The sequence below is a fragment of the Pseudomonas sp. PME37.24/025 genome (assembly GCF_055556615.1).
This window is the reverse complement of sequence record NZ_JBVHNK010000009.1, coordinates 1-56532: the sequence shown is the minus strand read 5'-3', so window position 1 is coordinate 56532 and position 56532 is coordinate 1. Positions and strand designations below refer to the sequence as shown.

The 56532-nt window shown below is 58.7% G+C and carries 51 protein-coding genes and 3 pseudogenes; 21 read left to right on the top strand and 33 right to left on the bottom strand.

All coding sequences use genetic code 11. The annotated features are described in order from the left end of the window. Window positions 1-262 precede the first annotated feature (262 nt). Window positions 263-4174, bottom strand: a complete 3912-nt coding sequence (gene hrpA / locus ACZ3HH_RS17295) for an ATP-dependent RNA helicase HrpA (protein WP_465806179.1) — start codon at window positions 4172-4174, stop codon at window positions 263-265. Between the two features lie 224 nt (window positions 4175-4398). Then, the gene (gene aceK / locus ACZ3HH_RS17290) at window positions 4399-6120 is read right to left on the bottom strand and encodes a bifunctional isocitrate dehydrogenase kinase/phosphatase (protein ID WP_465806177.1); all 1722 of its coding nucleotides are present in this window, start codon (window positions 6118-6120) and stop codon (window positions 4399-4401) included. A 129-nt stretch (window positions 6121-6249) separates the two neighbouring features. Here aceK and ACZ3HH_RS17285 point away from each other — a divergent pair, with 129 nt between their 5' ends. Continuing rightward, complete coding sequence (locus ACZ3HH_RS17285) at window positions 6250-7158, top strand: DMT family transporter (protein WP_465806175.1); 909 nt, start codon at window positions 6250-6252, stop codon at window positions 7156-7158. Window positions 7159-7425: 267 nt separating this feature from the next. On the opposite strand, the gene ACZ3HH_RS17280 is transcribed toward ACZ3HH_RS17285, so the two are convergent. From ACZ3HH_RS17280 to cysK, 4 genes are all read right to left on the bottom strand, one after another. Continuing rightward, complete coding sequence (locus tag ACZ3HH_RS17280) at window positions 7426-8289, bottom strand: DMT family transporter (RefSeq protein ID WP_465806173.1); 864 nt, start codon at window positions 8287-8289, stop codon at window positions 7426-7428. A 106-nt stretch (window positions 8290-8395) separates the two neighbouring features. Beyond that, the gene (locus ACZ3HH_RS17275) at window positions 8396-8560 is read right to left on the bottom strand and encodes a hypothetical protein (protein ID WP_465806171.1); all 165 of its coding nucleotides are present in this window, start codon (window positions 8558-8560) and stop codon (window positions 8396-8398) included. A gap of 201 nt (window positions 8561-8761) precedes the next feature. Next, complete coding sequence (locus tag ACZ3HH_RS17270; RefSeq protein ID WP_465806169.1) at window positions 8762-9700, bottom strand: aspartyl/asparaginyl beta-hydroxylase domain-containing protein; 939 nt, start codon at window positions 9698-9700, stop codon at window positions 8762-8764. Window positions 9701-9923: 223 nt separating this feature from the next. Next, on the bottom strand, window positions 9924-10898 hold the full coding sequence (gene cysK, locus ACZ3HH_RS17265) for a cysteine synthase A (protein WP_367374557.1): 975 nt from the start codon (window positions 10896-10898) through the stop codon (window positions 9924-9926). Between the two features lie 126 nt (window positions 10899-11024). On the opposite strand from cysK, the gene ACZ3HH_RS17260 reads away from it, so the two are divergent. Next, the gene (locus ACZ3HH_RS17260) at window positions 11025-12101 is read left to right on the top strand and encodes a DUF748 domain-containing protein (protein ID WP_465806167.1); all 1077 of its coding nucleotides are present in this window, start codon (window positions 11025-11027) and stop codon (window positions 12099-12101) included. Here ACZ3HH_RS17260 and ACZ3HH_RS17255 read toward each other — a convergent pair. After that, window positions 12098-12601: a DUF2442 domain-containing protein gene (locus ACZ3HH_RS17255; protein ID WP_465806165.1), complete on the bottom strand. Its 504-nt coding sequence runs from the start codon at window positions 12599-12601 to the stop codon at window positions 12098-12100. The two genes, ACZ3HH_RS17260 and ACZ3HH_RS17255, sit on opposite strands and share 4 nt — an antisense overlap. Window positions 12602-12836: 235 nt before the next feature. Here ACZ3HH_RS17255 and ACZ3HH_RS17250 point away from each other — a divergent pair, with 235 nt between their 5' ends. Next, window positions 12837-13682 carry an AAA family ATPase gene (locus tag ACZ3HH_RS17250; RefSeq protein WP_038979370.1) on the top strand — a complete coding sequence of 282 codons (846 nt, stop codon included), beginning with the start codon at window positions 12837-12839 and terminating at the stop codon, window positions 13680-13682. 25 nt (window positions 13683-13707) lie between these two features. Beyond that, on the top strand, window positions 13708-14886 hold the full coding sequence (locus ACZ3HH_RS17245) for a vWA domain-containing protein (protein ID WP_465806162.1): 1179 nt from the start codon (window positions 13708-13710) through the stop codon (window positions 14884-14886). A 144-nt stretch (window positions 14887-15030) separates the two neighbouring features. On the opposite strand, the gene ACZ3HH_RS17240 is transcribed toward ACZ3HH_RS17245, so the two are convergent. From ACZ3HH_RS17240 to ACZ3HH_RS17225, 4 genes are all read right to left on the bottom strand, one after another. Next, a complete protein-coding gene (locus ACZ3HH_RS17240) occupies window positions 15031-15948 on the bottom strand; it encodes a 5-oxoprolinase subunit C family protein (RefSeq protein ID WP_465806160.1) in 918 nt (305 codons plus the stop codon). After that, window positions 15945-16649: a 5-oxoprolinase subunit PxpB gene (gene pxpB / locus ACZ3HH_RS17235; RefSeq protein WP_465806158.1), complete on the bottom strand. Its 705-nt coding sequence runs from the start codon at window positions 16647-16649 to the stop codon at window positions 15945-15947. The genes ACZ3HH_RS17240 and pxpB overlap by 4 nt, the downstream gene beginning before the upstream one ends. Next, entirely contained in the window at window positions 16646-17398 is a 753-nt protein-coding gene (locus ACZ3HH_RS17230; RefSeq protein ID WP_465806156.1) for a 5-oxoprolinase subunit PxpA, read from the bottom strand. Before ACZ3HH_RS17230 ends, pxpB begins: the two co-directional genes overlap by 4 nt. A 78-nt stretch (window positions 17399-17476) precedes the next feature. Further along, on the bottom strand, window positions 17477-18760 hold the full coding sequence (locus ACZ3HH_RS17225; RefSeq protein ID WP_465806154.1) for an MFS transporter: 1284 nt from the start codon (window positions 18758-18760) through the stop codon (window positions 17477-17479). A gap of 147 nt (window positions 18761-18907) precedes the next feature. On the opposite strand from ACZ3HH_RS17225, the gene ACZ3HH_RS17220 reads away from it, so the two are divergent. The 4 genes and pseudogenes from ACZ3HH_RS17220 (at window position 18908) to ACZ3HH_RS17205 (ending at window position 22692) form a co-directional block, all read left to right on the top strand. After that, window positions 18908-19831 (top strand): LysR family transcriptional regulator, encoded by a 924-nt coding sequence (locus ACZ3HH_RS17220; RefSeq protein WP_465806152.1) that lies wholly within the window; start codon window positions 18908-18910, stop codon window positions 19829-19831. Window positions 19832-19948: 117 nt separating this feature from the next. Continuing rightward, window positions 19949-20182, top strand: a pseudogene (locus ACZ3HH_RS17215) (IucA/IucC family protein); the annotation flags it as partial. A 199-nt stretch (window positions 20183-20381) separates the two neighbouring features. After that, window positions 20382-20566 (top strand): annotated as a pseudogene (locus ACZ3HH_RS17210) (MFS transporter); the annotation flags it as partial. Between the two features lie 14 nt (window positions 20567-20580). Then, complete coding sequence (locus ACZ3HH_RS17205; RefSeq protein ID WP_465806150.1) at window positions 20581-22692, top strand: TonB-dependent receptor; 2112 nt, start codon at window positions 20581-20583, stop codon at window positions 22690-22692. A 233-nt stretch (window positions 22693-22925) separates the two neighbouring features. Here the strand turns inward: ACZ3HH_RS17205 and ACZ3HH_RS17200 are convergent, their stop codons facing one another. The 3 genes from ACZ3HH_RS17200 to ACZ3HH_RS17190 are packed head-to-tail and all read right to left on the bottom strand — an operon-like array spanning window position 22926 to window position 24790. Next, complete coding sequence (locus ACZ3HH_RS17200) at window positions 22926-23468, bottom strand: DUF2937 family protein (protein WP_201059746.1); 543 nt, start codon at window positions 23466-23468, stop codon at window positions 22926-22928. Window positions 23469-23482: 14 nt separating this feature from the next. Next, entirely contained in the window at window positions 23483-24259 is a 777-nt protein-coding gene (locus ACZ3HH_RS17195; RefSeq protein WP_007898710.1) for a class II glutamine amidotransferase, read from the bottom strand. Window positions 24260-24292: 33 nt separating this feature from the next. Continuing rightward, window positions 24293-24790, bottom strand: coding sequence for an MFS transporter (locus ACZ3HH_RS17190; RefSeq protein WP_465806147.1), 498 nt, complete (start codon window positions 24788-24790; stop codon window positions 24293-24295). Window positions 24791-25090: 300 nt separating this feature from the next. On the opposite strand from ACZ3HH_RS17190, the gene ACZ3HH_RS17185 reads away from it, so the two are divergent. Continuing rightward, window positions 25091-27145 carry a S9 family peptidase gene (locus ACZ3HH_RS17185; RefSeq protein WP_465806145.1) on the top strand — a complete coding sequence of 685 codons (2055 nt, stop codon included), beginning with the start codon at window positions 25091-25093 and terminating at the stop codon, window positions 27143-27145. 216 nt (window positions 27146-27361) lie between these two features. Then, entirely contained in the window at window positions 27362-27835 is a 474-nt protein-coding gene (locus ACZ3HH_RS17180; RefSeq protein WP_105348246.1) for a cyclic nucleotide-binding domain-containing protein, read from the top strand. A 4-nt stretch (window positions 27836-27839) separates the two neighbouring features. Here the strand turns inward: ACZ3HH_RS17180 and ACZ3HH_RS17175 are convergent, their stop codons facing one another. After that, window positions 27840-28130, bottom strand: coding sequence for a hypothetical protein (locus ACZ3HH_RS17175; RefSeq protein ID WP_095920352.1), 291 nt, complete (start codon window positions 28128-28130; stop codon window positions 27840-27842). A 95-nt stretch (window positions 28131-28225) separates the two neighbouring features. Between ACZ3HH_RS17175 and ACZ3HH_RS17170 the strand changes: the two genes are divergently transcribed. From ACZ3HH_RS17170 to ACZ3HH_RS17155, 4 genes are all read left to right on the top strand, one after another. Continuing rightward, the gene (locus ACZ3HH_RS17170) at window positions 28226-28912 is read left to right on the top strand and encodes a spermidine synthase (protein ID WP_465806142.1); all 687 of its coding nucleotides are present in this window, start codon (window positions 28226-28228) and stop codon (window positions 28910-28912) included. Window positions 28913-28961: 49 nt separating this feature from the next. Then, the gene (locus ACZ3HH_RS17165) at window positions 28962-29333 is read left to right on the top strand and encodes a YajD family HNH nuclease (RefSeq protein WP_007898702.1); all 372 of its coding nucleotides are present in this window, start codon (window positions 28962-28964) and stop codon (window positions 29331-29333) included. Between the two features lie 209 nt (window positions 29334-29542). Next, window positions 29543-30013, top strand: a complete 471-nt coding sequence (locus tag ACZ3HH_RS17160; protein WP_123721923.1) for an RNA methyltransferase — start codon at window positions 29543-29545, stop codon at window positions 30011-30013. Window positions 30014-30105: 92 nt separating this feature from the next. Next, on the top strand, window positions 30106-30483 hold the full coding sequence (locus tag ACZ3HH_RS17155) for a YgaP family membrane protein (protein ID WP_465806139.1): 378 nt from the start codon (window positions 30106-30108) through the stop codon (window positions 30481-30483). A 231-nt stretch (window positions 30484-30714) separates the two neighbouring features. Here ACZ3HH_RS17155 and ACZ3HH_RS17150 read toward each other — a convergent pair whose 3' ends face one another. Together ACZ3HH_RS17150 and ACZ3HH_RS17145 are read right to left on the bottom strand one after the other, a co-directional pair. Continuing rightward, on the bottom strand, window positions 30715-31944 hold the full coding sequence (locus ACZ3HH_RS17150; RefSeq protein WP_465806137.1) for a hypothetical protein: 1230 nt from the start codon (window positions 31942-31944) through the stop codon (window positions 30715-30717). Window positions 31945-32080: 136 nt separating this feature from the next. Continuing rightward, complete coding sequence (locus tag ACZ3HH_RS17145) at window positions 32081-32530, bottom strand: YcgN family cysteine cluster protein (protein WP_038979355.1); 450 nt, start codon at window positions 32528-32530, stop codon at window positions 32081-32083. A gap of 279 nt (window positions 32531-32809) precedes the next feature. On the opposite strand from ACZ3HH_RS17145, the gene ACZ3HH_RS17140 reads away from it, so the two are divergent. Next, window positions 32810-33403, top strand: a complete 594-nt coding sequence (locus tag ACZ3HH_RS17140) for a nitroreductase family protein (protein ID WP_465806134.1) — start codon at window positions 32810-32812, stop codon at window positions 33401-33403. Between the two features lie 192 nt (window positions 33404-33595). Here the strand turns inward: ACZ3HH_RS17140 and ACZ3HH_RS17135 are convergent, their stop codons facing one another. The 6 genes from ACZ3HH_RS17135 to ACZ3HH_RS17110 all read right to left on the bottom strand — a co-directional run bounded on the left by ACZ3HH_RS17135 (window position 33596) and on the right by ACZ3HH_RS17110 (window position 40141). Further along, complete coding sequence (locus ACZ3HH_RS17135; protein ID WP_465806132.1) at window positions 33596-34528, bottom strand: D-2-hydroxyacid dehydrogenase; 933 nt, start codon at window positions 34526-34528, stop codon at window positions 33596-33598. Between the two features lie 120 nt (window positions 34529-34648). After that, entirely contained in the window at window positions 34649-34942 is a 294-nt protein-coding gene (locus ACZ3HH_RS17130) for a YcgL domain-containing protein (protein ID WP_447788740.1), read from the bottom strand. Continuing rightward, window positions 34939-36072, bottom strand: a complete 1134-nt coding sequence (rnd, locus tag ACZ3HH_RS17125; RefSeq protein ID WP_465806130.1) for a ribonuclease D — start codon at window positions 36070-36072, stop codon at window positions 34939-34941. The genes ACZ3HH_RS17130 and rnd overlap by 4 nt, the downstream gene beginning before the upstream one ends. 123 nt (window positions 36073-36195) lie before the next feature. Further along, the gene (locus ACZ3HH_RS17120; RefSeq protein ID WP_465806128.1) at window positions 36196-36858 is read right to left on the bottom strand and encodes a class I SAM-dependent methyltransferase; all 663 of its coding nucleotides are present in this window, start codon (window positions 36856-36858) and stop codon (window positions 36196-36198) included. Between the two features lie 75 nt (window positions 36859-36933). Further along, window positions 36934-38583 carry a phosphoethanolamine transferase gene (locus ACZ3HH_RS17115; RefSeq protein ID WP_465806126.1) on the bottom strand — a complete coding sequence of 550 codons (1650 nt, stop codon included), beginning with the start codon at window positions 38581-38583 and terminating at the stop codon, window positions 36934-36936. 175 nt (window positions 38584-38758) lie between these two features. Then, window positions 38759-40141 carry a glutamine synthetase family protein gene (locus ACZ3HH_RS17110; protein WP_465806124.1) on the bottom strand — a complete coding sequence of 461 codons (1383 nt, stop codon included), beginning with the start codon at window positions 40139-40141 and terminating at the stop codon, window positions 38759-38761. 477 nt (window positions 40142-40618) lie between these two features. Here ACZ3HH_RS17110 and ACZ3HH_RS17105 point away from each other — a divergent pair, with 477 nt between their 5' ends. Together ACZ3HH_RS17105 and ACZ3HH_RS17100 are read left to right on the top strand one after the other, a co-directional pair. Further along, entirely contained in the window at window positions 40619-41806 is a 1188-nt protein-coding gene (locus ACZ3HH_RS17105) for a cyanate transporter (RefSeq protein WP_367374535.1), read from the top strand. Between the two features lie 56 nt (window positions 41807-41862). Further along, window positions 41863-42774: a DMT family transporter gene (locus ACZ3HH_RS17100; protein ID WP_465806519.1), complete on the top strand. Its 912-nt coding sequence runs from the start codon at window positions 41863-41865 to the stop codon at window positions 42772-42774. Window positions 42775-42780: 6 nt separating this feature from the next. On the opposite strand, the gene ACZ3HH_RS17095 is transcribed toward ACZ3HH_RS17100, so the two are convergent. The 6 genes from ACZ3HH_RS17095 to ACZ3HH_RS17070 are packed head-to-tail and all read right to left on the bottom strand — an operon-like array spanning window position 42781 to window position 49692. Beyond that, complete coding sequence (locus ACZ3HH_RS17095) at window positions 42781-44196, bottom strand: amidase (RefSeq protein ID WP_465806121.1); 1416 nt, start codon at window positions 44194-44196, stop codon at window positions 42781-42783. 2 nt (window positions 44197-44198) lie between these two features. Next, window positions 44199-45539: an aspartate aminotransferase family protein gene (locus ACZ3HH_RS17090; protein ID WP_465806119.1), complete on the bottom strand. Its 1341-nt coding sequence runs from the start codon at window positions 45537-45539 to the stop codon at window positions 44199-44201. Further along, the gene (locus tag ACZ3HH_RS17085; protein ID WP_465806117.1) at window positions 45517-46644 is read right to left on the bottom strand and encodes an aminotransferase class III-fold pyridoxal phosphate-dependent enzyme; all 1128 of its coding nucleotides are present in this window, start codon (window positions 46642-46644) and stop codon (window positions 45517-45519) included. Before ACZ3HH_RS17085 ends, ACZ3HH_RS17090 begins: the two co-directional genes overlap by 23 nt. A gap of 9 nt (window positions 46645-46653) precedes the next feature. Next, entirely contained in the window at window positions 46654-47535 is an 882-nt protein-coding gene (locus tag ACZ3HH_RS17080; RefSeq protein WP_465806115.1) for a TauD/TfdA family dioxygenase, read from the bottom strand. After that, complete coding sequence (locus ACZ3HH_RS17075; RefSeq protein WP_465806113.1) at window positions 47510-49078, bottom strand: AMP-binding protein; 1569 nt, start codon at window positions 49076-49078, stop codon at window positions 47510-47512. Before ACZ3HH_RS17075 ends, ACZ3HH_RS17080 begins: the two co-directional genes overlap by 26 nt. Beyond that, complete coding sequence (locus ACZ3HH_RS17070) at window positions 49075-49692, bottom strand: thermostable hemolysin (RefSeq protein WP_367374528.1); 618 nt, start codon at window positions 49690-49692, stop codon at window positions 49075-49077. Before ACZ3HH_RS17070 ends, ACZ3HH_RS17075 begins: the two co-directional genes overlap by 4 nt. 172 nt (window positions 49693-49864) lie before the next feature. Between ACZ3HH_RS17070 and ACZ3HH_RS17065 the strand changes: the two genes are divergently transcribed. Both ACZ3HH_RS17065 and ACZ3HH_RS17060 read left to right on the top strand, forming a co-directional pair. Further along, window positions 49865-50800 (top strand): LysR family transcriptional regulator, encoded by a 936-nt coding sequence (locus tag ACZ3HH_RS17065; protein WP_465806111.1) that lies wholly within the window; start codon window positions 49865-49867, stop codon window positions 50798-50800. A gap of 330 nt (window positions 50801-51130) precedes the next feature. After that, entirely contained in the window at window positions 51131-52045 is a 915-nt protein-coding gene (locus ACZ3HH_RS17060) for a LysR family transcriptional regulator (protein ID WP_465806109.1), read from the top strand. A gap of 17 nt (window positions 52046-52062) precedes the next feature. Here ACZ3HH_RS17060 and ACZ3HH_RS17055 read toward each other — a convergent pair whose 3' ends face one another. The 3 genes from ACZ3HH_RS17055 to ACZ3HH_RS17045 all read right to left on the bottom strand — a co-directional run bounded on the left by ACZ3HH_RS17055 (window position 52063) and on the right by ACZ3HH_RS17045 (window position 53758). After that, entirely contained in the window at window positions 52063-52428 is a 366-nt protein-coding gene (locus ACZ3HH_RS17055; RefSeq protein ID WP_465806107.1) for a 5-carboxymethyl-2-hydroxymuconate Delta-isomerase, read from the bottom strand. Window positions 52429-52488: 60 nt separating this feature from the next. Beyond that, window positions 52489-53415: a LysR substrate-binding domain-containing protein gene (locus ACZ3HH_RS17050; RefSeq protein ID WP_465806105.1), complete on the bottom strand. Its 927-nt coding sequence runs from the start codon at window positions 53413-53415 to the stop codon at window positions 52489-52491. A 151-nt stretch (window positions 53416-53566) separates the two neighbouring features. Then, window positions 53567-53758: a YegP family protein gene (locus ACZ3HH_RS17045; RefSeq protein WP_367374524.1), complete on the bottom strand. Its 192-nt coding sequence runs from the start codon at window positions 53756-53758 to the stop codon at window positions 53567-53569. A 450-nt stretch (window positions 53759-54208) separates the two neighbouring features. On the opposite strand from ACZ3HH_RS17045, the gene ACZ3HH_RS17040 reads away from it, so the two are divergent. Next, window positions 54209-54802, top strand: a complete 594-nt coding sequence (locus ACZ3HH_RS17040; RefSeq protein WP_465806103.1) for a hypothetical protein — start codon at window positions 54209-54211, stop codon at window positions 54800-54802. Between the two features lie 531 nt (window positions 54803-55333). Continuing rightward, a complete protein-coding gene (locus ACZ3HH_RS17035) occupies window positions 55334-55801 on the top strand; it encodes a hypothetical protein (protein ID WP_367374522.1) in 468 nt (155 codons plus the stop codon). An 84-nt stretch (window positions 55802-55885) separates the two neighbouring features. Here the strand turns inward: ACZ3HH_RS17035 and tnpC are convergent. Continuing rightward, window positions 55886-56437: pseudogene (gene tnpC / locus ACZ3HH_RS17030) on the bottom strand (IS66 family transposase); the annotation flags it as partial. Window positions 56438-56532 lie beyond the last annotated feature (95 nt).

The following is a 56532-nucleotide window of genomic DNA, read 5'->3' as shown; positions in this document are numbered from 1 at the left end:
CGGCCCGTGAAGGCTCAAAACCGCGGGACTGGCGTTTATAGGCGCGAAGTTTGCCATAAACGCTGGCTTTTGGCGCCTTTTGCGAGAGCAACAGCGTACCTGTGGGAGCCGGTGTGGCGAGGGGGCTTGCCCCCGTTGGGTGGCGAAGCCGCCCCAAAACCTGCAGCCTCGGTGTATCAGATATACCGAGTGCGCTGGCTTTACGACTGCTACGCAGCCGAACGGGGGCAAGCCCCCTCGCCACACAAGCCTGCACACAGGATCAAGGCTCGACTTGTGTCCACTGCTTGTTCAAGCGCTTGTCGGAGATCGGTACCTTGGTCCCCAATTGCTGCGCGAACAATGAGACCCGGTATTCCTCCAGCCACCAGCGATAGAGTTCCAACTGCGGATCGCGTTTGCCTTCCTGGGCATGTTTGTTGGCGCGGGTCTGATATTGGGTCCAGAGGCCGGACAATTCGCCGCTCCAGACCCGGTCTTTCTGCACCTGAGCGCCGAGTTTTTCGAAACGTTGCTCGACAGCCTTGAGGTAACGCGGCAGTTCCTTGAGCCACGGCATCGGCGTTTCACGCACGAACCCCGGATACACCAGATGGCTGAGCTGCTGCTTGATGTCGTTCAAGGCCACGGCTTGCGCCAGGTCAATCTTGCCCTTGAAGCGTTTTTGCAGGCCATGCCACAGCTTGAGAATCTCCAGCGTCAGCTTGGCCAACCGTTCGGCGTGCTCGGTCCAGCCGCCACGTTTGCGCTCGGCCAGCGATGCCAGCCCGGCGCCATCGCGCGGCAATGGGTCTTCGCCGTCGAGGATGCAGCTGTCGAGACTGGCCAGCAGAATGTCTTCGACCAGCGCGTCGATGCGCCCCAGTTCTCGATACATCAGGCCCAACTCGGTCAGCCCCGGCAACTTGCCGCGCAGGAACTTCGCCGGTTCCGCCAATTGCTGCATCAGCAAGCGCTGCAACGCTCGACGATGCTGGAACTCGGCTTCGGCCGGGGTCGAGAATCGACCTTCCTTGACCGTACCGCCCTCTTCCACCAGCGCCGGATACACCGTCATCGATAGCCCGGCGATTTTCTGCTGGGTTTTCTCAGCCACAGCGGCAAAGACTTTCGGCTCTACCGGTTGTTGGCTCTTCGCCGTTTGCGGCACCGCCAACGCAGCCTGACTGGCCTCGGCAAAGCGTGCGGTCAGCTCGGCCAAGTCACGGCCTTCGCCGAGGAACTTGCCCTGACCGTCGACGATTTCCAGGTTCATCCGCAAATGACTTTCGACCTGCTGCGAGGCTTCGGCCCAGGCTTCATCGCTGACCCGCGCGCCGGTCATGCGCAGCAACTCGCGGCCCAGCGCCAGAGGCAACGAGCCCTCGGCAAATGTGATGCGCTGCAACGCGGCTTTGACGAAATCCGGCACCGGCACGAAGTTCTTGCGCAACGCCTTGGGCAGGTTGCGCACCAACGCAATGCACTTGGCCTCGATCACGCCCGGCACCAGCCATTCCAGACGTTCCGGCGGCAGCATCGGCAACAGCGGCGCCGGCACGCGCAAGGTCACGCCATCACGCGGATGGTTGGGCTCGAAGTGATAACTCAGCGCCAGTTCCAGATCGCCGATGTGCAGGGTGTCCGGGTAATGCGCGGCGGTGACTTCACTCGCTTCGCGAGCCAGCACGTCTTCTTCGCGCATGATCAGCAGCTGTGGGTCTTTCTGGCTGTTGACCCGGTACCAACTGTCGAAAGTCGCGGTCTGGTGAATCTCTGCCGGCAGTCGCGCATCGTAGAAGGCAAACAAGGTTTCTTCGTCGGCGAGAATGTCGCGGCGGCGCGCCTTGGCTTCCAGTTCATCGAGCTGTTCCAACAACTGTGCATTGGCGGACAAACACTTGGCTTTGGATTGAATCTTGCCGCGCACCAGGCCTTCGCGAATAAAAAATTCGCGAGACACCACCGGATCGATCGGCCCGTAATGCACCGGCCGGCGACCCACCACGATCAGCCCGAACAGGGTGATTTGCTCGAAGGCCACGACCTGACCGCGCTTCTTCTCCCAGTGGGGTTCGAAGTGGTTTTTCTTGATCAGGTGCCCGGCCAGCGGCTCGATCCAGTCAGCGTCGATCTTGGCGACCATCCGCGCGTATAGCTTGGTGGTCTCCACCAGTTCGGCGGTCATCAGCCATTGCGGGCGTTTCTTGCCGATACCCGACGAGGGGTGTATCCAGAAACGTCGCTGACGGGCGCCGAGGTAGTCGCCGTCTTCGGTCTTCTGGCCGATCTGACTGAGCAGCCCCACCAGCACCGCTTTGTGCAGTTTCGGGTAATCCGCCGGCTCTTTGTTGAGGCTCAACTGCATGTCGCGGCAGATCAGGCTCAACTGACGATGGGAGTCGCGCCACTCGCGCAGGCGCAGGTAATTGAGGAAATTCTTGCGGCACCAGTTGCGCAGCGGACTGGCCGTCAACGCCTGGCGCTGCTCTTCAAAACCACGCCACAGATTGACCAGCCCGGCGAAGTCCGAGTCCACGTCTTTCCACTGGGCGTGGGCCTGATCCGCCGCTTGCTGACGCTCCGGCGGACGTTCGCGCGGGTCCTGAATCGACATGGCACTGGCGACGATCAGCACTTCCTGCAAGCTGCCAAGTTTCGCCGCTTCCAGTAGCATGCGGCCCATACGCGGGTCCACCGGCAACCGCGCCAGTTGGCGACCGAGCGGGGTCAACTGACTGTTGCGGTCCACCGCCGAGAGTTCTTGCAGCAGGTTGAAACCGTCGCTAATGGCTTTGCCATCCGGCGGCTCGATAAACGGGAAATCGATGATCTCGCCAAGGCGCAGATGCAGCATCTGCAAAATCACCGCTGCGAGGTTGGTGCGCAGGATTTCCGGGTCGGTAAACTCCGGGCGGCCGATGAAATCTTCTTCGCTGTAGAGGCGGATACAAATGCCCGGCTCGACCCGTCCACAACGGCCTTTACGCTGGTTGGCACTGGCCTGGGAAACCGCTTCGATGGGCAGGCGCTGAACCTTGGCGCGGTAGCTGTAACGGCTGATGCGCGCGGTGCCGCTGTCGATCACGTAACGAATGCCCGGCACCGTCAGCGAGGTTTCCGCGACGTTGGTCGCCAGGACCACGCGACGCCCAGGATGGGACTGGAAAATCCGCTGCTGCTCGGCCGGCGATAGTCGCGCGTACAACGGCAGAATCTCGGTGTGTTTGAGTTGGGCCTTGCGCAGCATGTCGGCGGCGTCGCGAATCTCTCGCTCGCCGGGCAGGAACACCAGCACGTCGCCGGGACTCTTGCGCTCGCTGCGTTCGAACGCGGCAATTTCGTCAAGGGTGGCGAGGATCGCCTGATCCACGGTCAGGTCATCCTCTACGCGGTTGCCCTCCTCGTCCTGCTCCAGGGTCAGCGGGCGATACCAGGTTTCTACCGGGAAGGTACGGCCGGAGACCTCGACAATCGGCGCATCATCGAAGTGCTTGGAAAAACGCTCCAGGTCGATGGTCGCCGAGGTGATGATGACTTTCAGGTCCGGACGACGCGGCAGCAGGGTTTTCAGGTAACCGAGCAGGAAGTCGATGTTCAGGCTGCGCTCGTGGGCTTCGTCGACGATGATCGTGTCGTAGCGTTCGAGGTAGCGGTCGTTCTGGGTTTCCGCCAGCAGGATGCCGTCGGTCATCAGTTTGATCAGGGTGTTGGAATCGCTCTGATCCTCGAACCGCACCTGATAGCCAACCAGCGCTCCCAACGGCGTCGCCAATTCTTCAGCAACCCGGCTCGCTACGCTGCGGGCGGCGATTCGACGGGGCTGGGTGTGGCCGATCAGGCCGTGCTGGCCGCGGCCGATTTCCAGGCAGATCTTCGGCAACTGGGTGGTTTTACCCGACCCGGTTTCGCCGGCAATGATCAGCACCTGATGCTTGAGCAGCGCCTCTTTGATTTCGTCGCGCTTGGCGGCGATCGGCAGGCTGTCGTCGTAACGAATCACCGGCAAACTGGCACGCCGCGCCAACACCTGATCGCAGGACGCCTGCGTGCGCGTCACCCACTGGGCCAGTTTGGCCTCGTCAGGTTTCTTGCGCAGCTCAAGCAACTGCCGCCGCAGCCGGTGGCGGTCGGCGAGCATGGCGTGATCGAGGTTTTTCAGCAGTTTGTCGATTGAAGGCGATTCGTCAGTCATCAGGTACGCAAAAGTCGTCTAGTGGCGCAGGGGGCGGATTGTCGCAGATTTGGGGCGCGGAGTGACGCGCTTTTGTGGCGAGGGAGCTTGCTCCCGCTCGGCTGCGAAGCAGTCGTAATCCTGTCATCGCGGTTTGCCTGAAGCTCCGAGATGAATGGTTTTGGGGCCGCTTCGCGACCCAGCGGGAGCAAGCTCCCTCGCCACAGTGTGTTCACTCAGGTGGGCTACTCGTTATCGAGGCCTTTGCGCCGATACGGAAACACATCAATCACCTTCCCGGCCCGAATTACCTCCTGCAAACTCTTCCAGTAATCAGCGTTGTACAACTCGCCATGCAACTGATCGAACAACCGTCGTTGCCCCGAATCGGCAAACAGAAACGGTGGAAACTCCTCGGGGAACACATCCAGCGGCCCGATCGAGTACCACGGTTCGGAGGCCATTTCGTCTTCCGGTGTACGCGGTTGCGGGATGTGGCGGAAGTTGGCTTCGGTCAGGAAACAAATCTCGTCGTAGTCATAAAACACCACACGACCGTGACGGGTGACGCCAAAGTTTTTCAGCAGCATGTCGCCGGGAAAAATGTTCGCCGCCGCCAGTTGCTTGATCGCCAGGCCGTAATCCTCCAGCGCTTCGCGAACCTGCGCCTCGTTGGCGTGTTCCAGATAGAGGTTCAACGGCGTCATCCGGCGCTCAGTCCAGCAGTGCCGAATCAGCACCGTGTCACCTTCCAGCGATACCGTGGACGCGGCCACTTCAAGCAGTTCTTCCAGGCATGCCGGCTCGAACTTGCTCAACGGGAAACGGAAGTCGGCGAACTCCTGGGTATCGGCCATGCGCCCGACCCGGTCGACGCTTTTCACCAGCCGATACTTTTCGATCACCGTGGCGCGGTCGACGTTTTTCGACGGTGAGAAGCGGTCCTTGATGATTTTGAAAACGGTATTGAAGCCCGGCAGGGTAAACACGCTCATGACCATCCCGCGCACGCCGGGGGCCATGATGAACTGATCGTCGGTGTTGGCCAGATGATTGATCAGCGCCCGATAGAACTCGGACTTGCCATGTTTGTAGAAGCCGATCGAGGTATACAACTCGGCGATGTGCTTGCCCGGCAGGATGCGTTTGAGAAAGCCGATGAATTCCGCCGGCACCGGCACATCGACCATGAAGTACGAACGGGTGAAGGAGAAGATGATCGACACCTCCGCCTCGTCGGTGATCAGCGCATCGATCTGGATGCCCCGGCCTTCGCGGTGCAGCAGCGGAATTACCAGCGGCCATTGCTCGTCGGGGGTGTAGATGCGCCCCACCAGATAGGCACCCTTGTTGCGGTAAAGCACTGAGGAAAACAGCTCGACACTCAGTTCCGGATCCTTGCAGACCCAGTCCGGCAGGTTCTCGCGCAACTGCGCTTCGAGGCGACGCAGGTCGCCGGACAGATCGGCGTAATCTTCGCTGAAGCGGTAGTCGGCAAAAATGCTCGTGAGCATGCCGGACAACTGCCCCTGCGGCTTGTAGGTGCGGGTTTGCGCCGCCCGGGCGCGGCGCAGGCTCGGCCGCGTAGTGTGGATGAACATGCAGCCATCGCTGATCAGGTCATGGCTGAACAGCCCGCAGAAAATCGAGTTGTACCAGGTCTCGGACAGTTCATCGTCGAAACGCAGGTCGATCAGGCTGATGTAAGCGCTTTTGACCAGCGGCCAGTTGCTGACGTCCATCAGCACATCGGTCGCGAACGACGCATGCAAGCGTGCGACCGTTTCGCCGACCTTTTCTTCGTAGAGGTTGATTCGCGCCGCCGACGCGACTTGCGTCTCCTGCCATTGGGCCTGCTCGAAGCGAGCTCGGGCGCCGTCGGTGATCTGACGGAAATGCTCGCGGTAATCGTCAAAGCCATCGAGGATCATTTGGGCGATGTCGGCGGCTGGCCATTGCTGCGGCATAGGTAAAACCTCGGCGGCTGTTCTTGTCGTTGGAGCCTGAGCTTAGTGGCCCTGTGTGACGCAACGCAACCATTGCCTTGTGCCCTGACTGGCGCGACACTTGCGCGCCAATCAAGGAAGGAAAGTGCCGTGAACCCCGTCGATATCCTGCGTATGTTGTCGCTAGCCGCCATTTGGGGGGCGAGCTTTCTGTTCATGCGCGTGATTGCCCCAGTGATTGGCACAATCCCCACCGCTTTTTTTCGCGTATCGATTGCCGCCGTCGGGCTGCTGGTGATCCTTGGGCTGATGCGCATTAGCTGGGATTTCAAAGGCAAACTCAAAACGGTGATGCTGCTCGGGATGATCAACTCCGGGATTCCAGCAACCCTCTATTGCGTTGCAGCCCAAGTGCTGCCGGCCGGTTATTCGGCAATTTTCAACGCCACCACGCCTTTGATGGGGGTATTGATCGGCGGGCTGTTCTTCCATGAAAAACTCACCGCTGCCAAGTTGGGCGGAGTATTTCTCGGCCTGTTTGGCGTCGGCGTCCTTACCCGTGCAGGTCCGGTGGCGTTCAACCTGGAACTGCTGATGGGCGCACTCGCGTGCCTGATGGCCACCACCTGCTATGGCTTTGCCGGGTTCCTCGCCCGGCGCTGGCTCGACCATGCCGGCGGCCTCGACAGTCGCCTTTCGGCGCTGGGCAGCATGCTCGGTGCGACGTTGTTGTTGCTGCCACTGTTTGGCTACAGCGTGATCAGCCAGCCACCAGCGAGCTGGGGCGGCTGGAGTGTCTGGTTGTCGTTGTTGGGGTTGGGTTTGGTATGCACGGCCTTTGCCTACATTATTTACTTCCGTTTGCTCAGCTCGATCGGCCCGGTGAAGTCGATGACCGTGACCTTCATGATCCCGCCGTTCGGCGTGTTGTGGGGGGCGCTGTTGCTGGATGAGCCGCTGTCGATGGCGCATCTTTATGGCGGGGTGTTGATTGCGGTGGCGTTGTGGCTGGTGTTGAAGCCGGCGGTGTTGAAGACGGCTGGGGTGGTTGCCAGGTAGTGTTGTGCTGCCGCTGATAACGCCATCGCGGGCAAGCCCGCTCCCACAGTAGTTTGTGTCGTACCCATATTCTGTAAGCAACACCTAATCCTGTGGGAGCGGGCTTGCCCGCGATGGCGTCGGCTCAGACCACTACAAAGGCAACTGACTCACCTCCCCATCCACCAACCGCCGAATCCCCAGCGGATTAGCGTTCTGCAGTGCCGGGGGAAGCATTCGCTGACCAAATAAACAAGGCCCAGAGCTCATGCCCCGGGCCTTTCGGTTTCAAGCGCTCTTACGGAACACAAACACCAGGCCGACGATGATCAGCCCCATGCCCAACAGACTCAACGCCGCCAGTCTGTTGCCGAAAAACAGGTAATCCATCACTGCCGTCACTGCCGGTACCAGGTAGAACAGGCTGGTGACATTCACCAGATTGCCCCGGGCGATCAGTCGATAGAGCAGCAAAGTCGCCAGCACTGATACCACCAACCCCATCCACAACACCGGCAGGATGAACCCCATACTGTGTTCGACGTGAAACGGCTGGAACGGCACGAAAATCCCGCAGAGCAACAACCCCGCCAGGTACTGCACCGGCAGTGTGCCGAGGGGATTATCGGTGATGCGTTTCTGCATGATCGAACCGAACGTCATGCTCGCCAGCGCCAACAGACCGAAGAGCATTCCGGCCAACGACATGCCGGCCAGACCGATGCCCTGATAGACCACCATGATCAACCCGGCCAAGCCCAACGCCAGACCGAACATCCGGCTTATTGATCGGTGCCGCTCCATGATCACTACGGTGAGAATCGGTTGAACGCCCATGATGGTTGCCATCATCCCCGGCGTGACTTTGAGGTCGAGAGCCAGCAGATAGAAAATCTGATAAGCCCCCAGCAACACCACACCCGTGGCCATCGCATATAACATCGGCTTGCCGCCTTTGGGCAGTTTCAACTTGAGTAACGGCGCCAGCAGCACCAACCCGCACAGGGCAATGGCGAAGCGAACCAGCAGAAAGGCGAAGGGTGACGCATGGGCCAGGCCCCATTTGGAGAAGATCGCCCCGCTGCTCCACAGCAAAACGAACAGGCTTGTGGACGCCGCCGCGAGCGCGGATTTTTTCGAAAGGACAAACATGAATACCACCTGTAGTCAGGCAAAAAGCCAACTCAGCCGAAGCTGAAATTCAGTAGTTTTTTCAGGCGCTTTTCAGATGGGCATGGGAACAGCAGAAAAAAGCTGATCAGCCCGAGAAGCCAACGCCCGGCGGTGATACGACTGCGCACACCGGCGTGCTACTGACAGGTGGAGGGTAATGACTGATCTGCGCAGGCTGCTGATCCCCGCACGGCACGACGCCAGCGTTGACCGCTGAATCGACTACCGCGTTGATGGGAGAAGCTGGCATGGACTGATCTTTTTGGGTGGGTGAATGGGTGGTTCAGAAAACCACCGAGCGCCGACTATAACCAGCGCTCGACATGGATTGCAATGACTTGACGCAAGAGCCGAGAAACAGGGGGCTGGCACGAAACCTGTGGGACCAGGCTTACTCGCGAAGGCGGTGTGTCAGGTGACATCATGTTGACTGTGCCGCCAGAAACCAACCTCAACCAAACAGCCAATACCCCAACAACGTCAACACCACCACCGCCAGCACCGGTCGCAGTACGCGGTAGGCCTTGGGATTGCGGCGTTTCCACTGTTTGACCACACCGCTGAATTTGTCACTTGAGTTCTTGCTCCAGGCATAGGCCTGATTGATCCCGCCAACGCGTTCATCATCTAGGTTCTGGGGTGCAGTGGCGCGCCCCAGCAAGCCGCTGATCGAGCGGTTGATGCGGGTCATGAGGCGATTGCTCAGCGGTCGCTCGATGTCGCAAAACAGAATGACCCGGGTTTGCTCGGTTTCGTTCTTGACCCAGTGCACGTAGGTTTCATCGAACATCACGTCTTCGCCATCACGCCAGGCATAGACCTGACCGTCGACGAAGATGCGGCAATCGTCGGAGTTCGGTGTCGACAGCCCCAGGTGATAACGCAGGGAGCCGGCGAACGGGTCGCGATGCGGGTTGAGGTGACTGCCACCAGGCAGCAGCGCAAACATGGCGCCTTTGACGTTGGGGATACTGCTGACCAACGCCACGGTTTTCGGGCACAAGGCTTCGGCTGACGGCAGCGGTTTGTCGTACCACTTGAGGTAGAAACGCTTCCAGCCCTTCTTGAAGAACGAACCGAAACCGGCATCGTTGTTCTTTTCGGCGGCGCGAATGTAGCCCTCGTCGAACAAGTGCATGGCTTCGTCGCGGATAACTTCCCAGTTGTCCCTGAGCACGTCCAGTTCCGGGAACTTGCTGCGGTCCAGGTAGGGTTTGGACGGTACGCCGGAGAACAGGTACATCAAGGCGTTGTAAGGCGCGAACAGAGCCGAATGATTGACGAACTGACGCAGGACCGGCAAACGCGCCTTGCCACGCAAGTGCACATAGAGTGTGCTGCCCAGGAATAGCAGCAACACCGACGCCTTCGCGACAAAAGAAAAGCTCATCTACGACTCCTTGAGGATAGGTAACTCCGCACAACGCCATTTACCCGACGTGGCAGTCGGCCATGATAAACACTACCGGCCTCGGGAAAAACCCACATGACTCAACATTCAGTGTTAAGGATTGCGCAATAAAGCACTTCTTAACATAGGGTTCCTGAACAGGGGCTGACCTGAATCAACCCCTTTCACACGAGAATCAAAAGTTCGCAGCCTTCGGCAGCTCCTACTGCTGATTCTCCTGTTCGGTAAACAGATCACTGAACAGCATGCTCGACAGGTAGCGTTCGCCAGAGTCGGGCAGGATCACCACGATGGTCTTGCCCTGCATCTCTGGGGTTTCGGCCAGCCGCACAGCCACTGCCATGGCGGCGCCGCACGAGATACCGCTCAAAATCCCTTCTTCCTGCATCAGACGCAGGGCCATTGCCTTGGATTCGTCGTCGCTGACCAGTTCGACCCGGTCAACCATCGACAAGTCCAGGTTCTTCGGCACAAAACCGGCGCCGATGCCCTGGATTTTGTGAGGGCTCGGTTTGATTTCTTCCCCGGCGATTGTCTGGGTAATCACTGGAGACACCAGCGGCTCCACCGCCACCGAGATTATCGGCTTGCCCTGGGTATTCTTGATATACCGCGAAACCCCGGTAATGGTTCCACCAGTTCCGACGCCCGCCACCAATACGTCGACTGCGCCGTCGGTGTCGTTCCAGATTTCCGGCCCGGTGGTTTTTTCGTGGATGGCCGGGTTGGCCGGGTTTTCGAATTGCGCCGGCATGAAGTAAGTGGACGGGTCGCTGGCGAGGATTTCGGCGGCCTTCTCGATCGCGCCTTTCATGCCTTTGGCCGGCTCCGTCAACACCAGTTCGGCACCAAGGGCTTTGAGCACCTTGCGCCGTTCGATGCTCATGGACGCCGGCATCGTCAATACCAGCCGGTAACCGCGGGCGGCGGCAACGAACGCCAGGCCGATACCGGTGTTGCCCGAAGTCGGTTCGATAATGGTCATGCCGGGCTTGAGTTTACCGCTGCTTTCAGCCTCCCAGATCATGTTCGCGCCAATCCGGCACTTGACCGAATAACCGGGGTTGCGCCCTTCGATCTTGGCCAGGATGGTGACACCGCGCGGGGCAATACGGTTGATCTGCACCAGCGGCGTATTGCCAATGGAATGGGCGTTGTCAGCATAAATACGGCTCATGGCTGGGTCCTTATACAGCGTTGAATTAGCTGTCCAAGGTATGCCTGTTACCCGTGGTCGTCCAGTCAGTCGAACGTCCGCTTACCCCCGCAGTCAATCGCTTTATACCGCCAGAGATTTGCCGCCATGAAGCGTCGATACAGTTGGCCCCTGTGGACCCTCGCCGGCCTCGTTCTGCTGCTGGTTGCCCTGCACATTGCCCTGCCCTACGTGGTGCGCGATTACCTCAACGAGAGATTGGCGAACATGGGTGACTATCGAGGGCAGATTACCGACGTAGACCTGGCCCTGTGGCGCGGCGCCTACAAAATCAACGGACTGAAAATCGTCAAGGTCAATGGCAAGGTTCCCGTGCCTTTCGTCAACGCGCCATTGATTGACCTCTCCGTCAGTTGGCACTCGCTCTGGTATGACCACGCCGTAGTGGCCGAGGCGCAGTTCGACAAACCCGAGGTGAACTTCGTCGACGGCGGTGCCAACAAGAAAAACTCCCAGACCGGTCAGGGCACCGACTGGCGGGCACAACTGGAAAAATTGCTGCCGATAACCCTGAACGAAGTGCGGATCAACGACGGCCGGGTCACCTTTCGAAATTTCAATTCAAAACCGCCCGTGAACATGAATGCTACCCAGGTCAATGCCAGCATTTACAACCTGACCAATGTGGTCGACACCAAAGGCAAACGCGACGCTCGTTTCGACGGCAAGGCGCTGTTGCTGGGGCATGCGCCGCTGGAAACCACGGCAACCTTCGATCCGCTGAGCGACTTCCAGGATTTCGAGTTCCGCCTGCGCGCCACGAACCTTGAACTCAAACGCATGAACGACTTCGCCGCGGCCTACGGCAAGTTCGACTTCAACGCCGGCCATGGTGACCTGGTCATCGAAGCCGAAGCCAACAAGGGCCAACTCACTGGCTACATCAAGCCGCTATTGCGCGACGTCGACGTGTTCAATTGGCAACAGGACGTGGAGAACAAGGACAAAGGGATTTTTCGCTCCATCTGGGAAGCACTCGTCGGCGGCACCGAGAATGTGTTGAAGAACCAGCCGAAAAACCAGTTCGCCACTCGCGTCCAGCTCAGAGGCAGCGTGCATCAACGAGATATCAGCGCATTCGAGGCTTTTTTGCAGATTTTACGCAACGGTTTCATCCAGGCATTCAATGCCCAGTACGAACGACCCAAGCCGGATACCGATTAAGATTTGCGTGTGACGGTGTAACGACCGGTTTCTTCGGCTGCCCGCGCCGGGTTTGATTGCTGCTGCAAGAAGTCCCAACCCAGGCAAGCCAGAGCCAACGACCGGGGCACAGTTTCACGACCACTGCTGTAGCGACTGATACTGCGGGCACTGACGCCCAGCGCTTCGGCCGCCTGATTCAGCGGCAACCCGGTGCGAGCACGCCAATCGATGAAAATACGGGTGTTTTCATCTGCCGCATTTTGCGCAAGGGCATCCAGATACAACGTGTCTGCGCCAATCTGGATATCCAGTTCAGGCCACTCCACGCTCCAGCCATCGTCACCCAAGGCTGCGCCTTCAAAAGCACGATCTTCCAGCAATGGTTTCAACCCCGGGTACGAATGCAGGTCGCGACTTAAATCGAGGCTCAGTTGCTGGCCATCGATAAAAGTCAGCGCCAGCCTGTAATCCGGCAGTACCTGCACAGCCGACAGCCGTGGTCGTTTCATGGGTAACATTGTTTCCAATCCTCCTGCGTATCGCGAAACATGCCCAGCAAGCTATCGCCAAAATGGCGATAGCTCAATACTGGCCAGCAGCCGAGACTGAGTCAAGATGTGACGCCCCATTCAGAGACTGAATAAGCCGTCTGCGTTCACAGTCGACCGGGCAGCGCGTTATAGTCGAGGCTGAATATTTATTGCGCCCCGCCCTGCCTCGTTCAGGTCGGCGTTACCGTTCGAGGATTAGCAGATGAAGTTCGAAGGCACCCAGGCCTACGTCGCCACCGATGACCTGAAGCTGGCGGTCAACGCCGCCATCACTCTGGAACGGCCACTGCTGGTCAAGGGCGAGCCAGGCACCGGCAAGACCATGCTCGCCGAGCAATTGGCCGAATCCTTCGGCGCCAAGTTGATTACCTGGCACATCAAGTCCACCACCAAGGCCCACCAAGGCCTGTACGAGTACGACGCAGTCAGTCGCCTGCGGGACTCGCAGCTGGGTACGGAGAAGGTCCACGACGTTCGCAACTACCTCAAAAAGGGCAAGCTCTGGGAAGCGTTCGAGTCCGAAGAGCGAGTGATTCTGCTGATCGACGAAATCGACAAGGCCGACATCGAGTTCCCTAACGACCTGCTGCAAGAACTCGACAAGATGGAGTTCTACGTTTACGAGATCGACGAGACCATCAAGGCCAAGAAACGCCCGATCATCATCATTACCTCCAACAACGAGAAAGAGCTGCCGGACGCCTTCCTGCGCCGCTGCTTCTTCCATTACATCGCTTTCCCGGATCGCGTCACGATGCAACGGATCGTTGACGTACATTATCCGAACATCAAGAAAGACCTGGTCAGCGAAGCGCTGGACGTGTTCTTCGACGTACGCAAGGTGCCGGGCCTGAAGAAGAAACCATCGACCTCCGAACTGGTGGACTGGCTGAAGCTGCTGATGGCCGACAACATCGGCGAAGCGGTGCTGCGCGAGCGCGATCCGACCAAGGCCATTCCGCCATTGGCCGGCGCCCTGGTGAAAAACGAACAAGACGTGCAATTGCTTGAGCGCCTGGCGTTCATGAGCCGTCGCGGCTCTCGCTAAGCCCCGATAGAGAGAGGCGATCGCCATGCTGCTCAACCTGTTCAATGAAATGCGTGCAGCCAAGGTGCCGGTCTCGGTGCGTGAGCTGCTGGACCTGATCAACGCGCTGAAACAGCGCGTGACCTTCGCCGACATGGACGAGTTTTATTACTTGTCGCGGGCGATTCTGGTGAAGGATGAAAAGCATTTCGACAAGTTCGACCGGGCGTTCGGTGCCTACTTCAATGGCCTGGAAAAGCTCGACGATCACCTCCAGGCGTTGATCCCCGAAGACTGGCTGCGCAAGGAATTCGAACGTTCCCTGACCGATGAAGAGCGGGCCGCGATCCAGTCCCTGGGCGGCCTGGACAAGCTGATCGAAGAGTTCAAGAAGCGCCTGGAAGAACAGAAAGAGCGCCATGCCGGCGGCAACAAGTGGATCGGCACCGGCGGCACCAGCCCGTTCGGCTCCGGTGGCTTCAACCCCGAAGGCATTCGGGTCGGCGATGCCGGCAAGCGTCAAGGCAAAGCGGTCAAAGTCTGGGATCAGCGCGAGTACAAGAACCTCGACGATTCGGTCGAACTGGGCACGCGCAACATCAAGGTCGCCCTGCGTCGCCTGCGTAAATTCGCCCGTCAGGGCGCGGCGGAAGAACTGGACATCGACGGCACCATCGACCACACCGCACGCGATGCCGGGTTGCTGAACATCCAGATGCGTGCGGAGCGGCGCAACACCGTCAAGTTGCTGCTGCTGTTCGACATCGGCGGCTCGATGGACGCCCACGTGAAGATCTGCGAAGAACTGTTCTCGGCCTGCAAGACCGAGTTCAAGCATCTGGAGTACTTCTACTTCCACAATTTCATTTATGAATCGGTGTGGAAGAACAACATGCGCCGCACCTCCGAGCGCACCGCCACCCAGGACCTGCTGCACAAGTACGGCGCCGACTACAAAGTGATCTTTATCGGTGACGCCGCCATGGCGCCCTATGAAATCACCCAGGCCGGCGGCAGCGTCGAGCACTGGAACGAAGAAGCCGGGTACGTGTGGATGCAGCGCTTCAAGGAGAAGTACAAGAAGCTCATCTGGATCAACCCGTACCCGAAAGACACCTGGGGCTATACCTCGTCGACCAACATCGTGCGGGATTTGATCGATGACCAGATGTATCCGCTGACCCTTCGGGGGTTGGAGGAAGGGATGCGGTTTTTGTCCAAATAAGGCGTAGCACCTGTGGCGAGGGGGCTTACCCCCGTTGGGTTGCGAAGCGACCCCAAAATCTGCAATCGCGATGTATCAGATACACCGCATGCATGGTTTTACGACTGCTGCGCAGCCGAACGGGGGCAAGCCCCCTCGCCACAGTTAAAAGCGGCGTAAATACGCGACGTGTTCCCGATGCGCGACATCCTGCACCACCGGCTTCAACCGCACCTTCGCCCCCGGCAAATACTGCGCCAATCGCGCCAATGCCAACGGCGTCAACGCCCCCAACCGCGGATAACCGCCAATGGTCTGCCGATCATTGAGCAGCACAATTGGCTGCCCGTCCGGCGGCACCTGGACCGCGCCCAGCGGGATGCCTTCGGAAATCATCGGCTTGCCCTGATACTGCAACGCCGTTCCCAGCAAGCGAATGCCCATCCGGTCGGCACGGCTGTCGAGGGTCCAGACGCTGTTGAACGCGTCGAACAAACTCTGCCCGCTGAACTCGCCGATCTGTGCACCGAGCACCAGGTCCAGCGGCGCATTGAGTTTGAAGTCCGGCACTTGTTCGGGCGCCAACGCCCGCAGCAGTAACAGCGAGCTCCCCGAGTAGCTCAACTGGGCATCTTTGGCCAACGCCCGCCCCATGCCATCCAGCCCACCGAGTTCCTCACGGACCACCGTTGCGCTACTGCCCAACACCTTTGGCGCATCAAATCCGCCCGGGGCCGCCAAATAAGCCCGAGCACCAAGCAGCGGCTGGGTGAATTGCAATTGCTGGCCTTTGTTCAGCCTGAAACTGCGCCACGGTGCCAATGCCTCGCCATCCACTTGCGCCCCCAGATCCGCCCCGGCCAACGCCAGCACGCAATCTTCCTGGGCAACGACCGTAAACCCGCCGAGGGTGATTTCGATCACCGATGCATCCAGTCCATTACCCAGCAACCAATTGGCCCACGACATCGAACGCCAATCCGCTGCCCCGCCCTGGGTCACGCCCAGATGCCGCACACCAAACCGCCCGGCATCCTGCAACAGGCACAGCGGCGTACTTGCTTCTATCGTCAGTCGGCTCATGCCTGCGCCTCCAACGGCGTATCGTCACCGCCCAGATTGATGAACTCGGCATGGCTGACCGCTTCGAAGCGCACGGTGTCGCCCGGTTGCATCAGGCTGTAGCCGTCGCGCTCGCGGTCGAACAATTTGGCCGGAGTGCGGCCGATCAGGTTCCAGCCGCCGGGGGACACCACCGGATAAGCCGCCGTCTGACGTTCGGCGATACCAACACTGCCGGCTGCGACTTTTTTGCGCGGAGTATTCATACGCGGTGCAGCCAATACTTCCTCCACCAATCCCATGAAAGCGAACCCCGGTGCGAAGCCCAATGCGAACACCTGATACTCGCGCCCGCTGTGGCGGCGGATCACCTCTTCCACCGTCAATCCGCTGCGCTGAGACAGCAACGTCAATTCCGGGCCGACACTCAGGTCATACCAGACCGGCAACACATGGCATTTACCCTTGGTCCGAGCGTTGGGCGACAGATCGATCAAGGCTTCAGCAATCAATTCCCGCGCCTGGGCCGGATTCAGTGCCATCAGATCGTAATGCACCATCAACGTCGTGTAGGACGGCACCAGATCGATCAAATGGCTGGCGAACGCTTCTCGCAGACGCTCGCTGGCGGCGAGCATCCACGGCATGTTGGCCTCGCTGATTTCATCGAACAGACGCACCATCAGGCAATCCAGCGCCACCACTTCCACCCGTGGTTTCATGATGCACTCTGCTGATTCAAGGCTTCGCGAATGCGCTGCACGGCGGCCACCGAACTGGCGTTATCGCCGTGTACGCACAAGGTGTTGGCCTGCAGGTGCAAGGCGCTGCCATCGCTGACCGTAAGATTGTCACCGCGGGCAATGATCAACGCTTGTTCGATGATTTTCTCGGGATCGTGATGCACGGCGCCCGGCAGTTGCCGCGAGACCAGCCTGCCTGCGCTGTCGTAAGCGCGATCGGCGAAGGCTTCGAACCACAACGTCACGCCATATTCATCGCCGAGTTGCTGCGCGGCATTGTTGTCGCGGGTCGCCATCAGCATCAATGGCAGCGTCCGGTCGTAGGCTGCCACGGCCTGAATCACCGCGCGCAGTTGCGCCGGGTTGGCCATCATGTCGTTGTACATCGCGCCGTGGGGTTTGACGTAACTCACCCGCCCGCCCTGTGCCCGGCAAATGCCGTCGAGGGCGCCGATCTGGTAGTGCAACAGGTCCTGCAGTTCCTGGGCGGTATACGCCATGGAGCGACGACCGAACCCCACCAGATCCTGATATGCCGGATGCGCACCAATCTGCACGCCGTGGCTCAGGGCCAGGCTGACGGTCTTGCGCATGATGCTCGGATCGCCGGCGTGGAAGCCGCAAGCGATGTTGGCGCAGTCGATGAAGGGCATGACCTCGGCGTCCAGACCCATGGTCCAGTTACCGAAACTCTCGCCGATGTCGCAGTTCAATAGCAGGCGGTTCACGGTGAACACTCCTGTAGGCTTTTATCTTCTTAACTGAAGGACATATGCCCCTCAGATTATCAGTTACCGAATATTCGGTTATTGAGCGTCGAGTTGCTTGCCACGAGTTTCCGGCAGGCTCAGGGCCGCCAGGATCACTACCCCGTAGGACACCGCCGCGAAGGCTCCGATTCCCACACTCAGTGGCACCTTCTGGCTGAGCAAGCCGATCAGCAGCGGGAACAACGCCGCCAATGCCCGACCGATGTTGTAGCAAAAACCCTGGCCCGAGCCGCGAATCCTCGTCGGAAACAGCTCAGTCAAAAACGCGCCCATGCCGCTGAAAATCCCCGAAGCAAAGAAGCCCAGGGGGAAACCCAGCCAGAGCATCACGCCGTTGCTGACCGGCAATTGGGTGTACAGCAGAACAATGGTGAACGAGCCGACAGCGAACAGAATGAAGTTCTTTTTACGACCGAGGGTGTCAGTCAAGTAGGCGCTGATCACGTACCCGACGTAGGACCCGACGATCACCATGGCCAGATAGCCGCCGGTGCCGAGTACGCTCAAGCCCCGTTCGTTTTTCAGAAAGGTCGGCAACCAGGAAGTGATCGCGTAGTAGCCGCCGAGGGCGCCGGTGGTGAGGATCGACGCGCGGATCGTGGTGAAAAGGATGCCGGGGGCGAAGATCTCGTAGAACTTGGCCGGGTTGCCTGGCTCTTGCCTGGCTTTGGCTTCGCGGTAGATTTCCGGGTCCTTGACCAGGCGACGGACGAAGATCACGAAAATCGCCGGCACGATGCCGAGGATGAACAATGCCCGCCACGCGTCTTCCGGCGGCAGTACGGAAAATAGCAGCGCATACAGGATCGCGGTAAGCCCCCAACCCAACGCCCAGCCTGATTGCACCATGCCGACGGCTTTGCCACGGTCCTTGGCCCGAATCACTTCGCCCATCAACACGGCGCCAGCGGTCCACTCACCGCCGAAACCGAAGCCCATCAACGTGCGGCTGATCAACAGTTGTTCGTAGTTCTGGGCGAAGCCGCAGAGGAAGGTGAAAAAGGCAAACCAGAGCACCGTCAGTTGCAGGGTGCGCACCCGGCCGATGCGGTCAGAGAGAATCCCCGCCACCCAACCACCGATGGCCGAGGCTATCAAGGTGCTGGTGTGAATCAGCCCGGCTTCGCCAGTGGTAATGCCCCACATGGCAATCAGGGTTGGCACCACAAAACTGAGCATCTGGGTGTCCATGCCGTCCAGGCCATAGCCGATCTTGCAGCTCCAGAACGTACGACGTTCCTGCTTATTGATGTTGTGGTACCAATCGAAGGGTCCCGGGCGAGCCGTGGCTTTGGGAATGAGGGTGTCGGGCGCACTCATGGCAAGTCTCCGTGCAAATTTTATTGGTATTGTTCTGAGCCCCGACGACGCCTATCGTGGGAACCGGATGCGTCGATTTTTGGACGCTTGGCCCTGTTGCGTCCAACTAATAAAAACCCGGCCAAGGCATAAGAAAAAGTTGATCCCATGAACCTGAAGTTTCTCGAGACCTTTGTCTGGGTCGCCCGACTCAAGAGTTTCCGTCTGACGGCAGACAAACTCTTCACCACCCAGGCGTCGATTTCCAGCCGTATCGCCGTGCTCGAAGGCGAGCTCGGGGTGAAGCTGTTCCTGCGCGATTCTCGCGGCGTGAGCCTGACGCCCGAAGGCCTGAAAGTGCTCGAGTACGCCGAGCAGATGATGGACACGATGCAGGCGCTCAAGCAGTCGATCGAGACACGTTCGAGTAAGGTCGGGCGGGTCCGGATCGGCGTCATGGATACCGTGATCCACACCTGGCTCAGCCCGTTGGTGGCGCAGATGATGGATCATTACCCGCTGGTGGAAATCGAGCTGGTGGCCGATACCGCGCTCAACCTCTGCGATCAGCTGCAAAAAGGCTTTCTCGATCTGATCCTGCAAACCGACCTGCTACGCCAGGAAAGCGTGCGCAGCCTGGAGCTGGCCAGTCATCCGATGGGCTGGATCGTGGCCAGCAATTCCATCTACAACCGCGAGTATTCAGGTGTCGCCGATCTGGCGCGGGAGCGGATCATTACCTATTCGAAAAACTCCCATCCTCATCAGGACATCCTGAGCCTGATGCAGGCCAACGGGGTCATGGCGCCACGGCTGAACTGTGTGAATTCAGTGTCGGCGATTACCCGATTGTTACGGGACGGATTTGGCATTGGCGCATTGCCGCCAGTGCTGGTAGCCGAAGAATTGGCACGGGGGGAATTGACCTTGCTCGCCATCGATCAGCGACCTCCGAACTTGCAGGTGGTGGTGTCGTGGCGGGTTGGTGTGGAATGGGTCGAAGAAATCGTGGCGTTGTGTCAGCACGTCGTGGAGTGCTATGCGCAAAAAGTGGGCGAGCACTACATCGTCTTGAGCAAACCACAGGCCTGAGTCTGAAGGATGTTTCTCAAACTCTAAACATGAACCGCTATCATTTGCATTATTTTTTCAAGCCGGTATTCTCTGCGCGCTTTCAGCTAACCAATTGTCCAAAAGGAGTCGGACCTGATGCGCGGCCACACGCAAAAACAGCAGCAATTGCTCGCTCACTGGAGCGAAGCGCTTGGCACTCAGACTTTCCAGTCCCGCCGCATCACTCTCGATCATTTGAGCAACGCGCTGGAGCCCGCCGCCCAACGCTGTTTCCAACGCCTGATCCAGGCGCTGTTTCGTGAAGATCTGATCAACCCCGACACCTGCGAATACAACGACACCAGCCGTTGCTGGCTGCCACTTGGCGAAGCTCCCGGGCCAGACGTTCCAGTACTTGCTGGGAGGCTGGCGGGTTGAGCTGAGTGCTGAGGTGAGCGAGCAGTTCGCTGGGCAACAGGATTTTTGGGGGCTGTCTGTCGGGGTGTGCAGGACGATGCTGCCGCGTACGTCCCAGCTGTTCATTCTTCCTTCCGCCGGGCAGGTGCTCGAAGCAAAGATGCGCACCTCGCTGCCCGTTACCTATGCACTGATCGCCAACACCATTTGCGTAAACCAGCAGGGCTTCGCGCTCGGCCTCGGCAACAGCGCGGCAAAGGCTGGCGCTCTGCTCGGTGTCACGGTATCCGCTGGGTGCGCTCGTTCAACGCCGCGCCTGACCGCCCGACCTTATCTCCCCACACTTGTCACAACTAAAAAAAGACCACGTCATGATCCGAACCAAACTCTCCCTGCTGATCCCGCTGCTCGGTACCTTCAGCGCCCAGACCTGGGCCGAGGATACCGAGCAGCAGCCCGGCACCTTGAACATGCAAGCCACCGTCGTCTCCGCTACTCGCAGCGAAGCGAGCATTGCTTCGATTCCGGGCTCGGTCCAGGTGATCGATGAACAGCAGGTCCGTGAGCAGAGCGGCGCGGGTCGCCGAGTCTCCGACATCCTCGGGCAATTGGTCCCCGGTCTTGCGCCGTCCAGCGGCGGGATGAGCAACTTCGGTCAGACCCTGCGCGGGCGCAACATGCTGGTGTTGATCGATGGCGTATCGCAGAACGCCACGCGCGACAACTTCCGCCAGCTCAACAGCATCGCCCCGGCCAGCATCGAACGCATCGAAGTGATCTCCGGCGCCAGCAGCATCTACGGTGCCGGTGCTTCAGGCGGCATCATCAACATCATCACCAAGCGCAATCAGGGCCAGGACATTGCCTACAGCAGCAAACTGGGCCTGACCAGCGGCAACAACCTCAACCGCAAAGGCTTCGCCTACGAAGCCTTCCAGAGTGCGACGGGGCGCAAGGATGCCCTTGACTGGTACGTCTCCGCCGACCTGACCCAACGCAACGATCAGTTCGATGGCAACGGCGACCGCATCCCTCAAGACACTTCCCAGGGCAGCAACATGGACACCGAAACCTATGACCTGCAAGGTCGTTTCGGTTACGAGCTGGATGCCGACAAAAAACTCAGCCTGTCGCTGCAGGACTACAAGGACCAGCAGGACACTGGCTATACAAAAGACCCGACAAACCGGCAGGAAGCCGTGGCGGTCAAAGGGCTGAAACTCGACGACCAGCCCTACACCCATAACCAGGCAGTCAACCTCAACTACACCGACAAGGACTTCTACGGTCAGGGTCTGCAACTGGAAAGCTACTGGCGCCGCGCCGATGCGTTGTTCTTTCCAGACCTGTCGCGAGGCCGGGCCGGGATTTCCGACAACAACAGTGTTCAGGATGTCTACGGCCTGCGCGCGGCCATCGACACGCCGCTGCCGGCGATCGGGAGTGCCACGGGCAATCTGGTCTGGGGCGCCGACTATGATAATGAGCGCTCTCGCCAACGAGGTGATCAATACACGCTCAATGGCCTGAACTACACCAAGACCGGCACCACCTACGAGCTGGGCCCGGACATCGAAACCACCACCAAATCGCTGTTCGGGCAGATGTCCTGGGACATCGGTGACTGGACCTTGCGTGGCGGTGTGCGCCGTGAATGGATCGAAAGCGACGTCTCCGACAGCATTGCTTATGGTCAGATCGTCCAGACCGGCGTACGCGCAACGCTGCCCGGTGACACCCTAAAATACGATGCCACGCTGTACAACCTGGGGGCGGTCTACCACCTGAGTGAAAACCAGGACGTCTTCGCCAATTACAGCCAGGGGTTTTCGCTACCGGATATCCAGCGCTTCATGCGTGATGTCAGCAGCACTTTCGACATTCAGAGTCTCAACGCCCAGGCCATCAAAGTTGATAGTTACGAGCTGGGCTGGCGCGGTAACTGGGACCAGTGGCAGGCCGACGTCACCGTGTACGAAAACACCTCGGACGTGACCCAGTTCTACGATGCCAATGATCGCGTATTGCGCCTGATCAACCAGAAAGAGCGAGTTCGCGGTATCGAAAACAGCCTGACCTACCGCGCGACTGATCGCTGGTCGGTGGGTGGCACTTATGCCTGGGCCAAAGGCGAGACCGAGCAGAACGGCAAATGGATCGATCTGCCGGCTACGCGCATCTCACCGGCCAAGACCACACTGTTCGTCGGCTACACCGAAGACGACTACACGCTGCGCCTGCAAGGCATGCATTTGTCCAGTTACGACGCCGCCGCCAAGGACAACAATGGGCGTGAGATCGAAGGCTACACGCTGGTGGATCTGCTCGGCTCCGTGCAACTGCCGGTCGGTCGTCTTGAGGGCGGCGTGTACAACCTGACCAACCGCACCTACCAGAACCTGTTCACCCAAGCCAACGCCAGAGCGCCGTACGCCAACGCCGAAGGCCGCACGTTGAGCATGAGCTACTCGGTGGATTGGTAAAAACAGGAGCCGGCTTGCCACAATGCCAGTCAGTTAAGCCGCGAAACTTGTGGGAGCGAGCCTGCTCGCGATGACGGCGGTACATTCAGCATCAATGTTGGCTGACCCGTCGCTATCGCGAGCAGGCTCGCTCCCACAGGAGCGGCGATATTCAAGTCCTTAACTGACTGGCATTAGGGCAAGCCCGCTCCTACAGGGGGTGCGTTTAACTGACTGGCAAGTCGGCTCCAGCGTTACAGCCCCCGCAAATCCCGCTCTTCAATCGGCCGGCTCTGGCGCAAACGCTTGCCGCCCAGCACCACCCAGTCGATCAACCGGAACAGGCATTCAATGCCGAACGACAGCAGCAACGCGCCACTCATGCCCCAGATCATCGCTTCCGGTGTCAGCAGAATCTGGTAGCTGTAGCCGTTCCAGGTTTCCTTGCGAATATCCGGGTCGGCGGCCAGGGCCACTTGCAGGACGCGGATGTACCACGGGCCCTGCATGGCCTGGAATTGCTTGTCGAGGGCCAGTTGACGGGTGAGCAAGGTGCTCAGGCTGTCGGCATCGCTGCGAAAGATCGGGTCTTCGCTGGCACGGTAATGGGCCACGAGCGCCTGCATATCACCTTTGAAAAATTGATTGGCCGTGCCCTGAAAACCGCTCAAACCGGTCTGCGCCTCAATCAGATGCGCCTCGACCCGCTTGGCATAGTCACTGATGAACCCAGGCACCTGGACACCGATCAACAGGCCCGCCGCGAACAACACCAGCCGTAGATAACTGAGCAACATGGGGGAAGGAATCCTTATTCGGTCTTGCCCTGGCTGACGCATTCACCGCGTCGCCAGAGGCTCCATTGGCCCGGTTCGTAGCGGGTCCAGGTTTCGTTTTCGGTCAAGGGTTCGGTGGCAATCACCGTGACCACGTCGTTGGGTGTGGTTTCGGCCTGGAAGTCGACGATCACATCGACGTCCTTCAAACGCGCCGGGCCGAACGGGGCACGGCGGGTGATCTGCGCCAGTTTGCTCGAGCAATAGCAGAACAGCCAGTCACCGTCGCTGAGCAAGCAGTTGAACACGCCTTTGCTGCGGTACTCGGCGCAGGCGGCCACCAGGTCTGGCAACAGTGCTTCGATCTCTACCGGTTCGGGGAACGCAGCGCGTACCCGATTGAGCAAATCGCAAAATGCCGCTTCGCTGTCGGTATCGCCAACGGGGCGGTAAAAACTGGCGGTCGGGTTGAAATCGGCCAACTGGCCGTTGTGGGCGAAACACCAGTTGCGCCCCCACAACTCGCGCACGAACGGGTGAGTATTGGACAGGCAGACCTTGCCGACGTTGGCCTGGCGGATGTGCCCGATCACCACTTCGCTTTTGATTGGATAGCGCTGCACCAGGTTCGCCACTTCCGACTCGCTGCTTGCCGCCGGGTCCTGGAACAGCCGCAGGCCACGACCTTCATAAAAAGCGATGCCCCAACCGTCACGGTGCGGCCCGGTGCGGCCGCCGCGCTGCATCAACCCGGTGAAGCTGAACACGATATCGGTCGGGACATTGGCGCTCATGCCCAATAACTCACACATGCTCGGATTCTCTATGAAAAGGCAGGGGCAAGGTTACAGACGCGGTTCGACCCGCAAACGCTGAGGGTTACTCGGCACCGGTGGTCGACCGTAACGATCATCGCCGGCACCGCCGAAAGGCTGATCGTCGTCAGGCTCGTCGGTCCGCGCCGCTGCCTTGGCGGCAGCCGCCTGTTCCTTGCGAGCGTTGGAAGCACGTTCGATGGGAAAACGGATCGCCACGAAAACCAGGTAAATGCCGAAGGCAATCATGCCGTACATGAACAAGTCGGAAATCGCGCGCCAGGCGTTGTTGCCAACCTTGAACAGCAAGTCGAGGGCAGTAATGGCGATGGCCGGGGCGACCTTTTCCTTCACTGGGTCGATAATAGTCGGGCTGAACAGCAACACCGCCATCAGCAGCCGCAACGGCTCACGCAGCCAGCGCCACATCCAGCGGGTGATGCGCATCCACACCAACAGGCAGCCTAAAGCGGCAAAGGCGTAGAGGCCCCAAGCGATCAGATAGTCGTTCTCGGTCATGGTGTCCATGGCAAGGCAGGCAAAGAGGCGCTTATAGTAACGACTTTTCGCACGTCAGGCTTGTCCCAATACCAGTCGGGCAAGACACAGACCCTGTGGGAGCGAGCTTGTGTGGTGAAGGGGCTTTTGTGGCGCGGGAGCTTTTGTGGCGAGGGAGCTTGCTCCCGTTGGGCTGCGAAGCGGCCCCAAAAAAGGAACTGCTGCGCAGTTCAGCGGGAGCAAGCTCCCTCGCCACAAAAGCCCCCTCACCATAAGCCCGCTCCCACAGGTTGCGAAGCCCCTATTCCGTACATTGTTCGAGAGCCATTCATGCCCCTATCCGCCAACGTCACCAGCGCTCCGATTGCCCACAAGGCCGACGGTTCTGACCCGTATGCCTGGCTGCAGGAGCGCGACACCGACGCGGTGCTCGATTACCTGAAAGCTGAAAACCACTATCAAGAGGCACAAACCGCCGATCAGGCCGGGCTGCGCGAAACCCTGTTCGAAGAAATCAAGGGGCGGATTCTCGAAACCGACCTGTCACTGCCCTCGCCTTGGGGCCCGTACCTGTATTACACGCGCACCACTGCCGGCGACGAATACGCCCGCCACTACCGCTGCCCGCGTCCGGTCGATGGCAGCCTGCAGATCGACGAAAGCCAGGAACTGCTGCTGCTTGATCCGAACGTGCTGGCCAAGGGTGGCTTCTTTTCCCTGGGCGCGTTCAGCATCAGCCCGGACCACCAGCGCCTGGCCTACAGCATCGATTCCAGCGGCGAAGAGATTTACACGCTGTTCGTGAAGGAATTATCCAGCGGCCGCGTCAGCGAACTGGAATTCCAGGATTGCGACGGCAGCATGACTTGGGCCAACGATAGCCTGACGCTGTTCTTCGGCGAACTCGACGACACCCATCGCCCGCACAAGCTGTTCCGCTATCGGCTGGACGGCACCGCGGCCGAAGAAGTATTCCATGAGCCAGACGGCCGATTCTTCCTGCATTGCTACCGCTCCAGTTCCGAACGGCAACTGCTGTTGTCGCTGGGCAGCAAAACCACCAGCGAAGTCTGGGTGCTCGACGCCTCGCTGCCGCATCAGGCCTTTACCTGCCTGGCGCCGAGGGTCGAAGAGCATGAGTACGATGTCGACCACGGCAAACTCGATGGCGAGTGGACGTGGCTGATCCGCACCAACCGCGACGGCATCAACTTTGCTCTGTACCAGGCCGCCGATACTGGCGTCGCGCCGACCGAAGCCGATTGGCAGAACCTGATTCCCCACAGCGACACGGTGATGCTCGAAGGCATGAGCCTGAACGCCGAGGCCATGACCCTGAGCCTGCGCGAAGGTGGTCTGCCGATCATCGAAGTCCGCCCACGGGACTTGGTGCCATATCGCGTGCAATTGCCGGACGCGGCCTACAGCCTGCACGTGCAGAACAGCCTGGAATTTGTCAGCGACCGGATCCGTCTGCGCTACGAAGCCTTGAACCGTCCGGCGCAGATCCGCCAACTGATTCTGACCACCGGCGAGCAGCAAGTCCTCAAGGAAACCCCGGTGCTCGGCCCGTTCGACGCCGATGCGTATGTCAGCCAGCGGCTTTGGGCAACCGCCCCGGACGGTACGCAAGTGCCGGTCAGCCTTGTGGTCAAACGCGAGTTTCTCGGCAAGCCGACGCCGCTTTATCTGTACGGTTACGGCGCCTACGGCGAAAGCCTCGACCCGTGGTTCTCCCACGCGCGCCTGAGCCTGCTGGATCGCGGCATGGCGTTTGCCATCGCTCATGTACGCGGTGGCGGTGAGCTGGGCGAAGCCTGGTACCGCGCCGGCAAGCAGGAGCACAAGCACAACACCTTCAGCGACTTCATTGCCTGCGCCGAACACCTGATCGCCAACGGCTTTACCACCCCATCGCAGTTGGCGATCAGCGGTGGCAGCGCCGGCGGTTTGCTGATCGGCGCGGTACTCAATCAGCGGCCGGAGCTGTTCGCTGCGGCGATTGCCGAAGTGCCGTTCGTCGATGTGCTCAACACCATGCTCGACCCGGAACTGCCGCTGACCGTCACGGAATACGACGAGTGGGGCAACCCGCAAGAACCGGACGTCTATGATCGGATCAAGGCCTACGCCCCGTACGAAAACGTCACTGCGCAAGCCTATCCGGCAACGCTGGTGATCGCCGGCTACAACGACAGTCGCGTTCAGTACTGGGAAGCGGCCAAGTGGGTGGCGAAATTGCGCGCGACCAAAACCGACACCAACGCCTTGTTGCTCAAGACTGAACTGGGTGCCGGGCATGGCGGGATGAGCGGTCGTTATCAGGGATTACGTGACGTAGCCCTCGAATACGCATTTGTTTTCAAGGTTTTGGGCATCGCCTGAGGAACTTGGCCCGGCGTGCCGGTCTTAACACCAGACACCGAGGCCCGAGACAAAACACATCTCCTGTGGGAGCGGGCTTGCCCGCGATGAGGCCATCACATTCAATATCAACGTTGGCTGTGACATCGTCATCGCGGGCAAGCCCGCTCCCACAGGGAATGATGGGTGACTGAAGGCCCAGAACAGACACAGACACAAGAAAAAGACCGTGACGACATGTCAGAACCGACCTTACTGAACAAAGAAATTCGCGACTGGCTGATGGACTGCGGCCTGTTCGATCAACTGCTGCCGGCAGATTTCGTGGCGGCTTCGGGTTACTTCAGCATCAGCACCATCGCCGAAGGTGAAGAGATTTTCCATGAGGGCGATGCCGGCAGCTTCATGTGCATTATCCACACCGGCCAGGTCGCGGTGCAGAAGACCAACAGCGAGGGGCAACGGGTGACCATGGCCACCTTGCGCAGCGGTCGGGCGTTCGGCGAAATGGCCGTGCTCGACGGTGAACGACGCTCAGCCAGTTGCGTGGCCGCAAGCAATTGCCAGTTGCTCAACCTGGGCAAGGACTCCCTGGAAAAGATGCTCAACGACGCGCCGAAAATCGCCGCCAAAATCATCCGCGCCCTCGCCGTTTCCCTTTCCAAACGCTTACGCATGGCCGATGGGCAACTGCTCTCGCAGCAGATTTAGATACTTACCCGCCCGGCGTTTTGATTTTCGTGGTACTCGGCTCAAGGCCCGGCAAGGTCTGGTCTTTGGGTGGGTTGGGCATTTCGATCGGCGGCAACAGCGGTGGCCCGCCACTGCCGGAACCGGCCTTGGGCACGCTGGTCGGGGTGATCTGCGGGTACGGCGTCGGAGTGGCGGTGCCGGGTGAACCGGGCATCGGCACGGGGCTGGTGGGGATGGTTTGCAGCTCCTGGGCCTGCACTGCAGTTATCGAGAGCGCGGCCAGGGCAATGACCGTTAGAATGGTGCGCTTCATCAATGGCTCCGTTGGCCTTGTTGTCCTTTTGCAGGCTACTCCCAACTGCGCGTGTTTGCCTTCCTCTGTAGTCAATTTCTCATCAAGAGAGCCCCATGAAACGTTTCGTTCTGCTCGACACCACCCCCATTCCTGAAAACGGCGGTGCCCTGTGCCTGTTCGAATACGGCGAGGACTTCGTCATCAAGATTCAGGGCGGTGACGGCGGGCAATTGATGAACACCCGCATGCACGGCTCTGAAGATGCCTTGGCCGAAATCCCCTGCCGCAAGGTCGCCGGCCGGCCGAATTCGCGCGTGTTGATCGGTGGCCTGGGCATGGGCTTCACCCTCGCCTCGGCGCTCAAGCACTTGGGCAAGACGGCTGAAGTGGTGGTCGCCGAATTGGTGCCCGGTGTGGTGGAGTGGAACCGCGGGCCGCTGGGCGAGAAGGCCGGCAACCCGCTGCTTGACCCGCGCACCGTGATCCGTATGGAAGACGTGGCCAAGGTGCTGCAAGCCGAGCCACAAGGTTTCGATGCGATCATACTCGACGTCGACAACGGCCCCGAAGGTTTGACCCAGAAAGCCAACAGCTGGCTCTACTCCGCCGGCGGCCTGAGCGCGTGCGCCAAGGCTCTGCGGCCAAAAGGTGTGCTGGCGGTGTGGTCGGCCAGCGCTGACCGGCAGTTTTCCGACAAGCTGAAAAAAGCAGGTTTCAAGGCCGAGGAAGTGCAAGTGTTCGCCCACGGCAACAAGGGCACCCGCCACACCATCTGGATTGCCGAGAAGCTCAAGGGCTGAGCTAAACTCACGTCATAACCGTCATTAGTCTTTTTACAAAGGTGAACCCATGAGTTCGTCCACCCCAACCAACACATCGAAGCTGGACCGCATCCTCGCCGATAACCAGCGCGACAAGGAAATGGGTTACCGCGACAAAGCCCTGAAGATGTACCCGCACGTGTGCGGCCGCTGCGCCCGTGAGTTCTCCGGCAAGCGTCTGAGTGAACTGACCGTGCACCACCGCGACCACAACCACGACAACAACCCTCAGGATGGCTCGAACTGGGAGCTGTTGTGCCTGTATTGCCACGACAACGAACACTCGCGTTATACCGATCAGCAGTATTTCGATGAAGGTTCGCTGAGTACGCCGAAGATTGCCAAGGCGACGCACAACCCGTTTGCGGCGTTGGCGGGGTTGATGAAGAAAGAAGACTGAAGACCTTCAGCGCCTGCACCGGCCCCATCGCGGGCAAGCCCGCTCCCACAGTGATTGGCGGTGAGTACAGATGTTGTGTACGCCGCAGCCCCCCTGTGGGAGCGGGCTTGCCCGCGATAGCATTTGTCCGGGCACCACCAATCTACAATCTGACCACCCTCCCCCAATCCCCGTATAATCGCCGTTTTTTCCCCGAAGGCACCCCGCTCGTGGCAGACAAACGGTACAGCTGCATTGGTTTGTATAACCCCAAATCACCGGAAAACGTCGGTTCGGTAATGCGCGCCGCCGGCTGCTATGGCGTGGCGTCGGTTTTTTACACTGGCAAGCGCTATGAACGCGCCGCCGATTTCGTCACCGACACCAAGAAGGTCCACTGCGACATTCCGCTGATCGGCATCGACGACCTGAAAAAAATCCTGCCCCTGGGCTGTGTCCCGGTCGCGGTCGAACTGGTCGACGGCGCCCGCTCGCTGCCGGAATACACGCACCCGGATCGCGCCCTCTACATCTTCGGCCCCGAAGACGGCTCGCTGGATAAAGAAATCCGCGACTGGTGCGAAGACGTGGTCTACATCCCGACCACCGGCTGCATGAACCTGGCGGCCACCGTCAACGTTGTGCTGTACGACCGCATGGCCAAGGGCAACAACACCCGCTCCGGTCCGAAATTCCGCTGAATTGCCGCATATTCGATGGAACAAGCCGCTCGCCCAGGCAGTCAGCTAAATATCTATTGCTGAAGCAACCCTTCCCTGCCTGGAGACAGATCATGCGCGAGTTCAATCCTGTAGAACGTATCGAAACCACCCCGTTCCAGAGCCCTTCCGTACAGAACGTTCATGGTTGGGAACGCGCCGGCTCCCTGGCGGGTGGCGTGGTCATGCTGAGCAAGGGCCTGCGACGCGGCGGCGTGTTCGGATTGATCGAAATGGCTATCGGCGGCATGGCCCTGGCCCGTGGCATCACCGGGCATTGTTCGGCGAAAAGCCTGTTGGAAAAGAACCGTCAGGACATGAAAAACGCACGCGCGAGAATCGAGCGCGCCGGGGATGAGCTGGCCCGAATGAAAGCCAATGCCGAAGCGGCGACCAGCACGGCGACCGTGACGGGAAATGATTCGTTGAACTCGCCGAAGGCTGGGGTTTGATCCGAACATTGCGGTGGGGCTCAGGGCCTCTTCGCGGGCAAGCCCGCTCCCACAGGGTTATGCGGTGTACACAACATTTTTGATCACCGCCAGTTACTGTGGGAGCGGGCTTGCCCGCGATGACGGCAGCACATTCACCATTGATGTGTCAGACAGGGCGCTATCGTGGGCAAGCCACGCTCCCACAGGTTCTGATCTGACTGGCATCGAGGTTTGCCCGCGATGGCGGTGCTACTGAAGCAACCCGGTATCAAGCACCTTGGAAGACTCGCCAATTACGCTTTCCGCGAGCTGAACGAATGCCTTGGTATCCACACTTTCCAACTGCATCGCCCCACGCAGCACATCATCCAGCGAGCGCTTGTTGCGGGTTTTCAGGCGAATTTCGCGATCCAGTTCCTGTAACAACACTACCGCTTTGGCCACCTGCGCCGGGTTGATCTGCTCACCGCGCAACGTGCTGACCTTCTGGCTGTCCTTGACCAACTTGCTGTGTAGGCTTTCATACCGCTCATCACTCATGCCGCCTGCGCGGCGCACCAGTTCGATGGCGTAATACTCGGCAAACCCTTCGCTGATCCAGTCGCTACGCTGGCTGTCGTTGATCCGCCCGAACACCTGAGCCAATTCACGCACCAAGGCACTGGCGCCGCTTTCGCTGACCAGCGGCAGACGCGTGTTCAGGTAGATCGATTCATGCGCGGCCAGGCTGCCGCGCCACATCGGGTCGTTGGCGCCGACAATCAGCAGTTTGCTGGGATGACGCGGAAAAACTGCCTGCACTTGCGGCCAGACAAAAGTCAGCAGTGTCAGCACGTCCATGCGGCGCATGCCCTGCCCCCGTGGCGAGGCCACGGTGACTTCGGTTTCCCCAAGCCGCGTGCGGCGGCTGCCGAGGTGACCGGCGAGCATCCAGCCGGTGGGACGGTCGAACAGGCGCGAGACGTTATCGATCCGGAACGTGTTCTTGCCGATCCGCGGCCAGGCGGTTTCGACGCTTTTCCAACCGGTGGGCAATTCGAATTCAAGGCGTGAGACCAGTTCGATGCCGTCCTGCTGATCGAGTTTGGCTGCGGGCACCAGGTCATCGCCACGCATCAGCGCCCAGTTCGGGGTCATGCGGGTGTCGAAGCTGCCACTCTTGCGCCCGTGGCTGATGCGCACGCGGTAGGTCAGGCTGGCCTTGTCGGCGGTCGGACGCCAAACGCCACGAGCCTGTTTACCCGGTGTGAGCTGCCATTGGCCATCGGCCTTGAAGTCGCTGTAGTGGCTGCCGTCGCCCAAGTCGAAATCCAGACTGCGCACCGCCGAGCCTTGGGCCAGGGTCAGGCGCACTTCGGCCTGATCGCTTTGCGGCAACAGGCGCACGTGATAATCCAGATCGACTTTCTTCGCCGCCCACACGGGCGAACTCAGGGCTAAAAGTCCAAAGGCCAACGCCCGCCGCACTCCCACAGCCATACACACTCCTAGTGTGGCGAGCGAGCTTGCTCGCGCTGGGCTGCGTAGCGGCCCCAAATTCTTGTAATCACTGCCGATTTTGTGAGTGCTACGCACTCAAGCGGGAGCAAGCTCCCTCGCCACAAAGCAATGGGAATCAACCCGCGCGAAAAATCAGATGGTCTTCCCAATCGTCTTCGGCCACGCTGCCTTCGGCGAGCATGCGCCCGGACTGGGAAATACGTTCGTGATGCACCGCCTCGCGATCACCGCACACCAGGTGATGCCAGAGCGGCAGGTCCTTGCCTTCGCTGACCAGTCGATAACCGCAGGTCGGCGGCAGCCATTTGAATTCATCAGCCTTGCCCGGCGTGAGCTGGATGCAATCGGGTACAAAGTCGCGGCGGTTGGGGTAATCAGTGCACTGACAGGTTTTGAGGTCCAGCAATTTGCAGGCGATGCGCGTGTAGTAGACGGAGTTGTCGTCTTCATCCTCGAGTTTTTGCAGGCAGCACAGGCCACAGCCATCGCACAGCGATTCCCATTCCTCTTGATCGAGTTGATCGAGGGTTTTGCGTATCCAGAACGGTTCGACTTTGGCGGCCATGGCTCAAGCATCAACATCAGGTGGTGAAAAGGCCGCCAGTCTAGTGCCAAGGCACCGACGGGCCAAGCATTGGCGACTGCCGGTACACGGCACTTGTGAGTTTTTGCGCCGCCCGGTAGCTTTACCAGTCGCAAAGAGCCCTGCCCACGTGCCATTAACGCTCAACTGCGTTGCATTCAGGTGAACAGCCCAGGCTCTCGGAAAACCCTATCGCTCAGCTCAACCGCGCCCGCCGGTTTTTTAGACGACCCTCACTTTCAAACGTAAAGGAATCTCTTGATGAGTGCTAACCCACGCGTTGCCGATTACGCCATTCACCCTCAGTTCACCGATCGCTGGTCGCCCCGTGCCTTCACCGGCGAAACCATTGCCATCGAGACCCTGTTGAGCTTCTTCGAAGCCGCACGCTGGGCACCATCGGCGTACAACTCGCAGCCTTGGCGGTTTCTTTATGCGCGCCGCGACACGCCGAACTGGGAGCGTTACCTGGGCCTGTTGAATGAGTTCAACCGCAGCTGGGCGCAGCACGCCTCGGCACTGGTGATCGTGGTCTCGAAAACCACCTTTGCGATACCTGGCGCCACCGAAGAAACACCGGCGCTGTCGCACACCTTCGACACCGGTTCGGCCTGGGGCCACCTGGCGCTGCAAGCGAGCATCAGCGGCTGGCACACCCACGGCATGGCTGGTTTCGATCAGGAACTGACCCGCAAAGAACTGAATATTCCTGAGGAATATGCGCTGCACGCGGCGGTGGCGATCGGCAAGCTGGGCGACAAGGCGACGCTGGCCGAATACCTGCAGGCTCGCGAAGAGCCGAGCCCGCGTCGTCCGCTGAGCGAGTTGGCGGCTGAAGGTGATTTCACCCTCTAAGCAACAACATAGAACCCCATGTGGGAGCGACCTGTGGCGAGGGGGCTTGCCCCCGTTGGGCTGCGAAGCAGCCCCAAAATCGACTGCCTTGATGCATTTGTAAACCGCGTTTACCGGTTTACGACTGCTGCGCAGCCGAACGGGGGCAAGCCCCCTCGCCACAGTCGCTCCCACATTTTGATCGGGGTGAATTCAATAGCCGCGATTGAAATCCACTTCCCCACGCAACGCTTCGCCCGCCTGATACGCCCGCAAATTCTCGACAAACAACTTCACCATCATCGGTGGCGAAGTCGGTGCCGAACTGTGGCCGGTCAGCAGCAGGCCCCACGCGGTCCAGAATGGATGGCGTTGCGGCAGCGGCTCCTGACGGCAGACGTCGATCACGGCCCCGGCCAGATGCCCTTCCTTCAAGGCTTCCACCAGGTCCGCATCGACCACCGCCACACCGCGCCCGACGTTGATGAACAACCCGGTCGGCTTGAACTGCTTGAACAGTGCGGCGTCGTACAGGTCGTGAGTATTCGGGGTGTTCGGCAGCAGATTGATCACGTAATCCATCTCACCGACCAGGCGCGGCAAGTCGTTCAGCGAGCCGACTTCGACAAAGGGCGCTTGCTCCCGGGCTTCGCTGGCGATGCCGTATAACTCGACGCCAAACGGCAGCAGAAACTGCGCCACGGTCTGACCGATGTCACCGGTGCCGACGATCAATACCTTGCGTCCGGCCAGGCTTTGGCCCTGGCGGTTGTCCCATTTGCGCTCGACCTGGCTGACCAGCCGCGCCAGTACTTCGCGCTCGTGGCCGAGCATGTAGGTCAGTACGTATTCGGCCATGACCTGACCGAAAATCCCCACCGCCCGGGTCAGGCGATAGTGCCGAGGCAAGCCGTCGGCCAGCAACGGCGTGATGCCAGCCCAGGTCGACTGCAGCCATGCAGGCAGATGGCCCTGACGCAACAGCGTCGCCAGCAGGTCCGGCTGACCGAGCCAGACTTGGCAATCGGCGGCCTGACGGGCCAGTTCGGCGGAGTCGCCGCTGGTCAGTACTTCCAGATCAGGCGCTGCCTGACGCAATAGTTGGGCATACACAGGGTGGTCGTGTTCAGCAATCAGAACGCGCATGGTTCAAACCTTTCAAAAACAGTGCAGACGGCCGCCGACGGAGTATCACTCCATCGCCCTGGCCATCGCCAAAATCATTCCAGTGTTTCATAAAGGCTCTGAACAGAGCCTGTCTGCCGATTACATCGGGTCGTTGCGTCGCAGTAATTCTTCCGGCAGATGCTCGATGTATTCGTCTTCGGCCGGCGGCATTTGCAGGTGGTAGCCCTGCTTCTCGAGGTTTTCCAGCACGACGACGATGTCTTCACTGGCCAGTTTGCGCTCGGGCGACAGCACCAGATCGAAGGAATGTTTCGGCTTGCCGAAGGCCAGCCTCAGCGCTTCCGGCACACGTTCAAGCGCATCGCTTTTGAGCACATAAAGGTACATGCCGCTGCGCTTGGAGCTTTGGTAGATGGAGCAAATACGTTTCAAGGCTGTTCTCCGGCGGTGGCCAGGCTGTCGAGCAGCGCCTGGCCCATCAATTCGCGGCGCCAGCCACGCAGCGAATCAGGCAATTGGTAAGGACCATTGGGGAAGCCGCTCTTGAGCAGCGCTTCCAGGGTTTTCTTGCGCAGCATCAGCTCCGGCGCGATGTTCAGGCGCTCGGCTTCGGCCTGGCCGATCGCGCGCAGCTGTTTGACCAGCGCGGCGGCGTCCACCGGCAACGGCTCCGGCACCGCAGGTGGCCATTGATCAGGCGACACACTGCCAGAGCGCTTGATCAGATCAAGCAGAAATTCGCCGTCCTGACGCACGGTACGCGGGTGCATGTCTTCGATTTTCGCCAACGCGCCGAGGTTATCCGGCTGAGTCCGCGCCAGCGGCCACAGGGAATGCTCACGCACGATGCGGTTGCGCGGCAGATCACGGGCGCGGGCCTCGCGCTCACGCCAGGCGCACAGTTCACGCAACACGGCGAGCTGGGCGCGGGAGAGTTTCCAGGCCAGCTTGGCTTCGCGATAGACCTCATACGGATCAACTTCGCGTCGCAGGTTGGCCACCAGCTCCGCGCCGTCTTCCAGGACCCAGGCGTACTTGTCGTCAGACAGCTTCGGACGAAGCTGTACGAAAACTTCCGCCAAGTGCAAAGCATCTTCGGCGGCGTAGCTGATCTGGGTGTCGGACAGCGGACGTTGCAGCCAGTCGGAACGGGTTTCGCCCTTGGGCAGATCGATGCCGAGCACTTCCTGCACCAGCCGCGAATAGCCCATGGAAAAACCGAGGTTCAGGTAAGCGGCGGCCAGTTGGGTGTCGAACAGCGGCGCCGGCAGGCTGCCGGTCAGGCGCAGCAGGACTTCGAGGTCTTCGCTGCACGCATGCACGACTTTGACCACGGCCGGGTTTTCCAGCAACGCGGCCAATGGCTGCCAATTGTCGATGGTCAGCGGGTCAATCAGGTAAGCGCGTACGCCATCGCCGATCTGCAGCAGGCCTGCGATCGGGTAAAAGGTGTCGACCCGCATGAATTCGGTGTCGAGGGCAACGAATGGCAGCAGCTGCCACTCGGCACAAAACTGACCGAGGCTATCGTTGTCGCGAATCCAGTGAATATCGATGGCCACACGGCTCTCCCTTGAAGAATGGCGCGCAGTATATATCGCCCCCGGCGATTTCCGCGCATTCACTGAACAAGAGCTTTAGCGAAAATACCTGCTGGACCGCAATAATAGTCTGACAGAAGGAGACTAGCTGCCCTTACGCAGCACATAGACCCGCATCCGCGCGCACCCCGGCAGGAAGTCCTGATGGTTGAGCAAGTGGAAACCCGCCTGCCTGAACTCGGCCTCAAGCTCGGCCTTGCTCGCCTGTGGCTGGACCTCTGCGCCCCCCCCATCCGATCGGCGGAGCTTGAAACGCCCATCAATCCGCACCGCCACAATCACGGTATCGCGACTGACCCGGTGGAACTCGCCCAGCATGGCCAACCGATGCTCAGGACTGGCGATGTGTTGAAACAGTTGCATGCAAAAAATGCAATCAACCGCGTTCGCCGACAAACCGATGGTGAAGGCAGAACTCTGAAAGGTCTTGATCCGCTCCAGCAGGTGTTGCGGATGGTGGGTGCGGGCATGATCGAGCATGTCTTGAGACGGATCGGTCGCAAGAATCACCCGATTCGCATGCTCGGCCAGTATCGACCAGAAGCGCCCCGCACCGCAGGCTACATCAAGAATCAATCCCGGTTCGCCTGCGACCTGAAGCGCGTTACGCACCAGTTGCTCGTCGCGCCAGAACGTCAAACGCCCTGCCAGGCCACGCGGTCGCGACTGAAGGCAGACGCGAGCGTGTTCCTGATCGTAGCGCCGGGCGAACTCGAGTTCGATGGCGGATGGGGGCTGCGCGGACATGTGCAAGGGCTCTTTTGTTGGACGTTCCAGGCGCCGCAGGTTAGCGGTCGCTACGTGAAAAAAAGGTCGAATCATTCATTTTTTAGCCAGAACACCGTCGATCACTGCACCGCGACAACCGGCAAACATGTCCAGCCCAGGGTCGTAGACCTTGCTGTTGACCTCCAGCAGGCCAAGCATGGAATGGAACAGGTTGTCCTGGCTCAAGGGCTTTTCGCGACTCAGTTGCAGGCAATGGGTGTCCACCGAGAACGATTTTTGATAGCTGTCGGAGAACCACGCCAGCATCGCTACATGCTTCTGTTGTTCCGGCGCCAGCATGTAAGGCGTGCCATGAAGGAACAGGTTGTATTCGCCCAGCGATTCGCCGTGGTCCGACAGATAAAGCATCGCGGTATCGACTTTGTCCTGATTACTGCGCAACAAATCGATCAGGGTCGACAGCACATGGTCGGTGTACACCAACGTGTTGTCGTAGCCATTGACGATACTTTCGCGGCTGCAATTGTTCAGTGCATTGCTTTCACACACCGGGGTGAAGTGTTCGTACTCTTTCGGGTAGCGCTTGAAGTATTCCGGACCGTGACTGCCCATTTGGTGCAGTACCAGCACGGTGTCTTTATCCAGCGTGTCGATAAAGTGCTGCAAACCTTGCAGGAGAATTTCATCGCGGCACTCGCTATTGGCACACAACACTGGATCTTTCAGGTTACTCACGTTGTCGACAGTGACTCGATCGCAAGTACCTTTGCAGCCTGACTGGTTATCCCGCCAGATCACCTCCAGACCCGCGTGTTTGAGCACGTCCAGCAGACCTTCCTCGTTCTTCGCCTTGCTGGCGTTGTAATCCTTGCGGCCCATGTTGGAGAACATACAGGGCACCGATACGGCCGTTTCCGTGCCGCAAGAATGCACATCGGTGAAGGCAATCAGGCCGGCCTCTTTATCCAGTTTGGGTGTGGTGTCGCGGTCATAACCCAGGATCCCGAAGTTCTCGGCCCGAGCACTTTCGCCCACCACCAGCACCGTCAGGGATTTACGGCCGTGGGTTTGCCAGGCAGGATTTCTCTGGGCATCTTCGCCGAGTTTGATGAAAGGTTGCTGCGCCGACACCACTTGCTCACGCAGATAACCGACCGAGGCACCGATGTAGTTGCTCGGCACCACCATCAAGCGCAACTCATGGTGATTGCGAAACAACGACGACAGGCCCTGATAATTGACCAATGCGACACCGCCGATCACTGCAACCGATGCGACACTTACCAGCACTTTGCTTAATAACTCACGGTGCCAGCGACGGTAATTGATCGGTGTCTTCCACAACAACCACGACGGCAAAACACCGAGCAGCACAATATAAATAAATAACTTCAACGAGAGTAAATCGCGCACTTCCGTGGCATTGGTTTCGGCAAAGTTACGCAACATACCCGCGTCGATCAGTACACCGTATTGGCTCATGAAGTAAGCCACGCCAGCACTGATCAAAAAGATCAGCGTCAACACGGGTTTCATCACCGACCGGAATGCCAGCAAGGTCAGCACAATGTTGAAGATTGCCAGGATCATCGCCCCGAACGCGACACGCATGGCGATGCCTTGACCGTCTGCTGCGGTGATCTCGAACAGGTGTTGCCAGAGAACTGAATTGAACCCTGCCAATAAAAAGGCACTGACAATCAACGTCACCCACTCGGGGCGCACGGCTTTGAACTTCAACATGATGAACGACTGTTCCTGGAAAGAAGTGCCCACGGCAAATGTGAAAATTTCATTTACCGCGACAACACTAATTTTAAGCAGCCGACCATCAATTTTTCGTGAAAAAGAAGCCAACGAATAGTTGGCTCATGGCATTGGGCCAAAACTTTCGGCAATGAAAACTGGTGTCCTAACTTCACGCCTGATGCAGATACCAGCGCCAGTCCTGCTCACCGACTTCACCCATGAACTGCCGGTACTCGGCACGTTTCACCGCCAGATACACGCCAAGAAACTCACTGCCAAAGGCCTCCCGAGCCCAGTTCGATGCCTCCAGCGCTCGCAACGTAGTCAACCAGTCGGTGGGCAATAATTGCGTGGCCTGGGCGTAACCGTTGCCTTCCACGGGCGCTCCAGGGTCAAGCTGCTCGCGGATGCCGCGATGAATCCCGGCCAGAATCGCCGCAGCCGCCAGGTACGGGTTGGCGTCGGCACCACAGATGCGGTGCTCGATATGCCGGGAGAATGCCGGCCCGCCGGGCACCCGCAAACTCACGGTGCGGTTGTCCACGCCCCAGGTGGCCGCCAGTGGTGCGTAGCTGTTGGTCTGGAAACGGCGGTACGAGTTGGCGTTCGGACAAAACAGCAGCAATGAATCAAGCAACGTGCCGAGCATTCCGCCGACCGCTTGTTTAAGCAGCGGCGTGCCGTCCGGGGCTTCGCTGGCAAACAGGTTATTGCCCTCCTTGTCCGCCAGGCTGACGTGCATGTGCATGCCGGTACCGGCCAGATCATCGAAAGGCTTGGCCATGAAACAGGCCGCCATCCCATGCTTGTGGGCCACGCCCTTGACCAGCCGTTTGTAGCGCACCGCTTCGTCCATCGCCTGCAAAGCATCGGTGCGGTGTTCGAGGGTGATTTCCACCTGCCCCGGCGCGTATTCGGAGATTGCCGTGCGCGCCGCAATGCCCTGAAGTTTGCAGGCGCTGTAAAGGTCAGCCAGAAACGGCTCGATTTGCTCCAACTCACGTAAGCCATAAACCTGCGTGGAGCGTGGCCGCCCGCCATCGACATCCCGTGCCGGCTGCGGCCGGCCGTTGCTGTCGCGCTGCTGATCCAGCAAATAGAACTCCAGCTCCGCCGCCATCACCGGGTAATAACCGTCGGCCTGCAAGCCTTCGATGACCTTGGCCAGCAAGTGCCGTGGGTCGGCGATGGTCGCGGGCATGCCTTCTTTTGGATGCATGCTGACCTGCACCGCCGCCGTGGGAATCAATCGCCACGGCATACGCTGCAAACTGCCGCTGATTGGATAGGCCCGGCAATCGATATCACCGACATCCCAGACCAGCCCGGAATTTTCAACGTCATCGCCATTGATGGTCAGGCCCAGAATGGTACTGGGCAACGGTCGCCCGCTCTCGTACACCGCCAGCAGTTCATCGCGATGCAGCAGCTTGCCCCGTGGCACACCGTTGTTGTCGAGGATGAACAGCTCGAACATCTCGATATCCGGATTGTGTTCCAGAAAGGACAGGGCTTCTTCTTTCGTGGCGAAGGATGTCGTGGCACAGCTCATGGGAATTCTCTTCTATCCGCGTCAGGCAAACGCACAGGCGCCGCCGGTTTGATCCCGGCGCACAGCGCGGGACCTGTCAGAACAATCAACGGGACATGCAGGAATCCGGCGGGCGGGCGTGGCGGCAATGCCACAATGCCCAGAAGGCCAGTTCAGAAGGGAGTACAGACAGGCTCGGCACGCTGGCAGGCCTGTATCGGTGACATGGCTGAAGGCTTGAAGTGGCACCAGATGCCCCCTCATGTTTGATTCCTATCAGCCAGATGTCCATGGAAAAGACCGCGGTAAACAGATGCAAAGCAGCGTCACACGGGCAGATAAGCCGTTAAATCCAGACTTGATGAACCTTGGTTACAGACTGGCTAAACATTCCTCCCGGCAACCAACCTAATTTCTCGATAGCGCCAGCGACTTTTCAGTTTGCCCCTGCTGGCTTGGAGCGGCCTAATCGAAGTCTTGTAAATTTGGGGCTCCGTCATGGAAAACGTTCGTACTTCAAGCTCCTATGCCGGATGGCTGATGGTCAGCGTGGTATTGGTGGCACTGAACCTGAGGCCATCGATGGCCGCTGTCGGGCCGTTGTTGTCGGCCATTCGCGGCGATGTTCCATTGAGTTTCAGTACCGCCTCGCTGCTGACCATGCTGCCCGTCATGGCGATGGGCCTGGCGATGTTCCTGGGAATGCGCATCGCGCAACGGGTTGGTGAACACCGCACCATCATCCTGTCCTTGTTGATCATCGGTGTGGCCACGGTCTCGCGGCTGTATCTGGACAGCACCCTTGAGCTGATCCTCAGCGCGGTACTGGCCGGGCTGGGGATCGCCCTCATTCAGGCGGTGATGCCGGCGCTGATCAAGTCACGCTTCAGCGACAACGTTTCGCTGTTCATGGGCTTGTACGTCACCTCGATCATGGGCGGAGCGGCGATTGCGGCATCGTTCTCGCCTTTCGTCCTGGCGCAAACCGGTAGTTGGCGGATGGGCCTGGCAATCTGGGCGCTACTCACGCTGGTGGCCCTGGCCTTCTGGCTTGCCCAGCGCTCGGCAATCGCGCCATTGCCGGCGGCGCCGATGGGGCGCCAGGAGTCCTTTGTCGGTAACTCACGGGCCTGGTTGCTGGCGATTTTCTTCGGTTTGGGCACGGCCTCCTACACCTGTGTACTGGCCTGGCTAGCCCCGTATTACGTGGAAAAAGGCTGGAGCGAACAGAATGCCGGTTTATTGCTGGGGTTTCTCACGGCCATGGAAGTCGTGTCCGGGCTGATAACACCCGCGATTGCCAACCGCAGCCAGGACAAGCGTCTGGTACTGGTCGTTCTGCTGGCCTTGATCATGGCCGGCTTCTGCGGCCTGATCCTCAGCCCGGAACGCTTTAGCCTGCTATGGCCGTGCCTGCTGGGCCTGGGCATTGGCGGTCTGTTCCCGATGAGCCTGATCGTGTCCCTTGATCACCTGGATAACCCGCGTCGTGCCGGCGGCCTGACGGCCTTCGTACAAGGCATCGGTTACCTGATCGCGGGCCTCTCGCCGCTGATTGCCGGGATGATTCGCGACCAATTGGGCAGCTTCGAATGGGCCTGGTGGTCACTCACAGCGGTGATGGCGGTAATGATCGTGATGGTGCTGCGTTTCAACCCAAGGCAATACGCGCAGCATATCCAATAGTTTTCGAAGGTCCTGCTTTTCGTAGGAGGTCCGATCAAACGCAGGGTAAGGAACTCATGAAACAAGTCGGTTTTGTAGAAGCTCACTGGGGCATGCTGATCTGGGCGATGCTGATCGCATCGTCTTTCTTTGCGGCGGCAGAGGTCAGCCAATCGATAGATCCAATATTATTGACCGGGCTGCGTTTGTTGCTTTCAGCCTTGATGTTCTTGCCACTGCTGTTGTTGAAAAACACGTCACCGATCTCGGCCAGAGGCTTGATGGCGCATGCAGTTCTTGGGCTGCTGCTGGCGACGTATTTTGGTTCGCTGTTTGAAGCGCTGCGCTATACCACCGCGGTCAGTACCGCAACGTTGTATACGCTGGTGCCGCTGATGACGTTATTTTTCGAGGTGCTCCTGCTGCCGAGCCCAAGCCTGAAGAGCCGCTTGTTACCGATGTCGATTGCAGCGATCGGTGCCCTGCTGCTGACCCTCAAAGGGACGGCTCCAGGCGAACTGCCTGCACTGTACCCGGTACTGGTCTTCGGCGTCGGCTGCCTGGCGATGGCGCTTTATTCGCCCCTGAGCCAGCGATTCAAGGTCAAGACCTTGAAGGGGCGTGACCCGGTGGCGATGACCTTCTGGAACATGCTTTTCGGCTCACTGTTTTTGTTAGTGTTCTGTCTGTTTAACGGTGGTTGGCGCAGCGGCGCGCAGCTGTCGGCGAGCGATATGTTCTGGCTGGTATACCTGGCGCTGTTTGGCACCCTCGCGACATTCTGGCTGCTGCATCGGGCAATCGGGGTGATTTCACCGTCTACGGTGGTTTCCTACGTTTACCTGAACACCTTGTTTGTCACATTGTTTCACTGGTTCTGGCTCAGACAGCAACCGGTGCTGATAGAACTCACCGGTGCCGTGCTGGTGGGTGTCGGCATGCTGGCATTGGTGATCACCAGCCGTAACGCCAGAACCGTTACGGCTTGAGATCCGTCAGAGAGTGACTGCGTCCAACGGGGCCACCGGGCTCCAGCGCTCCAGTTCGCGCTCAAGGAAACTGGCCACGGCCAGCAGCCGCTCTTCCTGCCAGTGCGGGCCGACTATCTGGATGCCGATCGGCATCCCGCTGACCGGATCATGCCCGGCGCGAATGACCACCGCCGGTGAACCGGAGAGGCTGAACGGAAACACAAAGGCATAGCGATCACGATCCTGCAAAGACTCGCCATGAGCGAATGCCACGTCCGGGAATACCGGACAAATGAACAGGTCATGCTGATTGAAGAACTTCGCCAGGTGATAGCGAAACGTATCGATCAGAATCCAGTCGCGCTTCATTTCATCCACGCTCAATTCGACCTCTTCGCTCAAGCGAATCAACTCTGTGGTGGCGGGCGTATAGGTCTGTTTGTCCATGGACTGGAACAGGCGCCTCCAGCTACGCCCGGCATCCGCGCCCATAATGAAAACCCGCCATAGCACATCGCAGGCCTCGGCGAGCATCTGCGGAGCCGTCGGTGTAACCTGCGCCACCACTTTACTCAAGCAATTCTCGACCCGTTGCAGAACCTGCTTCACCGCCGGGCTCACTTGGGTTCTGGTGGATTCCCAGGACAATGCGACACGCAATTGGGCCAGCGGCTGGCTGTCGACGAAAGGCACATCGACGGTGTCCGGATCGTGGCCGTCAGCACCGCTGATCAGTTGCCCGAGTAGCGCCAGATCGTCGACATAACGCCCCATCACGCCAAACGCCGACGTCAGATGAAACAGCCCGGAGCGATCGCTGGGAAACTGGCCGGTCAACGGCACACGCCCCTGGGTCAGCTTCATGCCGCAGATGCCGTTGAAATGCGCAGGAATGCGCACACTGCCGCAAGCATCCGAGGCCAGCCCGGCCGGCGAGCAACCGGCCGCGATGGCCGCCGCTTCACCGCCACTGCTACCGCCAGCGGAGCGCTGCCTGTCATAGGGATTGAGCGTGCGGCCATACAACAGGTTGTAGGTATCAAACGCCATGCACAACTCGGGAACATTGGTAATCCCGAGGATGATCGCACCCGCCTGCCGAAGCCTTGCGACGACCGTGGCATCCTCCTGACTGGCCTCGCCCAGCAATTCCTTCAGGCCTCGCGACATCCGGAAGCCGCGCACATGGCAGACGTCCTTGATGGTCATGGGAATCCCGTGTAAAGGGCCACGAATCGTTCCGGTGCGGGCCATCTCATCGGCCTCCCGGGCCTGTCGACGCAGTTCGTCGACAGACTCCAGTTGAATCAGGGCATTGATCTGCCGATTGCGCTCGGCAATACGCTGCAGGTAGAACTCCAGCAAGTCGACGCTGGTCAGCACACCACGGCGCAGCAACCCGGCCATTTCGCGCAGGGTCAACGTGTCGGGATTGAACATACTCAGGGCTTTCCTTTGCTGCGCAGTAGCTTGTTGGGGATGTGGTACATGTTTCTGACCACCAGAGAAAACGCCTTGACCGCCAACTTCGGACGCCGGGCGATCGCCTCAAGGGCTTCCTCGGTCATCGTCAGGACATGCCGAAGCGCTTCGGGCGTGATGTTCAGCGGCGGGTAAAACCGCAGAACCGGGTGCGCGGCTTTTTCATTCATGGAATGCCCGGCATGCACGCCACGCTTGCCCAACTCCATGCTCATCAGCGCTTCGTAGACCGAACCGCGCAAACGCAAGCCGGTCATCAAGCCCACACCGGGCACGTCCTCGACAATCTGCGGATAACGCTGAGCCAGCCGTTGCAGGCCATGGCGCAGCAAACCACCATTGATTCGTGACTGCTCGACCAGGTTGTGCTGCTCGATGTAATCGATAGCGGCCAGCGCCGAAGCGCACGCCACCGGATGCCCGCCATTGGTCCGCCGGTCAGGCTCGATCTCGCTCAGCGGGTATTGAGTGGCCAGTCGCTGGCTGTACATCGCGCAGGCAAACGAGGTGTAGCCGCCTGTCAGGCCTTTGGAGAGGATCATGATGTCCGGCACGATGTCGTCATACTGCACGGCGAACCACTTGCCACAGCGGCCGAAACCGGTCTGGATTTCGTCGGCCACCAGCAAGGTGTCAGTGGCATCGCACAGGGCGCGGATATTCGCCATGTAACCCACGGGCGGAACCTGTAAGTGGGCGCCCCCCAGAATCGGCTCGACATACACCGCACGCACACCCTCGCCGACCGCTTTCTGCAAGGCGGCGAAATCACCGTACGGCACATAGGTCACTTCCGAGGCGTCGGTGCCGTAGCTGCGATGGTGCTGTTTCTGCCCGAGAATGCTCATCGCCGCCAGCGTCTTGCCGTGGTAGGAATCGTTCATGACCACGATTCCGCGCCGGTGCTGCTGCACTTTGAGCACATAACGCATGCTCTGCTCGATGGCTTCAGCGCCCGAGACCATGAACTGCACATCCCCCCAATCACCCGGCACCAGATTCCGAAGACGCTCGGACAATGCGCCTTGCAGCGGATGCACCCGACCTTCCGGAACCCAGGCCATCTGGTTCAACTGGGTCTGCACCTGCTCACGCACCATCGGATTGCGATGACCGACGATAAACACCCCATAGCTGCATGCACAGTCGATAAAGCGCTTGCCGGCATGGTCGGTGACATAGATGCCATCGGCGTCCTTTTCGACGCTGGTTTTACCCAGGCGATAGAGCTTTGCCGCCGAGGCACTCCAATGCCGCTGGCAGTCATCCAGCAGTTGCTCATGCGATAGGGTTAAGGACATGGCTTAAAGTCTCCTTGAGAATCCGGGATGCGTGCTGGATGTGTTCGGCTCGTGCGGTAATCGGGCAACGCAGAATCAACTCGCGGCCACGGGGTGCACTGACATAAATGCCACGCTGATAAAGCTCCTCGCACAATTCGGCAGGTATGAGGTCGGCTGGCAGCGGCAAGCTGACCCAGGCACCGCAGGCGACAGCGCCGAATGAGGCCAACGCTTGCGCCAGGATCTTGCCGTTATTGAGGCACTGCCGGGGCAAATCGTGTTCCTGCACGTAATCCAGCGCCGCCATGGCGGCCACACAGGCCAGCGGGTTGCCGGCCGTGGTGCTGCCATGTTTCGCCGGACTGCTACAGCCATAGACCTGATAGGCCATCTGTTCGCTGCAGGTATAGGTGCCGATAGGAATCGCACTACCGCCCAGTGGGCCGCCCAACACCACAATGTCCGGGGTATTGCGATAACGCTGGAAACCAAACAGCGTGCCCAGGCTCCCCAGACAACTTTGCACGTCCACCGCGATGACCGGCACCGACGCATTGGCCGCCGCGACATACAAGTGATCGAGTAGCACCTGCTCTATCAGGCGCAAGCGACCGTCTCCATCAATCACAGTGCTGGTGTGACACACCGCGAAGCAATCGTTCCAGTTCACTTTATCCAGGTCGCGGACATGCCTGATCGCCACGAGCTCGAAGCCCAGGAAACGCTGCATTTCCAGATAGCCTTGCGGCGTGCTGAGGCAACGTCCATAACTCAGCGAGCCATAGTCGCCGCCCTGGACAACGACAATGGTTTTGCCCTTGGGCTTGAGGCCTTTGCACAGTTTCAAGGCGCCTTCGAATGCTTCATCGCCAGAGCTACACACATAAGAACTGACCAGCGGCTGCGGTAGCAACTCGGCCAAGCGACGGCACAGAGCGATCAGTGGGTCGGACATCAGCACCCGATTGGACAGTCCCATGCTTTGCGCCTGAAGGCTGACCGCGTCGATGACCGCCGGCACCTGAAAGCCAAACCCGCCGGTCAGATCGACTACCTGGTGACCGTCACCGTCTATATACGTCTCGTACTGACCAGAAATGATCTGATTGTTATGGGTCTTCATTAGTAGGTCTCAGCGGTAGCTCAGGGCATTGAAGATACGGCGGCGCTCGTCAACGATGGCCTCACGACCATGCATGACCCGACGGTTGTCGATCATCACCATGTCATGGTCACGCCAGCCGACGGGGTAGGTGTATTGCGCGGAAACCTCGGCGATTTCGTGCAGGAATTCACCGGGAATGGGCTGCCCGAACGACGTATCGATCACCGGCACTTCATAGTTGAAGGACGGCCCGAGAATACTGTTGGCAAACGCTGGGCGCTGGCTGAATTCGGAGACCAGAATCGCCGGGGTACTGAAGGCGTAATGAATCGAATCATCAAACGCATTGAAGGAGATCTGTGTCTGCGGATCGTCGCCGATGATCTGCATCAGATCTTCGATCCCGACCGCCGCCGGGTCCGAGAGCCCTGGCGAATAGTGGCAAACCAGCCGACGCCATTTGTCGCCGGCAACAGTGCGGCTGTAGCGAATCGGGTTGTCCTCGAAAAATGTGCGGCAGGCCGATGACAGCTTCGCCAGTACTTTCTCACCGTCGCACAAGGTGGTTTGCGAGCCCGTGCGCGGCGCTTCCTGGCAATAGAACCAGGTGATGTCCGGCCAGAACGGTGAGTTACCATTCTCGCAATGCAGACCGATCGCCTGGCGGCCCGCATCCACCAACTGCGCGGCGCCACCGACCATGACCCGAGCCGGGTCGAGGCTCAGCCGCGAGCTGTTCTGCTTCACATAGGCGCTGAAATCCTCGGCATTATGGATGCAGTTACGTAGCAGGACGACGCCGTAATGCCCCAGCAAGTCGTACAGCTCGGCCTTGCCCAGGCTTGCGAAATGGCGCGGTTCAATAATGGATACGTCGGGGTTTTCACAGTGATAGGCAGGTGTGTTCATCAGATGCATTCCCTTGCAGATTGGCGAAAACAGTAGCGATATCGGCACGTTTTGGACGGCCGGTGACGGTGTAGAGTTGCTCGAGCAATGGATCGTCCTTGGTCAGCAACCACAGGCGGCTCGGTCGCTCGATATCGGAAAAGCGCCGGGCTGACCAACTGGCCAGCTCATCGCGATCCGGTGCCGACTCAACACACAACAACGCCACCAGACCATGGGCCTCATCGAAAAACACAGCGGCATCGCGCACACCGGGGTATTCGCGGTATTCCAACTCGACCTGCTCCGGGCTGACGTTGCGGCCATTGGGCAGGCAGATCACATTTTTCTTGCGACCGCGAACATAGAGAAAGCCATCAGCATCCAGCTCCCCCAGATCCCCGGTGTCCATCCAGCCGTCGTCGGACATCGAACAGGCGCTCGGGTCTTTGCCCGAGTAGCCGCTGAACAACGAACTGCTCTTGACCTCAATGGTCTGGTCGGCGCCGATGCGCACCTGAACATGCGGCAACGGCCTGCCCACACTGCCCAGACGTTGGTGCTGCACGGTATTCATACTGACGACCGAGGCATTCTCGGAGAGCCCGTAACCCTGGAACACCGGGATACCGTCCTCAGCGAGGGCATGCAAGATATCGATGCTGACGGCCGCGCCGCCGCAAGTGATATGCACCCCCGAATGCAGGTAACGAGACAGGCGCTCACCCTGCACGCCGCCTTCGGTCAAGAGTTCGTGAAAGCGATTGAGCATCACCGGTGGTACCGTCAAGGCCGTCGGTTCGACCCGCAGGATCCACTCGATCAAACGCTGCGGTGACGTTCCCGGCTCCCCCAGCAACGCCTCGCCTTCAGGCAGAAAATGTACGATCCCACCGGCCAACAGCGGCAAATACGCGGCGGTCACTTGCTCCAGCAGCAGGCTCAACGGCACCAGTGACAGGTAGCTGCGATGGGCATCGACCGGCATCCACTGGCGCAGGGAAGCCAACACCGCCCCCACCGCCGCCGTGCTCAGGCGCACGCCCTTGGGCCGGCTGGTAGTCCCCGAGGTGTGAATGATTTTGCAGATCCAGGCGCTATCGCCGTCCGGTTCTCGCAACAACGGCTGCTCCAGGGCAGGTTCGCCGATACGTCTGAGGCGACTGTCGGGAAAGTCCAGCATCCACCGTTCAGCCAGCGTCCGCTCGCCCGCGGCATCCACCAGAAATCCGTCACAACGCTCGGCAAGGTGCTCGGCCTGGGACTGACTGAATGCCAGCGGCAAAGGCAGTGCGGTAATTCCGGCAAACAGACAAGCCAGATCGGCAATCAGCCAGTCACTGCTGTTACGCGTCGCAATCCCCAGCACAACGTGGTCGCCGTGAGCCGCCGTGGAGAAACGTCGCTGCAGTTCTGCCGCCAGATTCAGCGCCCGGGATTCCAACTCGCCATAGGTCATGACAGCGGCGTGTTCCAGGCCGCTCGGAGCACAATCGATAGCACAGACCTTCTGGCGATTGACCTGCAACGCAAGCCGCAAATCCGCAATGAAACGACCGCTCATGACTGCGCCCTCGCCGGCAAATTGCTCGGCAACTGGGTGAACAAAGTACCGAGGGTCATAGCGGCGAATCGCGAACGTTTCGGGTCCACACGGATAAAACCGGTGACGGGTAATTTCGAGTAGTAGGTACCCCAGTTCTTGCCACCATCGTCGGCCAGACGCTGAGGGTCCGCCGTGAGTAGTGGTTCGAAATCGATCTGGCAGCTTTCCATCATTTTCCGGACCCGGGGCGTAACGGTGCAGAGCAAATATTGAGCCCCCATGCACCAGGACAACAACGGAACCATGTTGACCATGATCATTCCGGCCGTCAGATGATGAGAAATCAAACTGCCTATTTCAGCAATAACTGACCGATCAATCATCTTTTCAAAACGCTGGGACAGAATCGTTTCTATCGGTTGCGACAGGTATTGCTCCGAGAAAAGTGTGCGGTCATCCGCAAAAGTTATACCGGCGCAAGAAAGAATCCGTTCCTCACTGTCCTGGGTGACCGCAAAATACTGCGGGCTCGGTTCTACGGATGCCTTATAAGAGCTGCGAAACTTTTCTTTCACAACTTCAGTCGCCTGCATCCATAACGGCGTTTGACTTTCCGTGACGCGTACCAACACTTCGCCCTCCTATCCCTGCTCAGGGTTCTCTGTAAGTGGAATGAGAATATATGAGGAAATTTCCGACAGACTATTTAAAAAACCAATTGCTTCCACTAATATATAAATAAACAACCCTGTCACAAAACACGACGTAAAGTGACACACATGGATTTTCACCGAGAAGGATTTTATGCTTAATAGCAATCTGCTAAGAAAACTGGATATGCAGGATCTTATGGTTTTCGTGGCTGTGTATGAACAAAGAAGCGTCACCGAGGTCTCCGAAACCCTTTGCGTCAGCCAGTCCACGGTGAGTTACTGCCTGAAAAAGCTGCGCACGAGTTTCGACGACGAGCTCTTCATCAATACCCGCAATGGCATGTGGCCAACACACAAAGCCGCCACGATGTACAGCCATGTTCTCAAAATCCTGAAAACCATAAACATCTGCCATTCCGGATTCCACTCATTCGACCCAGCGCAAAAAGAGATCACTTTTAACATTTGCGCCCCTGAATATTTTGAACTTCTGATACTGCCAAACTTATTAAAACGTTTTATCGGCAGTAGCTTTCCGGTCATTGTAAACATCCAGAAATTCCACAAAGATATTCCTAACGAAGAACTTATGGATGGCCGTTTCGATCTGGTTATTTGTTTCGGCCCCAACTTTCATCACGGCGCTAAAAACCTGAAGTCACAAGTACTGCTGGAAGATGACCTGGTCTGCGTCGTCGATAAAAACTTCGCGCCTCCAGAGGGCGAGTTCAGCCTGGACACCTTTGTCGCACGCCAGCATATCTTCCCGACGCCATGGACTTCAGACACCAATATGGTGGATGGCTGGCTCAGCAAATGGGACTACACCCGCCAAATTGTGGCACGGGCCAATAGTTACGTTGCGGCACTCAACATGATCCCCGGGACCGATTTTGTTCTCACTCTGCCTCGGCGCATCCAGATGCTGATCAGTAATGAAGCCAGATTCAGCCACTGCAAACCGCCGACGGGTTTACCGAACTTCACGCTGGACATGTTATGGAGCGAGAAACCAGGTCAAGACAGCGCCAATAACTGGTTTCGCGAACAAATTGTCAGCGTGTGTGCACAAGACGGCTTACTGTAATAAGACTTATTAACATATAGCTTTGCTGGAACCGACCACTGCCAAGTGTCCGGGCGTAACTTCAGCGCTTGGGTGGTGGGTATTCAGTGCCTGGCAGCCTGATACCGATCACTTTCAAGCCGTGCGCGCTGATCCAGAAAATCCCGGAAAGCCCCTCCAGGCCAGAACTCGATGGGCGATTGAATGCTCAGGTCGTGTTACCTACACGTTGTGTCCCACATCTGACAATGAAGCTTCCTACAAGGTATTCTCCTGGCACTATCGTTCCGTTATCCTTTTATGGATAGATCTCGTTCAAAACAGAACAGGGAGTTCATCGAGATGGGGCAGATGCTTAACAGCAATTTACTTAGAAAGCTCGATATGCAGGACCTCATGGTGTTCGTCGCCGTGTATGAACAAAGCAGCGTCACCGCCGTCTCCGAAACCCTCGGGGTCAGCCAGTCCACCGTCAGCTATTCGCTGAAAAAGCTGCGCACCGGCTTCGAAGATGATTTGTTCATCAACACCCGATCAGGAATGCGTCCAACCTACAAAGCCACCACCATGCACGAGCATGTGCTGAAGATTCTGGAAGGTATCAACTTCTGCCATTCCGGAGCTCAAGCCTTTGATCCGACTCTAAAAGCAGTCACCTTCAACATTTGCGCGTCGGAATACTTCGAACTGCTGGTATTGCCGCGGCTGTTGAGGAACTTCGACTTCGCCAACCTGCCAGTGATCGTCAATGTGCAAAAACTCGATACCGCCCTGCCCGTCGATGAACTGCGCGATGGCAGTCTCGATCTGGTGATCTGCTTCGGTCCCGATTCTCAACACAGCCACACTGGCTTCAAATCCCGGAGGCTGGTTGAAGACGAGCTGGTTTACGTCTTCGATAAACGCGCAACCCCGCCGGAATTGCGCCCACGTTTGCGATCGCTCATGGAACATCGTCACGTGCTCCCTCCACACAGGACCTTCGACCCCCATAGAGCCGATCACAAACGACAGCTTATCGAGCGATCCAACAGCTACAGGGCAGCCCTCAAGATGATAACCGGCACCGACCTCATCCTGACGCTACCGCGGCGCATTCAAACGCTGCTGGCCAATGAGGCGGTATTCAGTCATTGCGAAGCACCTAATGGCTTGCCAGCACTTACTCTTGACATGCAATGGAGCGAAGCCAGCGATCAGGACAGCGCCAATACCTGGCTTCGTGAGCAAGTGATCAAAGCCTGTGGGGAACAAGGTTTGCTCTGAGCCCAAAACCTGGCCTGTCAGAGGCCAATGGCAGCCTTGGTGTAGGACTCACGATCAATATCCAGAATTTCCGCACACAACTGCACTTCTACGTTGGCCGGCCATTCGCACAAGTCCTGCAACACTGCCAACAGGCTTTGCGACAACTGCGTCTTGATCTCCGCCGAACGCCCGCTCAACAGTGCCAGCTTGATATGCACAAAAGCCCGCTCGCCCAGTGCGGTGCCAACCTTGAAGCTTTCGACCTTCACTGCACGGCTTTTGATATCGAACTCGGCCGCAAACTGACCGGAAGCCATCAACGCATTGTTGAGTCGCATCAACGCCACGTCGGCATTCAGTTCGGGCAAGTTAGCGGTGTATTCCATGTGCAGGTGGGGCATGACGGGGCTCCTGAAGATTGGCAGAAAGATTGTACATATAACACAGCGCCGCTGCCCTACTCACTGGGACAGAGGAAGGATCGGCCGCTCACTCATGAACGCCTCTAGACGCGACCGTAACCACCGTTCAGCTGGATCGCTGTCAACATGGCTGAGCCAGACCATGGACAGGTCCAGGGTTGGCGTCTTGAACGGAAACGGCTCCTTGAACAACTGACCGGACGCAGCCATCGCTTCGGCCGTGTAATCAGGCAGGCTGGCGATCAGATCGGTGCCGGCGAGCAAGGCCGGCAACGAGCTGTATTGCGGGACAGACAACACTACCTGACGCGTACGACCGATCTCTGCCAGCCACTCATCGGCGTAGCCACTGACATTGGCGGTGTGAGACACCAACACATGCGGCCGCGAGCAATATTCATCGAGGGTCAGCGGTGTATCTGATGCATCTGCACGCAAAACACTGGGCTGGATGTGTCGCAGCAATTTGCGCTTGGCGTTGGCCGGCAGGCCGCGGGTCTGGCTGATACCAACGGTGATATCACCAGAGGCCAGCAGGTCGGGAATGCGCCAGTAGTCGACATGCTGGACCACGAACACCACCTTCGGCGCTTCCTGGCGCAAAGCCCGCAGCAGCGGCGGCAACAGGCCGAACTCGACATCGTCCGACAGCCCGATGCGAAAAGTCATGGTACTGCTGAGTGGATCGAAATCGTGGGTCAGGCTCAAGGCCACCGACAGCGAATCCAGCGCCGGCGACAAGTGCTGAATAATTTCCTCGGCCCGCGCCGTCGGCTCCATGCGATGGCCAACCCGAATAAACAGCGGATCATTGAACATCGTCCGCAAACGATTCAACGCCGCACTGATGGTCGGCTGACCGAGGAACAGCTTCTCCGCCACCCGTGTGACGTTGCGTTCGAGCATCAATGTCTCGAACACCACCATCAGGTTGATGTCGGCCTTGCGCAGTTCGTTGCGATTCATCCCTTGCACCCCGGTCCCCAAGACTTGGGGGACAGTTTAGGGAGGTGTCGTAATCGGCGTCTATGCAGGCTGGCAAATGACCTGATCGATAAAAACAGGGCGCCCGAAAAAACGAAGCTGCTCCGACTGAGCAGCTTCACCGCCCTGGAGCTTATATCTCCTTGACCGGGGTCTGATCATGAGTCCCTTTGATCAAACTGATGGCGTGCACGCAATCAGACTTGTTGAGGTAAGCCTCCCCACTGGCAATCGTTTCATGATTCCCCGCCCGCAAACGCCAGCGCCATTGGCCCTTGCCAGTTTGTGCGATACCACGGGTTTGCCTGTAAATCTCAAAATACATTGATCGCTCCTTGCGACTGCTGATTACGACAGATCAGTGATCTGCGAAACCAGAGTAGATGAGGAATTTCTGAGGCAATGTCTTTCAATGTGAGGGGATATTTCGAAGAAAAACCCTTTATTCGCGGGACGATCAATAGATACGGGGGGCGGTAATTAAAGAGACTCGGCGGAGTCAGTTTTCCCGTGAATATGCATATTTTTCTTACGCTGCTATGCCGATTCATCCGACACTGGAAGCAATCGTGGGCTTGGACGAGCGCGCTGTGTAGTAAATGAAAACGGGCGACTATAAGGCCGCCCGTTTCACGCTCCAATAAAGACAGTGCCGCTAATACCCTCCGTGGAAGGATCCCGGATTGACTCGCATCGCCCCAGCCATTGGTTCTCTGGATATACTGGGCCTGCTTCACAAGCCCAAATATCCACCCACGTTCAGTTCATGGATCGAATGAAAACATATCTCACTCTTCCGTTAGCAATGACTCTCGCTTTTGTAATGACCGGTTGTGGCAGCCGCCAAGTGAGTGTTCAACCCTCCTCCAAGCCGGTGGCCCCACTGGCATCGGATGAGCATCATGCAAGCCTTACCTTCCGCACCCTCGGCGGCGCAGGTGATCATCCGGTCAGCTATTCCCTGGGGCCTGCCGACGCGAGTGAGTACGCCATGTCTTCCGCTGGCGAGCGTGTCTACGATGCAAACTACTTCCAGCGCATACCGGGTTACCTGAAGAAAATGGCAGGTGGCACAGACAGTATTGATAAGTTGGTAGAGGCCGAAAAAACCCTGAAAGTGAATGCGGCAGTGAAAAGGCAGATAGCCACCCTCAACGGTATTCCCATGCATTCATTGTTCGGCTACTCCATAACGCCGCAGCCTGCCCCACTGGTATTCACACCGAAACCGCATAAGAACTACCTCATCGAAACGGTGATCGCGGATAACTACATCATGAAGGTTTATGAGATTTCCACGACGGGTGAGCGCAAAGAGGTGAGTGTGACTGTTGGCGCTGATGGAGACCTGACCCAACCTGCCGATTGAAATCTAAATCAGAGAGAAAGAGTACATAGGGCAAACGAGGGGCAGGCCATATTTTATCGAAGAGGCAATGCCACTTACTCAAAAAAACTTGGTCTGCCCTCTCTTCTCATTTTTGTAAAGGAGTAGTGTGATGTTTCCACGATATTTCCGCTGGATTTCGGTATTGGGTGCTTTCGCTGCCCTAGCAGTGTTCATATTTTTCGGCCTTCGAGTGTTTACCGGTCAGGCGCCAGCTACGGATCTAATCCGACCAGTAATTGCGGCTATCGTATTTGCTTGGGCTTTCACTCAATCGACCAAACCCTAACTGGGCTTGATCTCGTCGCCAGATGAAAGAGGAATAGATTTGAACGGCACTTAGTTAGTGAAGTCAGTTCAGGCCTGGGCAGACAGCTCACGCAGTGCTCGCCCTGATAACCACCCCGTATTGGCCGAGTGCTCCCCCGGGGTATTGTGTCAGGCTATGCCGTTTTCACCCGTAGCTCCTAGTTTCGCTAGGGGCTTTTTCATGCTCAGGACGAGTCATTCAAGATGTTGATGAAGCTGGCGCCGAAGAAGCGGCGCAACCCGCGTAATTTCTATCTGGGTATCGCTGCGGTGGTACTGATTGCCGGGATTGGACGCTATTTCGCGCTCAAGGCCGAGCAGGAGAAGGTGGCCCAACAGGCGCTGCTGGTCGAGCGCCTCGCCCAGTTGAACGCGACCCTGCCAAAGCAACTGGATGCAATTACCACCCTTGAGTACGTCGGTTTGACGTACGGTGACACGATCTTCTACCGCTACAGGATCGACTTAGCAGCGAGCAGCCTCTCCGAGGAACGCAAGGTCAGCATGGAGGCGAGAATACGCCGTGATCTGGAGCAACTGGCCTGCAAGGAACCGCAGTTGCTGGCGATGATGCGCAGGTTCAAGTTTCACCAGGAGCATTACTACCTGGCCAGGAACAGCACACTCTTTTCCATTGAGCTTCACCCTGAACAGTTGAGCTGCCCAGGATGATGCCGATAAGGTGGGCGCCGTCGCTCGTTCATCGCCTCAGGCCATTCCCTAGACCGCAAGCGTCCAGCCAATCGTCTTGCATGACTAGGCCGGCATCCACTTATGCGGCAGCAGTTGATCAATCTCACTTGCCTGCTGTGTCGGCAGACGAGTCAAAACGTCCTTAATGTAAGCATACGGATCATGCCCATTCATACGCGCCGACTGGATCAAGCTCATGATCGCAACGGCCCGTTTGCCACTGCGCAGCGATCCAGCAAATAACCAGTTCGAGCGTCCAAGTGCCCATGGTCGGATCTGGTTTTCGACTGGATTGTTGTCGATGGGTACAGCCCCATCTTCCAGGTAGCGCGTCAGCGCTACCCAGCGTTTAAGGGTGTAATCTAAGGCTTTGGCCGTCGCTGATCCGTTGGGAACAAGATCGCGCTGGGTCAACATCCAGTCGTGCAGGGCTTTCACTAATGGCGCCGCTTTTTCTTGCCGTATCCGCAAGCGATCCTCATCACTCATGTCCAGCGCTTGGCGTTCAACTTCGTACAAACCGCCAATCGAGTGCAGCGCCTGTTCTGCCAACTGACTTTTATTCGCCACGTGCTGATCGAAAAACTTGCGCCGGGCGTGGGCCATGCAGCCGACTTAAAAAAGACTAAAAAATGTCTAGTCCTGAAATAGGTTTACACCTGTTTCAGTCTCAAAACGCCCGATGCACCGCATCGGGCGTTTTGTATTTC

Coding starts and splice junctions, on each gene's coding strand:
- hrpA (WP_465806179.1), bottom strand. CDS start 4,174: ATGACTGACGAATCGCCTTCAATCGACAAACTGCTGAAAAACCTCGAT.
- aceK (WP_465806177.1), bottom strand. CDS start 6,120: ATGCCGCAGCAATGGCCAGCCGCCGACATCGCCCAAATGATCCTCGAT.
- ACZ3HH_RS17280 (WP_465806173.1), bottom strand. CDS start 8,289: ATGTTTGTCCTTTCGAAAAAATCCGCGCTCGCGGCGGCGTCCACAAGC.
- ACZ3HH_RS17275 (WP_465806171.1), bottom strand. CDS start 8,560: ATGCCAGCTTCTCCCATCAACGCGGTAGTCGATTCAGCGGTCAACGCT.
- ACZ3HH_RS17270 (WP_465806169.1), bottom strand. CDS start 9,700: ATGAGCTTTTCTTTTGTCGCGAAGGCGTCGGTGTTGCTGCTATTCCTG.
- cysK (WP_367374557.1), bottom strand. CDS start 10,898: ATGAGCCGTATTTATGCTGACAACGCCCATTCCATTGGCAATACGCCG.
- ACZ3HH_RS17260 (WP_465806167.1), top strand. CDS start 11,025: ATGAAGCGTCGATACAGTTGGCCCCTGTGGACCCTCGCCGGCCTCGTT.
- ACZ3HH_RS17255 (WP_465806165.1), bottom strand. CDS start 12,601: ATGTTACCCATGAAACGACCACGGCTGTCGGCTGTGCAGGTACTGCCG.
- ACZ3HH_RS17250 (WP_038979370.1), top strand. CDS start 12,837: ATGAAGTTCGAAGGCACCCAGGCCTACGTCGCCACCGATGACCTGAAG.
- ACZ3HH_RS17245 (WP_465806162.1), top strand. CDS start 13,708: ATGCTGCTCAACCTGTTCAATGAAATGCGTGCAGCCAAGGTGCCGGTC.
- ACZ3HH_RS17240 (WP_465806160.1), bottom strand. CDS start 15,948: ATGAGCCGACTGACGATAGAAGCAAGTACGCCGCTGTGCCTGTTGCAG.
- pxpB (WP_465806158.1), bottom strand. CDS start 16,649: ATGAAACCACGGGTGGAAGTGGTGGCGCTGGATTGCCTGATGGTGCGT.
- ACZ3HH_RS17225 (WP_465806154.1), bottom strand. CDS start 18,760: ATGAGTGCGCCCGACACCCTCATTCCCAAAGCCACGGCTCGCCCGGGA.
- ACZ3HH_RS17220 (WP_465806152.1), top strand. CDS start 18,908: ATGAACCTGAAGTTTCTCGAGACCTTTGTCTGGGTCGCCCGACTCAAG.
- ACZ3HH_RS17205 (WP_465806150.1), top strand. CDS start 20,581: ATGATCCGAACCAAACTCTCCCTGCTGATCCCGCTGCTCGGTACCTTC.
- ACZ3HH_RS17200 (WP_201059746.1), bottom strand. CDS start 23,468: ATGTTGCTCAGTTATCTACGGCTGGTGTTGTTCGCGGCGGGCCTGTTG.
- ACZ3HH_RS17195 (WP_007898710.1), bottom strand. CDS start 24,259: ATGTGTGAGTTATTGGGCATGAGCGCCAATGTCCCGACCGATATCGTG.
- ACZ3HH_RS17190 (WP_465806147.1), bottom strand. CDS start 24,790: ATGGACACCATGACCGAGAACGACTATCTGATCGCTTGGGGCCTCTAC.
- ACZ3HH_RS17185 (WP_465806145.1), top strand. CDS start 25,091: ATGCCCCTATCCGCCAACGTCACCAGCGCTCCGATTGCCCACAAGGCC.
- ACZ3HH_RS17180 (WP_105348246.1), top strand. CDS start 27,362: ATGTCAGAACCGACCTTACTGAACAAAGAAATTCGCGACTGGCTGATG.
- ACZ3HH_RS17175 (WP_095920352.1), bottom strand. CDS start 28,130: ATGAAGCGCACCATTCTAACGGTCATTGCCCTGGCCGCGCTCTCGATA.
- ACZ3HH_RS17170 (WP_465806142.1), top strand. CDS start 28,226: ATGAAACGTTTCGTTCTGCTCGACACCACCCCCATTCCTGAAAACGGC.
- ACZ3HH_RS17165 (WP_007898702.1), top strand. CDS start 28,962: ATGAGTTCGTCCACCCCAACCAACACATCGAAGCTGGACCGCATCCTC.
- ACZ3HH_RS17155 (WP_465806139.1), top strand. CDS start 30,106: ATGCGCGAGTTCAATCCTGTAGAACGTATCGAAACCACCCCGTTCCAG.
- ACZ3HH_RS17150 (WP_465806137.1), bottom strand. CDS start 31,944: ATGGCTGTGGGAGTGCGGCGGGCGTTGGCCTTTGGACTTTTAGCCCTG.
- ACZ3HH_RS17145 (WP_038979355.1), bottom strand. CDS start 32,530: ATGGCCGCCAAAGTCGAACCGTTCTGGATACGCAAAACCCTCGATCAA.
- ACZ3HH_RS17140 (WP_465806134.1), top strand. CDS start 32,810: ATGAGTGCTAACCCACGCGTTGCCGATTACGCCATTCACCCTCAGTTC.
- ACZ3HH_RS17135 (WP_465806132.1), bottom strand. CDS start 34,528: ATGCGCGTTCTGATTGCTGAACACGACCACCCTGTGTATGCCCAACTA.
- ACZ3HH_RS17120 (WP_465806128.1), bottom strand. CDS start 36,858: ATGTCCGCGCAGCCCCCATCCGCCATCGAACTCGAGTTCGCCCGGCGC.
- ACZ3HH_RS17115 (WP_465806126.1), bottom strand. CDS start 38,583: ATGTTGAAGTTCAAAGCCGTGCGCCCCGAGTGGGTGACGTTGATTGTC.
- ACZ3HH_RS17110 (WP_465806124.1), bottom strand. CDS start 40,141: ATGAGCTGTGCCACGACATCCTTCGCCACGAAAGAAGAAGCCCTGTCC.
- ACZ3HH_RS17105 (WP_367374535.1), top strand. CDS start 40,619: ATGGAAAACGTTCGTACTTCAAGCTCCTATGCCGGATGGCTGATGGTC.
- ACZ3HH_RS17100 (WP_465806519.1), top strand. CDS start 41,863: ATGAAACAAGTCGGTTTTGTAGAAGCTCACTGGGGCATGCTGATCTGG.
- ACZ3HH_RS17095 (WP_465806121.1), bottom strand. CDS start 44,196: ATGTTCAATCCCGACACGTTGACCCTGCGCGAAATGGCCGGGTTGCTG.
- ACZ3HH_RS17090 (WP_465806119.1), bottom strand. CDS start 45,539: ATGTCCTTAACCCTATCGCATGAGCAACTGCTGGATGACTGCCAGCGG.
- ACZ3HH_RS17085 (WP_465806117.1), bottom strand. CDS start 46,644: ATGAAGACCCATAACAATCAGATCATTTCTGGTCAGTACGAGACGTAT.
- ACZ3HH_RS17080 (WP_465806115.1), bottom strand. CDS start 47,535: ATGAACACACCTGCCTATCACTGTGAAAACCCCGACGTATCCATTATT.
- ACZ3HH_RS17075 (WP_465806113.1), bottom strand. CDS start 49,078: ATGAGCGGTCGTTTCATTGCGGATTTGCGGCTTGCGTTGCAGGTCAAT.
- ACZ3HH_RS17065 (WP_465806111.1), top strand. CDS start 49,865: ATGCTTAATAGCAATCTGCTAAGAAAACTGGATATGCAGGATCTTATG.
- ACZ3HH_RS17060 (WP_465806109.1), top strand. CDS start 51,131: ATGCTTAACAGCAATTTACTTAGAAAGCTCGATATGCAGGACCTCATG.
- ACZ3HH_RS17055 (WP_465806107.1), bottom strand. CDS start 52,428: ATGCCCCACCTGCACATGGAATACACCGCTAACTTGCCCGAACTGAAT.
- ACZ3HH_RS17050 (WP_465806105.1), bottom strand. CDS start 53,415: ATGAATCGCAACGAACTGCGCAAGGCCGACATCAACCTGATGGTGGTG.
- ACZ3HH_RS17045 (WP_367374524.1), bottom strand. CDS start 53,758: ATGTATTTTGAGATTTACAGGCAAACCCGTGGTATCGCACAAACTGGC.
- ACZ3HH_RS17040 (WP_465806103.1), top strand. CDS start 54,209: ATGAAAACATATCTCACTCTTCCGTTAGCAATGACTCTCGCTTTTGTA.
- ACZ3HH_RS17035 (WP_367374522.1), top strand. CDS start 55,334: ATGTTGATGAAGCTGGCGCCGAAGAAGCGGCGCAACCCGCGTAATTTC.